The organism is Acinetobacter sp. YH12058, assembly GCF_013419805.1.
Lineage (GTDB): Bacteria > Pseudomonadota > Gammaproteobacteria > Pseudomonadales > Moraxellaceae > Acinetobacter > Acinetobacter towneri.
The window spans coordinates 1-57,260 of record NZ_VOZL01000013.1; the positions used below are offsets into that span (position 1 = coordinate 1).

Consider the following 57,260-nt stretch of genomic DNA (forward strand, 5'->3'; position numbering starts at 1 on the left):
GAGTGAACCACCTGATCCCTTCCCGAACTCAGAAGTGAAACCTCTTCGCGCTGATGGTAGTGTGGGGTTACCCATGTGAGAGTAAGTCATCGCCAGCTCATTATTCAAACACCCTCAACTAGCGTTGGGGGTGTTTTTTATACGGAAAGGAAAATATTAAGAAGAAAAGTAGAAGAAAGAAGTTTAAAACAATATATTTACAATAATAAATTATGTGAAAAATATAGCATATATCAAAATATCATAAATTACTGCAAGTCTATTTAGTCGAATTTATCTACAACTTTAGTCTAGGTTTTTAAGAAAATTAACCAGAGTTAAGTTTTTGCTGTAGACAAAAAGTGAATATTGATTCATTTTATATACAAAAGTGAATAACCATTCATTTTTTATAAAATAAAAAGCTCACAATTGGAGGTGAGGGAAAAATGACAGCAACAACAATGAATGTGAATGCTGTAGTGGATCAAGCAAAGTTTAAACCTTTTCATTTAAAAATTGTACTTTGGTGCGTATTTGTCGTTATTTTTGACGGTTATGATTTGGCGATTAACGGTGTGGCTTTACCACTACTGATGCAAGAATGGAATATGACGGCTGTACAGGCAGGTATGCTTGCGAGTACGGCACTGGCAGGCATGATGTTTGGCGCCATGCTGTTTGGCATGTTGGCAGACAAAATTGGCCGTAAAAATGTCATATTAATTTGTGTGACGTTATTTAGTGGCTTTACTTTTTGGGGCGGCTTTGCATCCAACCCAACAGAGTTTGGTATTTTACGTTTTATTGCAGGTTTAGGGATTGGCGGGGTATTGCCTAACCTCGTGGCTTTAACCTCTGAATATGCACCACAAAAAATGCGTAGTACCTTAGTTACCACCATGTTCAGCGGCTATGCCGTGGGCGGCATTATGGCAGCCTTACTTGGTGCATGGTTGACGCCTAGCTTTGGCTGGGAAGTGATGTTCTATATTGCGGGATTACCGTTACTTATTTTGCCTTTATTGTGGTTTTTCTTACCAGAATCTTTAACTTTTTTGGTGAAAAAACAGCAACATGAAAAAGCGTGTCACATCGTCCAGCAAATTAGCCCACAAGAAAATATCAGCCCACAAACACAATTTGTATTAAATGAAGTACAAACCGCAGATGCCTCAATTGCAGCCTTATTTAAAAATAACCGTGGCATGAGTACTTTGCTGTTTTGGTGCTGCTTCTTTATGTGTTTGTTGATGGTTTATGCTTTGGGCAGTTGGTTGCCAAAACTGATGATGGCAGCAGGTTATTCGCTGGGTAACAGTTTAATGTTCTTAATGGCGATGAACATTGGTGCTGTGATCGGAACCATCAGTGGCGGGATTTTAGCAGACCGTTTCCACTTAAAACCTGTGATTATTGGCATGTTTTTATTGGGCGCATTCTCTCTAGTGGGTCTAGGCTTTAATTCACCACAGCCTGTGATTTATTTATTGGTGGGCTTAGCAGGTGCTTCTGCCATTGGCAGCAGTATTTTATTGTATAGCTTTGTTGCTCAGTATTATCCACTTACGATTCGTTCTACAGGTATCGGCTGTGCTTCTGCAGTGGGGCGTGTCGGTGCGATTGTAGGCCCTATTATTATTGGCGTACTTTTGGGCATGGATTTACCACATAAAATGAACTTTTTGGCGGTGGCGATTCCTGCAGTGATTGGTGCAATTGCAGTAGCACTGATTCGTTTACAAAGTACATCACAGGTGGTGAGTGAGCCAAGCGTGGTTAAAAAAGCCAGCCGATCTTATAGTTAATTGATCGTTAGTGTTTTGGGACTTTGAAATTAAGGAGCATTGCTCCTTAATTTTTTGCCTATTCACTTTGTAGAAGATTTAAGTAAGAAAGTGTGTATCGCTACATTTCTACTGTGCACGAGGTACATTTCATTGATTATGATGTCTTGATTAGCACAAGCAAAGATTGTGAATAGAGGAGCAATTAGGATGCTCAAGATAAATCGGCAATACTATGGATTTATATGTCTAGTTGTATTGGGTTTAACTACAGGGTGTAATGCGCAAGTTGAGCCGAAACAGAACACGGCTGCTTTAGAGTCAAAATCAACTTCTGCACAAAATTTACAACGCTATCAAATACAGCCAATTGCAGATTTTAATGAGCCGTGGGCATTGGCAGAATTACCCGATGGACGCCTATTAATTACAGAAAAAGCGGGGAAATTAAAACTTTTTGATCCAAAAACAGGTCAAAGCTTAGATGTTCAAGCTATCCCTGAAGTCGCCTATGGCGGACAAGGTGGTTTGGGTGATGTCATTTTAGATCCTGAATTTCAACAGAATCAGCAGATTTATTTAAGTTATGCCGAAGTGGGTACGGGTGGTTACGGTGCAGTCGTGATTCGGGGCAAGCTTGTATTAGATGCTAAACCCACGCCAAAACTCAAAGAATCTGGCAGCAAGTGCCGAAAGTATCGGGACAAGGACATTATGCGCATCGTATAAAGTTTGGTGCAGATGGCAAATTATGGATAAGTTCTGGTGAGCGACAAAAGTTTGAACCTGCTCAGGATTTAAAATCTAATTTAGGTAAAATTTTGTGTCTAAATGCAGATGGCACAACCCCTTTAGACAATCCATTTCAAACACATGGAGAGATTGCCAAGCAAGTCTGGAGTTTGGGGCATCGCAACCCTTTAGGCATGGCATTCGATCCCGCAGGGCAGCTTTGGGTTGCAGAAATGGGACCTAAAGGTGGCGATGAGTTGAATCTGATTGTCAAGGGCGAAAACTATGGCTATCCGTTGGTGTCGAATGGTGATCATTATAATGGGTTGCCCATTCCAGACCATGCAACTCGTCCTGAATTTACAGCCCCTGTTCTGGATTGGACGCCAGTCATCTCACTCAAGTTTGATGTTTTATACGGGAGATGTATTCCCACATTGGAAGCATAAAGCCATTCTTGGTGGTTTATCTTCAAAAGCAATTATTGTGGTGGATACGCAAGCACAGCCTGTTCGGGAGTTACAGCGTATCGAGATGGGTCAGCGGATTCGTGGCGTACTTCAAGCACAGGATGGCAATATTTGGGTGATTGAAGATGGTCAATCTGCCAGATTGCTTAAATTGGTGGCTCCATAAAATAAATTTCTTCAGGTCTAAACTTATTTCAAAGTAGGACAAAAAACAAATAGAAAAAAGCCCCAACATCATGTCGGGGCTTTTTCAGATTTATGTTTAGGTATTACTCCTGTTATACCTTTCAGCGTCCTGCCGTTATATTATTTATTATTGTTATTCTTGCTTTTAGAAACATCCTGTTTCTGTATGTGTTAAATATAAAATGAAAGCTGATCTTTGCCTAGCGTCAATTTTCTGCAGTGCATGTAAGCTAAAACGTACAACGATATATCGGTAAAATATAGATCAATAAACTGGATTTATTTAATTTTAAGTATTTGATTATATTTAATAATTATCTTATTCAATAAAAAATCTCCCAAATTCATTTTCTTGTACTTGGGAGATTTGAACAGCAGAAAGATGCAGTAAGTATGCAAATTGATTACATCAACTTAATACCTTGTTGTCCTGCTGGGGTCACTCTAAAGATTTCAACTTCAAAGGTAATATTTTTACCCGCTAAAGGGTGGTTAAAGTCTACTTCAGTCACATCATCGTTGACAGATTTCACCACGCCATAGAGGCTTTGTTTGGCTTTATCTTCAAACTCAATCATGTGTCCTTCAACTGGACGTTGCTCAAATTTAACCGTATCAAAAGTTTGTACGTTTTCAGGATTCCATGGACCAAATGCTTCTTCAGGTGGAAGACTCACGGTACGACGGTCACCTGCACATAAACCAAATAATGACTTTTCAAAACCGGGTAATAGGCTGCCATCGCCCATGACCAAACTTACAGGTTCAGCGCGGCTACGGGTGTTGTCAATTTCTACACCATTTTCAATGGCGACAGAAAAGTGCAATTCGACTTTTGAGCCATCTTCAATACGAGTTTCATCATTTGGATTAATAATTTCAGTCATGTTGCGCCTGCGCTCGTTCAATTCGGTGCTTTTCTAGGAAAAACGTATCAATTAACAGCAGAATGGTGCCAAGTGTGATGGCACTGTCTGCAATATTAAAGGCAGGGAAGTGGCTGTTGTTGTAGTACACGTGAATAAAATCGACCACGTAGCCAAGACTGACCCGATCAATTAAATTCCCAATCGCACCGCCTAAAATCAAGGCAATCGCCAAAGGCAGTACGATGACATTTTTTGGCATACGCATTAGCCAAAATACAAAAATTACAGACACTAAACCTGCCAGTGAGGTAAAGAAATAACGTTGCCATCCACCTGCATCGGACAAGAAACTAAAGGCAGCGCCATAGTTATGCAGTAAAGTCCAATTCAAAAAGGGCAATACAGGCACTGGATCTGCGTAATTCAGATGCGATACTGCAATCCATTTGGTCCATTGGTCGAGAATAATCGCGACAATGGACAAGCCCACCCACCATAAATTATGTGGATAGAACTGGAATAAGCCCTTTTTGTGTTGTGGATTAGGCATATTTTCTCTCTTCGCCTTGACCTGTTGGAAGGTTGATAATACAACGTGAGCACAAACCTGGATGTGCAGAATGTGTATTCACATCAGGGAGTACATGCCAGCAACGTACGCATTTTTCGCCATCTGCTGCAGAAACTTTCACGTTCAAGCCATCTAAATCAGAGGCTTCGCCTTGTGCAGCATCAAAGCTATTCACAATCACTTGTGAAGTAATCAGAACAAAACGCAGCTCATCGCCTAGTTTATCCAATACGGCTTTGAGTTCGTCATTCGCCCAAAGCTCAACTTTAGCAGACAGGTTGGAACCAACGGTTTTGGCAGTACGTGCAGCTTCAATGAATTTATTGACGGCAGATTTAACTGCAATTAGGGTTTGCCATTCCGCTTCTGCCAAGATGTTGGCTTCAGAAGCCACTGGAATGTCATACCATTCTGCAGTGAACACGTATTTTTCTGATTGCTCAGGAATTAGCGGCCATGCTTCTTGTGCAGTAAAGCTTAAGATTGGTGCCATCCAGCGAACGAAAGCCTGAACCAAGTGATACAAAGCGGTTTGTGCAGAATGACGTGCTTGCGAGTCTGCTTTGGTGGTGTACTGACGGTCTTTGATGATATCGAGGTAGAAACCACCCAAGTCATTAATACAGAAGTTGGTCAGTGCACTGGTCACGATATGGAAGTTCATATCTTCATAGGCTTGCTGAATGGTTTTCTGTACTTCTGCGGCACGTTGCAGGATGTATTGATCCAGTGCAATCAACTGATCTACAGGCAGTGCATCTGTAGCGGGTTTGAAACCATTTAAGTTGGCCAACAAGAAACGCAAGGTGTTACGGATACGACGATAACCGTCAGAGGCACGGCTAAAGATTTCCTTACCTGCGGTCATTTCATAGCGATAATCTGCCGATGCAATCCAGAAGCGTAGGCCGTCTGCACCCATGTCTTTAATAATGTCTTGTGGGGTAATAATGTTACCCAACGATTTCGACATTTTGCGACCTTTTTCATCCACCACAAAGCCGTGTGTTAACAAGCCTTTGTATGGTGCGCGTTCATTGATTGCAATCGAGGTGAGTAATGAAGATTGGAACCAACCACGGTGTTGGTCTGAACCTTCAAGATATAAATCGGCTGGGTCTTGTAACTCTTCACGCTCACGTAGTACGGCGTAGTGGGTCGTGCCTGAGTCGAACCATACGTCTAATGTATCGCGTACTGCATTGTAGTGCTCGGCATCATCACCAATGAAGTCTTTGGCTTCACGGTTGTACCAGCCATCAATCCCTTCTTGCTCGATCAGTTTTGCAACTTCTTCGATCAATTCAGGTGTGCGTGGGTGCAATTCGTTGGTGTCTTTATGTACAAAGAATGGAATTGGCACGCCCCAAGTACGTTGACGTGAAATACACCAGTCTGGGCGACCTTCAATCATCGCTTGGATACGGTTTTTACCCCAATCAGGTACAAAGCTGATGTCATTTTCAATCGCATTCAGTGCGCCTTGACGTAAACCTTTGGCATCCATGCTGATAAACCATTGTGGTGTAGCGCGGAAAATAATTGGAGTTTTATGACGCCAGCAGTGCGGATAGCTGTGTTTGATTGGGTGATGTGCCCACAGCTTATTGTTTTCTGCCAAAGTCGCAATAATTTGTGGATTGGCTTTGTAGATGTGTTCGCCTGCAAAGATTGGTGCAGTAGGTAAATATACGCCATTGCCACCGACAGGATTGTCAACTTTTAGGTTGTATTGTAAGCCAACTTTATAGTCGTCCACACCATGTCCAGGCGCGGTATGTACTGCACCTGTACCGCTTGTTGCGGTCACGTGTTCACCTAAAATCACAGGTACTTGGCGTGCTTGAATCAGTGGATGTTGTAAGATCAGGTTTTCGAGTTTGTCACCTGTGAAGTCAGCCAACACTTCATAGCTGCTAAAGCCATAGCGTTCAGTTGCAGACTGTACTAATTCTTTGGCTAAAATAAAGTTTTGTGCTGCTTTTTCATCGCTACGTGCTTTTACCAATTGATATTCAATTTCGGCATGCAAGGCAACAGCTTGGTTAGCAGGCAATGTCCACGGTGTTGTGGTCCAAATCACGATATCTGTTGCATCGGTAATTTGAACGCCCAAACGTGCAGATAAATCGGCTAAATCAACAACAGCAAAACCGACATCAATCGCATCGGATTTTTTATCTTCATATTCAACTTCGGCTTCTGCCAGTGCAGAACCACAATCTAGACACCAATTCACAGGTTTTAGACCAGGTTCGATATGGCCTGCTTTAGCAATCGCACCGAGTGAACGTACGATGTCGGCTTCTTGCTTGAAATTCATGGTGAGGTAAGGGTTATCCCAATCACCAAATACGCCCATACGCACGAAGTCTTTTTTCTGTAATTCAACTTGTGTGTAAGCATATTCACGGCAGGCTTTACGGAAAGTTGAGGCATCAACTTTAACGCCAACTTTACCGACTTTTTCTTCTACTTTGAGCTCAATTGGTAGACCGTGGCAGTCCCAACCTGGAACATAAGGTGCGTCATAGCCATCCATGACACGGCTTTTAATAATGATGTCTTTTAGGACTTTATTGACCGCATGACCTAAGTGAATTTGACCATTGGCGTATGGAGGGCCATCGTGAAGCACATATTTTTTCTTGCCAATACGCGATGCACGAATCTGCTGATAAATGTTGTCAGCATACCACTCTTCTAACCATTTCGCTTCACGTACTGCCAGATTTGCTTTCATTGCAAATTCAGTACCTGGGAGGTTTAGCGTGGCTTTATAATCCACTGCATTTTCAGGAGTTTGCTTATCGCTCATGCAAGTTGTCTTCCAGTTGAATCAGCCCATGGACTGACGCGTTTTACATTAAATATTCAGGGTAAAATTAAAAAGGGAAATTTGGATGATCTTGTCGAAATTCAAGAAGTTTTTCAACATCATCATCAATTCCCGCTTTAAGTGCTTCAAGCGAAGGGTAGTTTTTTTCGCCATGTAAATAGTTTAAAAACGTGACCCGCATTAACAAGCCATACAGATTAGCAGAAACATTGGGGAAATGTACTTCTAATCGCCATTCGGGATGTTCTTGCTTGATGGCAGGACGAGTTCCGACATGCCCTGCACCAAATAAACTGTTTGGGCTGTAGCCTGCAACACCTGTTTTGCTAGGATGTGCATTGCTGACTGTGTCGGTTAAGGAGGTGGTTTCGCAGACCACTTCAACGCCATAAATACCGTTTAAACAAGGACGATGACGGTTTAAACGTACGTTAATGGTGGGGAAATCTAGGGTACGACCAATTTGATCGCCATATTGTACGCGTCCGGTAATACTATAAGGACGTCCGAGCAGTTGTGCAGCGAGAGCCAAGTCACCTGCTTGTAGGGTTTGGCGAATACGTGTGGAGCTGACCCGTTCACCCGATAAATTTACAGTGCTTAAATTGGTAACTTGAAAACCAAAGTTACGTAAAAAGTCACTGTTGCCTTGACGGTTTTTGCCAAAATGAAAATCATCACCCAAAACTAAATGTGTGGCATTTAAGCTATTTTTTAAAAGGTGGGCAAAGGCTTCAGCATTTAAACTACGGAAGTGATTGTCAAACTTGGCCACGGCAATATAGTCGATGCCCAATTCAGTCAGATATTCGACTTTTTCCCGCAAAGAACTGATACGTGGCGGGGCATCATAACCTTTAAAAAATTCCAGTGGTTGTGGTTCAAATAGCATCACCACCGTTTTTAGTTGTTGTGCGGCAGCCACTGCTTTGAGTTGTTGAATCATCGCCTGATGACCGACATGCACGCCATCAAAATTGCCAATGGTCACGGCAGTTTGAGCTAAGTCGGTGGTAGAAGATAAAGCATTCAGGCGGAGCAGCTGCATGGTCGAATGAAAGTTGAAAATTTGTAAGAGCTATATATTGCCATATTCTCGCGCTTTCGTCTTGTTGTTGTGTTTTTAACCTGAAAAATTATCGAAAAATCAGGCAAAATCCGACAATTTAATCTGCAAATCGCAATCGGGTTTGCACCGCATTCAAATTTCTTTTCTAATGGGGCGGTTTTAATGAACTGCACGAGTAGATGGCTATGAATTCTGATTTTGCTTTAATTATGGCATTGCCCAGTGAGTCTAAAGGCTTGTTTGAGCAAGCTGGGATTCAGGTGCATTACAGTGGCATTGGTAAAGTGAATGCCGCATTTAAAGCCTTTGAAGTGATTCAGAAAACAGGCTGTAAAACCTTGCTCAATTTAGGCACTGCGGGCAGCTCCCATTTTGATGCGCATGCTTTGGTGGAAGTGAGTCAGTTTGTACAGCGAGATATGGATGTTTCACCGTTGGGTTTTCAGGTGGGGGTGACGCCTATGGATCAGGAGCATCCTGCAGAAATTGAGCTGGAACGCTATTTTGAGCATTTACCTAACGGAATTTGCGGTACAGGCGATAGTTTTGAAACGGGGACACCGAAAGTGCCGTGTCAGCTGGTCGATATGGAAGGCTATGCGATTGCCAAAGTCTGTAAAAAACTAGGCGTGCGCATGTTGTCGGTCAAATATATTACCGATGGTGCCAATGATACGGCACATTTAGACTGGGAAGAAAACTTGTTGCTAGGCGCACAAAAATTATTATCGTTATATCAAAGTGTTAAGTAATACAGTTGCCCAAAACGCCACGACCCGAGTAAAAACTAGGGTCGTGAGCTAAATTCGGATATTTGTTCAGGTTGGCGCGATTATTCTTGCGCTTCCTGTGCTGGTTCAGCCGTGACAACAGTTGCTTCTGTAGCATTGATTTCGTCCTGACGAGGCACAATACCGTACAACATCATGTGAACCGTGTGTTGTAAAACGCGTTGCAGCATACTGCGGTTACGCAAGGTTTTACCTGTGACCATTTCCATTTGTGTGGCAAAGTCAGCATAGTTTTGGGTAATGGCCCAAATATTCAAAATGAGCAGTTCAGGGTCAATCTGTTTCGACAGTTTGCCTTGTTCTTGCCACATGGTAATGACTTTGGCTTTGCGTTTTACCAGTTTTTTCAGAGGACCTTTTAAAATTTCCTGAATATGTGGCGCACCTTGAATCACTTCTAAAGCAAATAGACGTGATGCTTTCGGTTGAGTACGGGAAACCTCAATTTTCTGTAACAGATAATTGGTAATCGCTTCTTCTGGCTCAAGTTCGGCTTCAAGCATTTGTAAAGGCGCAAGCCATTTTTGTAGTACTGTGGTCAGTACTTCAACATAGAGCGCCTCTTTATTTTCATAATAATAGAAAATATTCGACTTATGCATTTCTGCAATTTGTGCGATTTCATCCAAACTTGCACCGCTAAACCCGTATAAGGAAAATACGTCGAGTGCAGCATTGAGAAGCTGATGGCGTTTTTGTGTACTCTTTTTTTGTTCCATTCGTAATTTTAAAACAATGAAAAAAGGGAATTATTAATTGTACGGCAAATCGTCAGTCTTGTGCATCATTAAAAGATGTATTTTTAAAATATTTATAATTTATTCTGTAGTTTAGCTATGCAATCAGTCAAAAAACCAATTAGGGTTGGGGAGTATATTTGCTCATGTATTTTTTGACTAAATGATTAGCGTTTGTTGATTTTATTTATAAATGGTAAAAGTGAAGTTTTCTTCTGTCTTGTATCAATTTTATTTAAAAAAACTAAACAGTGGTGTGAGTGCTGCCAATTTTGATCATCCCTACACTGCCGTGCTGACAGGTATAGGTGTGATGACCTGATTTAATCGGCAGCATGTTCCACGTGAAACATTTCTGGGTTTTGATTGTGCTGTGTCATTCAGCGTACCAAAAGTTTCGCTTAGAGCCGTTTTTTACACACAATTGAGTTGCGTTGATAGTTATATAAAGCCTGACGTGCATCGGGTAAATCATCGACACTGGCAGGTGCAAAGCCCTGTTCTAAAAACCAGTGTGCGGTGCGAGTGGTTAAAATAAATAATTGCTGAATACCCATGGTTTTGGCTTTATCTTCTAAATAATCCAGAATTTGGCGACCACGGTTGGATTTACGATAAGCAGGATGCACCGCGACACAGGCAATTTCGGCCGACTTGAGTTCATGACCTGTGGTCGGAATGGGGTACAAGGCGGCACAGGCGAGAATCATGCCGTCACGTTCAATCACTGCAAATTGTCCAATTTCATTTTCCAGACGCTCACGTGAACGATATACCAACACGCCTTCTTCTTCTAAAGGACGTAATAAACGAATCAAACCGCCTACATCCTGAATATTGGCCGTACGCACTTCTTCATAATGTGCATCACTCACCATCGTCCCTGAACCATCACGGGTAAACAGTTCTTCGAGTAAAGCACCATCGTAGGCATAGGAAATGAGATGTACCCGATGTACGCCGTTTAATGAGGCATCTTGGGCTGCATTTAAGTGTAAAGCCAATTCAGGATGATGTCGCTGAGCATCTTCAATATATGGATTTAAATGTTGCGGATGAACTTCACGTTGCAATTGACCTTCGGCATTCTGCAAACCGTGCTGCGCGCCTAAGAAAATCAGTTTGTCAGCTTTTAATTGAATGGCAGTTTTAGTTGCCACTTCTTCAGCCAACAAGTTAAACACTTCACCTGTGGTGGAATAACCTGTTGGACCGAGCAACACAATATTATGATTTTCTAAATGGCGTTGAATGGCATCGACATCTACAGTGCGGACTTCGCCAGTCAGTTGATAATCGACCCCATCACGAATGCCATACGGTTTGGCGGTGATAAAGTTACCCGACACCACATCAATCCGTGCGCCGTACATAGGGGAGTTCGCTAACCCCATCGACAATAAAGCTTCAATTTGCAGGCGAATTGAACCAACAGCATTCATGACACAAGATAAAGATTCGCGGGTGGTGACACGGCGTTGCAAATGAAACGGCGTATCAATTTGGCTGAATTTTAAGTTTTGATTAATTTGTGGGCGCGCACCATGTACCAAAATCAGGCGAATACCAAGTGAGTGTAGCAGGGCAATATCATGAATAATGTGCTGAAAGTTTTCATGCAAAACCGCTTCACCATCGAACATAATCACAAAGGTTTTATTGCGGTGGGCATTGATATAAGGCGCAGAATGTCTAAACCAATGCACATATTGTAAGGTTGTGCTGTGCGGGTTTTCAGTTGGAGTCATTCGTTGGCCTGCTGTAATGATCGATGGTGCTGTCTTTGATTCTAATCAAAAAATTCTGCAGCGGAAGACTAAATATAAAAAAACACCTGAATGGTGCTTCAGGTGTTGTGGAGAAATGCTATTTTTCAGCTCAGGCTGAACGGTTTTAGCCAATAATACGAATAATACGCTGGGTGCGCTCATTAATCAGCACATAGTCACCGTTGACTTTATACCACTGCTGATAACGACCTGTGTTGGGTAAACGACGTGCTTCACGATCACTGACTTTGTAGCGGTTCGCATCATATCCGCGTGGGAGGTTTTGACCTACACGCCAGTCACGACTTGGATTCACGCGTTTTTGATCATAACGCTTTTGTTCCCACTGTGCATGATGACGTGGATTGTCCCAACGCTTGTCGTGATGTTTATAGGTGGCACTCGCTTGATGACGACGATCATCATAACGATGGTCGGGTGCTGCCATAGCCGATGTTGCCATGATTGCGCTTAAAGACAGTGCTAAGGTGCTGAGTAATTTTTTCATGCGACTTACCTTCAGTTTTAAATATGGGGTAGATGTGTCCAAATTAGTCAAATACTCAAGATAAATGATGGTGGAAATTGAGGTGAATTGTGAATTTTATGGAGAAAACAAGGAGAGCCTGAGCGGACTATCGCTCTATAAAAAAAGCCCAAAGTGAGCTTTGGGCTATGTATTTAGATATTGTGTATGTACAACAGTAGGTCTATAAACCTGCGATACGCAAAATATGGTGATTTTCGACATCGACCAAAATGTAGTCTTGGTTGATTTTATACCATTGTTGTTTGCGTTCAGGGCGGGGCAAGTTATGTTCCTGATAATCGACTTTATAACCATTGCCACGATAATGCTGCGGCATGACATAACCCGTTTGCCATTTATGTTGTTGTAAGCGTTTTACACCACGTTCTTCACGCATGCGGCGTTTGTCTTGCATACGCTCTTCTGCATCGGCACGAAATTCATGTTTATTGTGTGCTTGGTTACGAGGATGGTCAGCTGAGTCTCGATCAAATTGAGGAGCGGCAGTTGCAAAATTGCTGCTTAGTAAAGCACTGAAAGACATTGCCAGAACTGTCAAAATCTTTTTCATGTAAACCCCTCATTCTCTCATCTTGATATCACAGTTCATACTTTAACCATTAAATGCAGAGAAACTGTGAAGAAAGCACATGAATTTTTTAAATACGCTCTGCAGGATGCGGCATGGTATTGATTCTATTATGCGACAAAATACGAAATTTAGTAGCTATCGCTCAGAAAATAGGGGTGGGATGATTTTTCTTGTGCTAAGGAAAGGATGAGACATCACCATAGCAGCGTACTGCTATGGTCTGCTTTAGTTCCAATGTTCAGTTAAGCCTTGTAAAGATTGCACAGCGATGGCAACACATTCGGCTGTTTCACGATCATCCAAAGCCACAATTAAATGCTGACCTAATTGCAAGCTTTTAATACTTTGAATCACGGCAGTTTTACGTTGAATATCAGTCATCACAATTTACCTAATGCTTGTTGTGGAGATACATCAAGCATAGGTGATGTATATTGATTTGGAAAACCGTATAATTTTATAAAAACAATCCAATAAAACGATTATTGCCACCGTTGCCATGAGTTTTGCTTAATAGGCGTAGTTTAAATCGGTGTAGTCGGTCAATGATTTTTGAATATGTGCATTGATAAATTCGCGTACATCTTCAGTACTCATTGGTGCGCCTTGCTTGCTAATCACGTGTTCAATTTCAGGTTGCCCTTCAATTTTAATACGATAAACAAAGTTTTTTACCACTTTGTAGGCATCGTCCAGTTTTTCAATGCCTGTGACATAGTGGTAAGCATGTTCAAAATTAAGGTCGGTATGTGAAAATACAAACTGATCAAACAGTTTGATTTTCTGACCGTTGTCGAGTGCCTGAATGTCATCTACGATGCTGGCTTCAAACTTCATGCCATATTTTTCAGAAATAGGCTGACCATCAATCAGTAAAGACACCATACCATCTTCAAGTGGTGTCACGGTGATGTTGTTTAATTCAGTCATGTTGCTCTCTGCATCGTTGAGGTTGAATTGAGATGTGGAAGCATGGTAATCAGGCTTTGCATTGCCAAAAATAGGCAGGATAGAAACCTGAAAATGCTTGTGCGATGCCATTTTACCGCAAATCAATGTGCAAAAATTGGCAATATGCTAGGTTAAGTCCATAAAAAAGGAAGCAAGCGCTTCCTTTCTTCGGATCAAACGACAGAACTAATCCTGTGCATCAATACTTTGACCATTCATGTGCAAGCTGTCATCGCCCATTAAATATAAATAGGCAGGCATGATGGCATCGGGTGTAGGTAAAGTTTTTGGATCTTCATCAGGATAGGCTTTGGCACGCATGGCAGTGCGGGTTGCACCCGGGTTAATGCAGTTGTAGCGAATATTTGGATGCACCTGTTCTTTGGCAAATAACTGGCTCACCGCTTCAATTGCAATTTTAGACACCGAATAAGCACCCCAGCGTTCACGTGCTTCACGACCTACACCTGAACTGGCAAACACGACTGAAGCATGTTCCGATTTTGCCAAAAGTGGTAATAATTCCTGAGTGAGTACAAATGGCGCACGTAAATTCACTGCCATGACGTCATCCCAAACATCGGCAGGGTAATTTGCCAACTCAGTCCGTTCGCCTAAAATGCCCGCATTGTGCAAAATACCGTCTAAACGTCCGAATTGTTTCTCTAGAGTATCGACCAGCAACTCATAGTCACGTGGCGAAGCGCTAGACAGTTGCAGCGGTAAAATAGCAGGTTGTGGTGCACCTAAACTTTCAATTTCATCATAAATGACTTCAAGTTTATTGAGGGTACGACCATGCAATACCACAGTGGCCCCATGCAGGGCATAACTGAGGGCAGCGGCACGTCCAATACCATCTCCCGCACCGGTAATGAGGATAATGCGATCTTTTAACAGATCGGGGCGAGGTTGATATTCTGAGTATTTCATGGTCATCCCTCCTATATTGATTTTTTATTGGTCATGTTTTAAAGGTGATATTCGTGCTTTGACAGGTGTTATAGAATCAACTCAGGCATTGGCATTCAGGCTGCTTGATAATGTTGCGGCTTGCAGCACCAATTTGTCTAAAACCGTATGTAATTCAGCGACTGAATCCACTATACAATCTGCTTGCCACGCTGTTAAGTCATCTTTGTGTTGTAACGGTAAATAACCGTAAGCGGCCAGAATGGTGTACATATTGGCATTGCGGCCTGCATCAATATCACGTGGATGGTCGCCCACATAAATACAATCTTCAGGGGCAATTTCAATCTGTTTGGCTGCCAAATACATGGGTTCTGGGTCAGGTTTGGTGTGGCTGACATCTTCAGGGCAGACCAAAACCGCACAGCGGTCAGTTAAATTCAGTGCCTTGAGTAAGGCTTCACTGAGCCAGCGCGGTTTATTGGTGACAATTCCCCACGGAATTTGATGCTGTTCCAAAGCTTCGAGCAGTGGATACATGCCCTCGAACAAATCGGTTTCTACCGCAATATCAGCGCCGTACAGGTCTAAAAAGCGTTGTCGGTGTGCAAGAAATACAGGGTCATCTACCTCAAGTTCTGGATAGACCAGTTTTACCATTGCCCGTGCACCTTCAGACACCTGCGTGCGAATGGCTTCTGCTGCCACAATCTCACAGCCTTTGTCGCGGCACATGTCTTGAATGATGCGAATAAAATCTGCAGCGGTATCAATTAAGGTACCATCAAGGTCGAATAAAACGGCTTTCATTCTGTTGCCTCATTGACCGTGTAAACCATGTAGTTCACATCAACATTAGGTGCCAACCAATAGCGTTTAGTCAGTGGGTTGTAGTGTAAACCCGTCATATCTTTGAGTTTTAAACCCGCTTGGCGAATGTCATGTGCCAATTCAGATGGTTTAATAAATTTATGATAATCGTGCGTACCTTTGGCCAGCATACGCAACACGTATTCTGCACCAATAATGGCAAATAAGTATGATTTTGGATTGCGGTTAATGGTAGAAAAAAATACATGACCACCTGGTTTGACCAGTTTTTGGCAGGCTTGAATAATAGAGGCTGGGTCGGGTACGTGCTCTAACATTTCCATACAGGTCACGACATCGTACTGACCAGCCTGTTGTTCTGCCAGTTGTTCAACAGGAATTTGGCGATACTCAATATTATTTACGCCTTCTTGCTCAGCATGGATACGTGCCACATTTAAAGGTGCTTCGCCCATATCAATGCCGAGTACATTGGCACCACGACGTGCCATACTTTCTGCCAAAATACCACCGCCACAGCCGACATCCAGCACTTTTTTGCCTGCTAAACCGCCTGCATGCTCATCAATCCAGTTCAGGCGCAGTGGGTTAATCATGTGCAGGGGACGGAACTCGGAATGCTGATCCCACCATATGGCTGCAAATGCTTCAAATTTGGCAATTTCTTGTGGATCAACATTCAGTTGCGACATGGGTGTCACCTCAATTTAATCGTGATGATGGTAAAAATATGTATAAACCCTAGTGTAGCGTTAATTCTAAAAAAAGCGATAAAAGCTGTAAAAAAGTTCACAGAAGGAAAACGAAATCAGCATAATTGATTTATAGTGTTGCCATACACTAAACAGAATGATTTAGAGGATTATAAACGCAATGAAAAAATTCCTTTTAGGTAGTTTGGCAACAGCCATCTTTGCTATTTCTGGTAGCACTATGGCGGCAAATTTTGTAGCAGGTAAAGATTATAGCGTTGTCGCCAACCCAGGTAAGGTTGATGTACCGGGTAAAATTGAAGTGCGTGAGTTCTTTTGGTATGGCTGTGGTCACTGCTTTACTTTAGAACCATATATGCAAACATGGTTACGCCAGTTACCTAAAGATGTGAATTTTGTGCGTACTCCTGCAGCCATGAATCCTGTTTGGGAAATGAATGCACGTGGTTATTATGTGTCTGAAGCTTTGGGTGTGCGCAAGAAAACTCACTTGCCACTTTTCCATGCCATTCATGACAAAGGTCAGCAAATTTTTGACCAACAATCACAAGCTAAATTCTTTGTGAAATATGGTGTACCTGAAGCGAAATTTAACAGCATGTTTAACTCGTTTGCGATCACCTCTAAAATTTCACAAGCTAAACAATTGGCGCGTCAGTACCAATTGACAGGTGTACCTGCGGTGGTGGTGAATGGTAAATATATCGTTCAAGGCGATAACGGCAAAGTGATTCAAGTAGTGAACTACTTGGTTGATCAAGAGCGTAAAGCTAAGAAATAAGCAGATGCAATAACAAGATGATGCAAGGCTGAATCAGCAGCGCATCGCTAAAAACCGCAATGATTGCAACGTCATTGCGGTTTTTTTAATGCAGGTTAAAAGTGTGTTGTATGTTTAATCTGCGACAGGCTGCGGACGTTGCCAGTGGCAAATGCCACGAAATAATAAATGTACTTGAGTAATGGTTTGTTGAATAAAACGCTGCTGTTGTTCAGGTAATTTTTCGGCTTCAAATTGGCGTTCTAAACCAATCCAGCTCATTGCCCAGTTTAAAGACAAATTAATTAAAATATTGGCCAGGACGTGTAAGTCTTCGGCATGTTGAAAATGCTGCACACTTTCTACCCGTTGCAAATCATTGGCTAAATCTTCAATTAAAAAATCAATTTCACGGGAAATGGCTTGGCGTAAAACGGCAGAACCGCCCCAGCGTTCGGCAATTAAAAAAATCCATTGTTGTGGGCGTTGATCGACTGATTTAAAAAACAGGGTCAATGCCGTTTCTGTCTGTGCATCGGGTTGGTACAAATAGCCTTGCCCCAATTGATGCAAAATCCCTTTAATGTGTAGGGCAACTTGATCGACCAAATCGAGTGCTAAAGCATCCATATCTTGAAAATGCCGATAAAACGCGGTGGGCACGAGCCCAATCTGTCGTGAAATTTCCCTTAAGCTGATGCTGCTAAAGGCACGTCCAGAAGCACTCAGTTGTAGTACCGCATCAATAATGGCCTGACGACTTTGTTGTTTTCGTTCTTCTCGAATCGACATTTTATTTCCTGATTCTGCCAGTGCCGCGCAGTCTAACAAAAACCTGAATTGCAGAGTAATACTAAAAGATGAATGAAGCGATGTTGCGGTTATTGTGGCAGAAGTAAGCGAAACTGCACAGGGAACAGCCTAGAAAAGCGACCTTCGCTGTGGCATCTGTTATACTTGCGGGCAATTTATTTGAGCCAAAAATAAGGACACATTATGCGTATTGACCAACGAGCTTTAGATCAATTACGTGAGGTAAAAATTACCCGTAACTATACTCGCTATGCTGAAGGTTCAGTGTTGGTAGAGTTTGGTCATACCAAAGTTTTGTGTACCGCAAGTATTGATAACTCTGTACCGCGCTTTTTAAAAGGGCAGGGACAAGGTTGGGTAACTGCAGAATATGGCATGTTGCCACGTTCAACTCATACCCGTAGTGACCGTGAAGCGGCGCGTGGTAAACAAAGCGGACGTACACAGGAAATTCAGCGCTTAATTGGTCGTAGCTTGCGTGCCATGGTCGATTTGAAGAAACTGGGTGAAAACACTATTACCATTGACTGCGATGTGATTCAGGCCGATGGCGGTACCCGTACTGCAGCCATTACAGGTGCAGCAGTGGCATTGATTGATGCTATGAATGTGTTGCTGGAAAAGAAAAAAATTAAGCATGACCCATTAAAGGGTTTGGTGGCTGCAATTTCTGTGGGCATGTACCAAGACCAAGTGTTATTGGATTTGTGCTATGAAGAAGATTCAAATTGCCAAACTGATTTAAACGTGGTGATGACACAAGCAGGTGAATTTATTGAAATTCAGGGTACTGCTGAAGATAAGCCGTTTAATCGTGTGCAATGTAATGCCATGTTGGAAATGGCAGAAAAAGGTATTCAGGAATTGGTAAAAAAACAGCAGCAAGCTTTAGGTTGGTAAGCTAAGCTTTTTGATGTTTTTCTGCTGTTTAAGAGCGCATCTTCGGATGCGTTTTTTTATGGATGAGATTTAGATTGCGATAGGAAGCGTGAAGCAAAAAGCTACAATATTGCAGGATGCGTTCTTTTAAGATGGAAAACTGTATGCAAAGAGCCTGAATGAAAAGAGGAGGAAAGCATGAAACTATTGATTATTTTAATGTCTGCCATGATGTTGTTTTTAACTGCATGTGATTCACGTACTGAGCGTGAAAATGAAGACAATCGTAGTGTACTCGGTCAAGCTTCTGACAACGACAACGACAACGACAACGACAACGACAACGACAACGACAACGACAACGACAACGACAACGACAACGACAACGACAACGATGATTAAATTCAAAATTGAGGCATAAAAAAAGGAGGCTCATTTGCCTCCTTAAAATCAATTTTTGGAAAAAATTAAGGGTGCAGATTGCACCCTTAATTTTAAAAGTAATCGTTTACGCATTAAAACGCATTGATAAATCCACAGCTTTGACATCTTTGGTTAAAACACCCATCGAAATATAATCTACGCCTGTACTAGCCACTTCACGTAAATTTTCAATGGTGATGTTGCCCGACGCTTCAAGTTTACAACGACCTGCCACATGCTTGACCGCATCAATCATTTGTTGCTGGCTAAAGTTATCCAACATCACAATATCAGCTTTGGCTTCAAGGGCTTGATTTAGTTCATCCCAAGTTTCCACTTCAACTTCTACAGGTTTGCCCGGAGCAATGGCATGTGCTTTGGCAATTGCCTGAGTAATGCCGCCTGCTGCCATAATGTGATTTTCTTTAATCAAAAAGGCATCAAATAAGCCTAAACGATGGTTTTGTCCACCACCGACCGTGACAGCATATTTTTGTGCAATGCGTAAACCCGGTAAGGTTTTACGGGTATCTAGCAGTTTGGTATTTAAGCCTTCAAGTTGTTGCACATAGGCTGCGGTTTTAGTCGCAACAGCAGACAGGGTTTGCACAAAATTCAGCGCAGGGCGTTCTACCGTTAACAGGCTGCGTGCAGAACCTGCCAATTTCAAAAAGGCTTCATTGGCAGCAACGTGGTCGCCATCATTTTTTAACCACGTGACTTGCACATTGGCATCGTATGCTTGAATCAGGGCATTTACCCACGGTTGACCTGCCAAAATCATGTCTTCACGGCTAATAATGGTGGCAGTGGCCTGCTCATCTTCAGGGGTCAATAATGCGGTAATATCACCATCGCCAATATCTTCTTGCAAGGCTTGCTGAATATTGATTTGGATGGATTGTTCAAGCAAAGCTGGAGAGATGCTCATAAGATTTTCCGTGTCGATCTTGCCCATGAAAATTGCGCGTTATATTAACACTGTTCTGCGTCAGGATGTGTTTTTTAGCCACGTTCGGGTGTAATTTAAGATGTTCATTGTCACGCGTTGGCATTAAACTGAAATTTCTGTTCTATTTTTCTATTCTAATGGTTTGGGGATTGCCTTATGCAGCATGTGCCGTCGTTTCAGGTGGTTGAGGGTCAATTACAAGGGGCAAGACAAGTCCCATCTCCGAATTTCAACGCCCGTCCGACAGACCAAGAGATTCAATTGCTGGTCATTCACAATATTAGTTTGCCGCCGTCACAATTTGGTGGTGGTTATATTGAGCAATTTTTTCAGAACCAAATGGATTGGTCGCAGCATCCTTACTTTCAGACCATTCAGGGCCTGCAGGTTTCGGCACATTTGTTGATTTTAAGAACAGGCGAGGTGCTGCAATTTGTTAATTTTGCAGATCGGGCGTGGCATGCGGGGCGTTCTAGTTATTTGGCACAGCCTGAATGTAATGACTATTCAATTGGGATTGAATTAGAGGGCAGTGATGACTTGCCTTTTGAAACAGCGCAATATCAGAGTTTGGTGCAGGTGGTACACAGTTTGCAGCAGGCCTATCCGAGTATTCAACAGCATATTGCAGGACATTCCGATATTGCACCGGGACGTAAAACTGATCCGGGGCCGTATTTTGACTGGCAGTATTTTCGTGAACAGTTATCTCAACTTAAAGCTTCGACATCACAGGAAAAATTGATCAATCAATAACAAAACTTTGTTGATGCTTTGATTACAATAGCGACTAAATTTTTAATTGGGTGGTAACGATGGCGCTTTGGCGATCGACCTTTATTGTCAGTGCAATGACCATGCTGTCACGGGTGCTAGGATTAGTCCGTGATGTGGTATTGCTGAATGTGTTTGGTGCAGGTAAAGATTTCGATACCTTTGTGGTGGCGTTTCGTATCCCCAACTTTTTCAGGCGACTGTTTGCCGAAGGGGCGTTTTCGCAGGCATTTATTCCTGTATTGACCGAATATAAAACCAGCCGCACTCATGCCGAAGTACAAATTTTAATTAGTCGGGTTTTTGGCTGTTTAATGACGGTAATGACAGGGCTAACCTTTACCGCCATGGTGGCTGCGCCTGCGGTGATGTATATCTACGCACCGGGTTTCCATAGCGACCCTGAAAAGTTTGCGCTAGCCACCGATATGTTCCGCCTGACCATTCCTTATTTGTTGTTTATGTCGCTGACGGCATTTGCCAGCAGTATTTTGAACAGCTATGGCTCATTTACCACGCCTGCCTTTGCGCCTGTATTGCTGAATGTGGCGATGATTGCAGGTGCATTATGGCTCACACCGTACATGGCAGAGCCGATTATGGCACTGGGTTGGGCGGTGATTACCGCGGGTGCTTTACAACTTGCGATTCAAATTCCAGAACTATGGCGTAAAAAGCTGCTGATTCCCCCTAAAGTTGATTTCAAGCATGAAGGGGTGGATCGGATTATGAAGCTGATGCTGCCTGCTTTATTTGGGGTATCGGTCACGCAAATTAACCTGCTACTCAACACCATTTGGGCATCTTTTATGCAGGATGGTTCGGTGTCGTGGTTGTATAGTGCGGAACGTATGACAGAGCTACCTTTGGGCTTAATTGGTGTAGCGATTGGGACGGTCATTTTACCGTCACTGTCTGCGCGTCATGCAGAACAAAATATGGATAAATTCCGCGGCATGATGGACTGGGCTGCACGGGTGATTATTTTGGTAGGTGTCCCTGCCAGTATTGCACTGTTTATGTTATCAACGCCTATTATCCAAGCCTTGTTTGAGCGTGGTCAGTTTAGTTTTAAAGATACGCAAATGACCGCTTTGGCCTTGCAATGTATGAGTGCAGGGGTGATTTCATTCATGCTGATTAAAGTCTTTGCACCGGGTTTTTATGCACAGCAAGACACCAAAACACCAGTACGTGTGGGTTTAATGGCTGTGGCTGCCAATGCGATTTTAAACGTGGTGTTTATTGGCTTCTTTAAACTGATTGACTGGCAAGCTGAACACATGGCATTGGCACTGGCATCATCAGGTTCGGCTTTGGTGAATGCAGGCATGTTGTATTTCTATTTGCATCAACGCAAGATTTTCCGTTTTGGTGCGCACTGGAAAAAACTCATGGTGCAGTTTGCAGTGGCAAATGCCGTGATGATTGCTGCGTTGTGGTATGCCTTAACTTGGTATAACGGTGATGTATCACAATGGATGCGTGTGGCAGAAGTCACTGCGCTGTGTGTGGTGGGCGTAGTGGCCTATGGGGTTGGATTGTTGGCAACGGGTTTTAGACCACGTCATTTAAAACCTTAATGAAGCGAAGTTGATCTGAAAAAATACCGCAATTTAAATTGCGGTATTTTTTTGTTTAAAGATGATGCGGCTTTGGATTATTTTACAATTTCTAAAAGTTCCACATCAAAAATAAGCGTGCTGTTTGGCTCAATTGCATCGCCTGAGCCAATTTGACCGTAGGCTAGAGCAGCAGGAATAAAGAAGCGATATTTGGCACCAACTTTCATGAGTTGTAAGCCTTCAGTCCAACCTTGAATGACTTGGCTGACCTGAAATTCTGCAGCTTGATCGCGGGCGATAGAACTGTCAAATACCGTACCATCAATTAAACGACCTTCATAATGGACTTTAACGGTAGAGGTGGCTTTGGGTGATTTGCCCGTACCTGCCTGTAAGACTTGATATTGCAAGCCAGACTTGGTGACTTTGACCCCTGCCTTTTTGGCATTATTGTTTAAAAAGGCTTGCCCAATTTTAGCATTGCTATCGGCTACTTTTTTAAGCTCAATCAGTTGTTTGGCTTCGGCTTGCTTTTTGAATTGAGTCAGCACTCGTGCCATTTCTTCATCGCTTAAACTGGCGGCTTGGTCTTGTGTTGCCATTTTTAAGCCAGCAATGAAGGCTTCGAGATCAATATCTTTTAAGGTTTCCGCATTGCTGCGCCCCATTAAATAACCAAAGCTATAACCGACCTGATCTGCAACAGGACTTTTATTGGTCACGGTTTTGGCAAAACTGCCACTGCTGAGCAGTGCGATACACACAAGGGCAAGGTGTTTTTTCATTCTTTTCGTCCTAAGACCATACAGGAGAGCCAAGCTCTCCTGAAAGGGTGATGTTGTTATTTCACTTCAATCAGTTCAACATCAAAAATTAAGGTGCTGTTGGCAGGAATCATGCCTGGTACACCTTGTTCGCCGTAGCCCAGTTTCGATGGAATATACAGCGTAGCTTTACCGCCTTCCTTCATGAGCTGTAAACCTTCAGTCCAGCCCGGAATGACTTGATTCAGTGGGAATTCAATTGGCTCACCACGTTGTACCGAGCTGTCAAATACTTTGCCATCGACCAGTTTACCCGTGTAGTGCACTTTGACCACAGAGCTTGCCGTTGGCTGTTTGCCTGTGCCTTCTTTAATCACTTGATATTGCAAGCCAGAAGCTGTGGTTTGTACGCCTGCTTTTTTGCCATTTTCAGTTAAGAATGAATCACTGGCTGTTTGTGCAGCTTGCGCTTGAGTGGCTTGTTTTTGTTGCAACTCTTGCTGGAATTGCTCATAGGCTTTTTGTAATTCTTCTTCGGTGTAGGCAGGTTGTTTACGCGCATGACCTTCACGCACACCTGTTACAAAGCTGTTGATGTCTAGCTCTGGTGGGGTTTGATGTGCCACTTCATAACCCAAAGCGTAGCTGATTTTTTCAACCGCAGAAGCATTTGCCGACGCTTTAGAGGTCGCCACTGCTGGGTTTTGAGAGGCATAATAAACAGGAACAAGTGCAGCACCGCCTAAAATTACAGCAACAGCGATGGGTAAGGCTTTACTCATAGGTTTTCTCAAATTCATTTTATAGTTAAAAAAGCAGCATTCATCTTAGCAGACTTTTTCACAGACTTTTCTAGTTTGGCACGTGGCTTTGCAGCCTGTGTCGATTCAACTTTTTAATATATGCTGCTTACGCAGTTTATTCTATAACAGACTGAATATCTAAAACATTTTTTATACATAAATCTTATCAATTCAGGACTAGATGTGGGTCATTTAAGAAAAGTCAGATTGCGTTTGGGCTGTAGGTAAATTTTTATTGTAATCGCATAAATGATCAAGACAGCGTCCTGATGGGTTGTTGTCCAATAATAGGATTAACCTTCGGTTCGACCCACTTTTGTTTCGGCAAAAGTGGGCAAAACCATTGTCATCCACAAAACCTGTTTAATTCTTGTATCTCATTCATTATTTCGCAGAAACAATAATGGTCTAATGCTACGCAGGTTGTGGATGACACTTCCGAGTATCCTCATGTGATCTAGGTTTTTAGATGAGCGGTTTTACCTAAATAAAGATAGAAATATATTTGACTATCATGACTTATCTTAAAAGTCAGTCAAAGTCGGCCTTTAACACAACCCGATAGCGTGCCTTGCCCTGATGCAAATGTTCAATTGCCTGATTGATCTGTGACATCGGAAAAACTTCCACCTGTGGGGCAATCTGTTTGCGTGCGGCAAATTGTAGTAATTGACGCAGCGCTGCAGGCGAACCTGTCGATGAACCAGTAACCGATTTTGCACCGCCAATTAAGCTGCCCGCCTTAATTTGCATGGGTTCTAGCGCTACACCTAGCATGTGAATAGTGCCATGTGGTGCAAGCGTACTTAAATAAGCATTCCAGTCCAAGCTTACGTTTACCGTACTTAAAATCAGGTCAAACTTGCCACGCTGGGTTTTAAGGGCAGCAGCATCACGGCTGTTCACTACATGGTCTGCACCCATAGCCAGTAATTCTGCGGTTTTGTCTGGATTGGAACTGAACGCCGTAATTTCACAGCCCCATGCTTTTAATAATTTGATGGCGATATGCCCCAAGCCACCAATACCAATCACCGCAACATGATGTACTGCCTGAATTTGATGTTTCAAGATCGGATCAAATACGGTAATTCCACCACAGAGCAAAGGCCCTGCACTGACAGGATCGACCTCATCGGGTAATGGAATGACCCACTGCCAACCTGCACGGACTTTATCGGCAAAACCACCTGCATGTCCCACAATGGTTGCGGTGGTGCCATTGCTGCACAGCACTTGTTCGCCTGCAATACAGGCATCGCAGTGTTGGCAACTGTCTGCAGTCCAGCCAATGCCTACACGTTGCCCCACGGTTAAACCTTTGGCTTCACTGCCCAATTGAGTAATCGTGCCAATAATTTCATGTCCTGCCACCACAGGATATACTGAGGAATGCCAGTCATTTTGAATGACTGAAAGATCGGAATGGCATAAGCCACAATATTCGACTTTGACTTCTACCTGATGCGCCTGCAGTTCACCCGCATCAAATTGATAGGCTTGCAGGGCTTCACCTGCCTGCATTGCGGCATAGGCTCGAATGGTATTACTCATATTGCACCGTCCTTGTCATAAGGCTGACTGTATTGATTGGTGATCTTGCTATTATGGGTTGAGCAGTTTTGAATACTAAAGCTTGGATGTTGCTTTAAGATGTTGTTTTAAAGTGACAGTGATTTTCATGATCATCGACCATGCCTACAGCTTGCATAAAAGCATAGCAGGTGGTCGGGCCTACAAATTTAAAACCATTTTTCTTTAGGGCTTTCGACATGGCAACACTAGCGTCGGTTTGTGCAGGCGCAAGACGATAGTCAGGTACATCATTCCTAATAGGTTGCTGTGCAACAAAACCCCAAAGCCATGTCACGACGTTTATATCGGCGTCTTTTAGTTTTTGCCATGCACGTGCGTTGTCACGAATTGCTTGTAATTTACCTCGATGTCGAATCAATCCAGCATCTTGTAATTTGAGCGCAATATCATCATCACTGAAGGCGGCAATTTCAGCAATGCTGTATTGAAAAAAATGCTGACGATACGCTTCACGTTTTTTTAATACAGTAATCCAAGACAAGCCTGCTTGCTGTCCCTCTAAACACAGCATTTCAAATAAATGCACTTCGGCAAATACAGCTTGTCCCCACTCTAAATCATGATAGGCAATATAGAGCGGATCATCGGAACACCAACCACAGCGTTGTATCGTCATGGGTCATGCTCCTTGTTGAATAGATAGCTGAATAGATGTGAATGGGACGGACTTAAAGCTGAAATGCTGCCCATTGGTCATGTTGGTTATCCCAATAATATAGTTCTGCCTGTTGCAGATCGTGAAAGGAAATCCAGTTGTCTTTACCAACTTTATCTGAATAACCTGTGCTGATGAGCAGGGCATCTTCAGTAATTTCCATGACCCAGCCTTGATGGACTTGTCCTGCCAATACAATTTTTTGTTGATTGCCAGATTCTGCAAATTCCACCAATCGATTTATCAAGGCTTCAGACATGAAATGTTCCTAACAAAATTAACGTAAATAAGGATAAGGATTGACCGCACCGCGTCCTTTACCATTTAAATAAAGTCCGTAATGCAAATGTGCGGCAGTGTGTCGGGCGTTGCCTGTATTGCCGACATAGCCAATATGCGTTCCTGCCTTGACATAATCGCCTACGTTTAAACCGCGTTTATGTCCATCCAAGTGTGCATAGTAATGCCAAGTGCCTGCAGGCCCTAATATCCAAATTACTTTACCACCTAAGCGATTATCGCGTAAGTCTGCAATTAAACCTTCTGTAGCGCTATACACTTTGCTGCCTTTGGCGGCAAGAATATCAATGCCTTCATGCAAACGTCCGCTACTACGAGATGCACCCCAAGTGTCATTCAACTGATGCGCTTTAATGCCCTGCACAGGAATGGGCAAGCGAGTTTTTAAACTCATTTGATTGAGTTTTTGCACCAAGGCAGGCGGGAGTGGGGTACTAGGACGTTTCGGTGCAGAACTACAGGCCGCAATCAATAAGGTAAAGAGTGACAGGCTTAAAACAGCAATCCATCGAAACATAAGACATCCTTGTAATGGCAGTGAAAGCAAAGATTTCATTCATCACGATGCTTGACTATGTCACAGATTGATTGCCGAGATCAATTTTTTCATGGCCGTCGGAATGCCCAAATCGCTGGCTTGTTGCGGACTATACCAATCTGCATTCAGTTCTATTGCCAAGTGTTCTTGTAGATCAGCATCGACCTGAAAACACAGTGCTTCAAGCTGCCAAGTGAAATGGGTAAAGCTATGTGAAATCTGTGCGCGTTGCTGTACCTGTTTAAGGCTCAAGCTTTGACACAGTTGCTCAAAAGCCTGTGCATCTTCAATGACAGGCAAACACCATAGTCCACCCCAAAGTCCTGTATTGGGACGTTGTTGCCATAACCACTGATCTGCGCATTGCAGTACTAAGACCTGTGCAGATTTAACGGGTACGGCTTTTTTCGGTTTTTTAAAGGGCAATTCCTGCTCTAAACCTTGTTGATGTGCTTTGCAGTGTTGTTGCATTGGGCAATATAAGCACAGTGGTTTTTTGGGGGTACAAATGGTGGCACCCAAATCCATAATAGCCTGCGTATAGTCGTGATTACGCACTTCGGGGCAGAGCTGTTCTGCCAGTTGCCACATGGCACGTTCATGTACAGGTTTGGATAAATCATCTTCAATAGCAAAAAAACGTGCTAAAACCCGTTTGACGTTGCCATCCATAATGACGCCGTATTGGCGTAAACCCAGCGACATCATGGCACCACCCGTAGAGCGACCAATGCCCGGCAAAGCCATCCACTGTTCGAGCGTACTTGGAAAATGTCCTTGCTGTGCCACAATGGCTGCGGCTTTATGCAAGTTGCGGGCGCGGGCGTAATAGCCTAAACCTGCCCAATACGGTGCAACTTCATCCCAAGTTGCACGTCCTAAATCTTGCACTGTCGGAAAGCGCTGCAAAAAACGCTCAAAATATTGCAATACGGTTTTGACCTGAGTTTGTTGCAGCATGATTTCAGACACCCACACCGCATAGGGATCATCGGCGACTTGCCACGGCAGGTCATGGCGTCCGTGTTGATCGAACCACGTGAGGAGAGCATCGGAAAATGAAAAAGCAGTCATGCGAACCCAGTTTGTAAAGTAGCGGCTTAGTATAGCCAAACTGGCGTGGGAATTACGTGCATAAAAAAAGAAGATGAGAGTGCATCTTCTTCTTTAGGTTTGGTTTCACTTGGTTTGGGATAAAACGAGTCGTGGTTTAAATTTGACCGCTCATACCCCAACGGTTATCCAATTTTAAGGTCTGACCTTCATAGCGTGGAATAATGTGGATGTGTAAATGCTCAGATTTAGCATCAAACACATCGCCATCATTAAAACCCACATGGAAACCTGCAGGTTGATGACGCAATTGCAACTCATTGCGCGCCAATTCTAATAAAGACAATAAACTTTTACGTTCTTTGTCTGTAATGTCAAAAAAAGAGCCGACGTGACGTAGCGGAATGATCACGCAATGTCCTTTAGACAGGGCATTGGGTTCAGGCAAAATTACCCCAAATTCATTTTTTGCCAAAACATCATAATCATCAAAATTGCAATAAGGGCATTGCTCAGTCATTGTTATATCCTCTTCTTTAAAATTTTCTTGGCTTGCGTTGAGTATATGCTGCGTAATGTGAACAGCAGATTAATCTGCTAAACGACGATCCAACACTTCATACATGGCAGCTAAACCTTGTTGCTCTGCCGATGCGTTATAGCCTAAATCGACCCCATTGGCTTTGGCACGTTCATCAGCTTGAGGGTTACTAAAGCCGTGTTTGGCATCTTCAAAAATAATCACTTCATGCTCTACTTGAGCCGCGTGCATTTCTTCACGGAAACTTGCGACGTCGTCTAAAGTCACCATGCTGTCCAGTTCACCATGCAACACCAAAATCTCGGCTTGTACCTGACCTTGTTGTGCAGGGGCTTTCGGGCTGAGGTTGGCGTGGAAGGTCACCACTGCTTTTAATGCTGCGCCAGAACGAGCCAAATCCAGAACGACTTTGCCGCCATAACAGAAACCAATTGCAGCGAGTTTATCGCGATTTACTTCAGGTTGGGCAGCTAAAGTGTCCAAAGCTGCAGACGCACGAGTCACAATTGTGTCAGCATCTGCAAAAGTTTGCATCATCCATTCATTGGCTTGGGCTGCGGTGGTGGTGACTTTTTTATCGCCATACATATCAATCGCTAAGGCTGCAAAACCATGTTCAGCCAATTCACGCGCGCGTTGTTCGGTGTATTCGTTACGTCCCCACCATTCAGGTGCGACAATCACCCCCGCGACAGCTTGTGCTGTTTCTGGTGCAGCAAAATAACCGATCAGTTTGCTGCCATCTGCAGCCGTATATTCAATTTCGCGAGTTTTGATTGCTAAAGCCATGCCTTATTCCTTATCGTTTTCAATGCCATGATTAAAGCATAATAATATGGCACGCATTTTTAAAAACAGGGTAAATACTGCCTATAAATGTGAGAAAATATTTTTAAAATAGCCAAATTGGCATTTGTTGCGTAAAAAGCGGACATAAAAAAAGAAGGAAAAATCCTTCTTTTTTATCTGATTTTTAGGAATTTATAGACGAGGTCACTAGATTTTTCCGCGAGAGAGGAAACCAACAATTGCCAAAATCACAGCAATCACCAATAAAATAATGGCAAAGTCTTTGGATAAACCTGCGACACCACCAAAACCAAGTAAACTCGCGATTAACGCAATCACTGCGAAGATTATAGCCCAACGAAACATAATTGTTCTCCATGTGTTTTTATAGCTTCTGAATTTAGTATAGGGAGCTGAACGCAGCACACTGTTTTGTTTTTGTGTATTAAATGTTCAGTTGTTTGAGTTAAGTGTTTGATTCATTTAAAGACTAAACAAAAGCAACAAGTTGAAACAAGGCTGTTATAATGACGCAGTTTTGTTATTTTCTGTGCGCTATGTCTGATCAATTACGACCTGAATTTTGGAAAAACTATCCGCTGAATGCCTTAAATACTGCGGAATGGGAAGCCTTGTGCGATGGTTGCGGTTTATGCTGTTTGGTCAAACTAGAAGATGAAGACACGCAAGAAGTGGCCTATACCAAAGTGGCGTGCAAGTTACTGGACTGTAACACAGCACGTTGTTCAGATTATGCCAATCGCTTTGACTTTGTGCCCGATTGCATTCAACTTACCCCCGAAAAACTAGAAAAAATTCACTGGTTGCCGCCAAGTTGTGCCTATCGTCGTTTAAAACAGGGCAAAAATTTGCCATCTTGGCATTACTTAAATACGGGCTCACGCCAAAGTGTGATTAAAGCCAAAAAATCTGCGGCAGGGCGTTGTATTTCAGAACTGGATGTTGCAGAAGAAGATATAGAAGATTATGTGGTGCGTTGGGTGCGTTAATTCATACTGCAGAATAAACTTTGAATCGTGTTTTAGCGATAAATCGGTACGATTAGAAATACTCCAAAGCTTGAGATCATAGTAGACTAGGTTGAAGTCAAGTATAGAAATAACAAGATGTCAGAGAGTCATATTCCACTGCCTGAGCGTTTGCGTCCACGCGATTTATCGCAAATTATTGGTCAAGATCATCTTTTAGGTGAGCAAGCGCCGTTACGCCAAATGATTGATCAGGGGCATTTGCCTTCAATTATTTTCTGGGGGCCACCAGGGGTGGGGAAAACCACCATCGCTTTGCTGTTGGCGCAGGCGGTAGATCGTCCTTTTATCAGCCTTTCTGCCTTGAATACTGGGGTCAAAGAGCTGCGTGAAATTATTGCCGAAGGCGGCGATTTGCTCACACCAGTGGTGTTTATTGATGAAATTCATCGCTTTAATAAGTCGCAGCAAGATGCCTTATTAAATGCGGTGGAAAAGGGCAAAATCACCTTAATTGGTGCGACCACTGAAAATCCATCTTTTGAAGTCAATAGTGCGCTGCTTTCACGTTGTCAGGTCTATACCTTAAAGGCTTTAGATGCCGATTCGATTCAGACTTTGCTTACTCAAGCCATTCAGCAAGATCAATTCTTAAAAGACCGTTATATTCAGATTGAAGAATTTGATGCTCTGATTCAGTTTGCTGCAGGTGATGCACGCAAGGCTTTAAACCTACTGGACTTGGTGGCAAGCACCTTTGAACCCGAGGTGGAAAATATCATCACCAACGCGATTGTGGTCAAGGTTGCGCAACAAAACATTGCCCGTTATGACAAGTCAGGCGAGCAACATTATGATTTGGTATCGGCTTTTATTAAGTCAATTCGTGGCAGTGACCCCGATGCTGCATTGTATTGGATGGCGCGCATGCTCAAAGGCGGTGAAGACCCGAGCTTTATTGCGCGTCGCATGTTGATTGCTGCTTCGGAAGATATTGGCAATTCAAATCCGAATGCCTTGTTATTGGCAGGCGAGTGTTTCCGCTCGGTACAAGTGCTGGGTATGCCCGAAGCGCGGATTATTTTAGGACAATGTGCAGTATATTTGGCAACCAGTGCCAAAAGTAACAGTACTTATTTGGCAATTAATAAAGCCATGGATTTGGCTGAAAAAACCGCCAACTTACCTGTGCCACTGCATTTGCGTAATGCACCGACCAAACTGATGAAAGAACAAGGCTATGGCGTAGATTATTTGTATCCGCACAATTACCCAGAGCATTTTGTGCTACAGGACTATTTGCCGCCTGAACTGAAAGGCACAAAGTTGTATGAGTCGGCACGTAATAAACGTGAAGTGGAAGGTGAGCGTTTACAACAACGTCGTTGGCAGCAGACTCAATCCTAAGCGATTTGGTATAGCTGAAAAGATATTTGTAAAAGTATTGGCATAAAAAAAGCTCAAGAATCAACTTGAGCTTTTTTAGATTTGTTTGCAGCCTTGAGTGCTGCATTCAAAGGTTTAAAGCGGTTTGATGTTTACAGCATTCGGGCCTTTTTGACCTTGCGCAATGCTGAATTCAACTTGCTGACCTTCGTGTAAAGTCTTGAAGCCTGAGTGTGCGATTTCGCTGAAATGCGCAAACACATCTGGACCAGATTCTGGTTGAATAAAACCAAAACCTTTAGTTTCGTTAAACCACTTTACCGTGCCTTTCATTGTCGGATTTGACATAGGGAAATATCCTGCTGAATTTTAATATGTTGCAATCTAAAAAAGATTTGGAATAACTGGGAAAAAGATGCGACTTAAAATCTGAACAAACGAAGGATTACAAAATAAAACTACGGACTTAGACGATTAAAACGAACTTCATATTTTTCTAGTATGACAACAAGCATACACGGAATTGCAGAATACACAATTTAAATTCAGATAAATTTAAAAATAGGCAGACAGACTGGGCATTGTGGATGGGGCGATTTTTTCAAAGATTTGGTTTGTAAACCCTGTTTGGTCTACAGCAAAATACAAAAAACCGAGCAATGTTGCTCGGTTTTGGGAATTCAGCTTTTAAAATTGAAAAGCTTGAATTAGATATTGTCTAAGTCGATGCCTAAACGTGCAGCAACTTCTTCATAAGCTTCAACCACACCGCCTAAACCTTGACGGAAACGGTCTTTGTCGAGTTTCTTCTTGGTGTCTTTGTCCCATAAACGGCAACCGTCTGGAGAGAACTCATCACCCAACACAATACGGTCGTGGAATACACCAAACTCAAGTTTGAAGTCGACCAAAATCATGTTACCTGCATCAAACAATGCTTTTAATACATCGTTGACTTGGTAAGTTAATTCTTTCATTTTTGCCAATTGTTCAGCATTGGCCCAACCTAAAGCAATCGCTTGAGATTCGTTTACCATTGGGTCGCCAAGAGCGTCATCTTTAAAGAACAATTCAAATGTAGGTGGGGTCAGTTCTTTACCTTCTTCTACACCTAAACGACGGCAGAGTGAACCTGCAGCGTAGTTACGAATAACGCACTCTACAGGAATCATGTCTAACTTTTTCACCAATACTTCGTTTGGTGTAAGTAGTTTTTCAAAGTGAGTTTCGATACCCGCTTCAGCCAATTTTTCCATGATAAAGGCGTTAAAACGGTTGTTCACCTTACCTTTACGATCTAGTTGTTCGATTTTTTCGCCATTGAACGCAGAGGCATCATCACGAAAGACTAAAATCAGGTGGTCTGCACTGTCTGTGGTATAAACAGATTTTGCTTTACCAGTATAGAGCAAGGTTTGTTTTAACATGAGGGAACCTTTTTCAAAAAAAAATGCCTAGTACGGCTAGGCTGGCCAATTTTGGTAAATCTGGGCCAACAGATCTGCAGCTTTTTCTTGATCTGCAAAGCTGTTATCGGCATTGAATACAGCTAGGTTGTTGCTCGAACCGACAGAGGTCAATCTTAAGACATAAATCTGTTGATCGACCTTAATGGTTGCCTCGTAACGGTTCTTACTTTGACCAACAATGCTGTAATTCAGACTGCTGAGGGTGGCAAGTGTGTATTGCCAAATTGTAGCAGAATTTCCATCAATTTTGAGCAACGGATTTTGGTTTCCGTCAACTACGGGTTGAGGACGTCCAATTTGCGTACTGTCTTGAACTGTGTTGCTGCTGGCTTGCATGGCTTCAGGACGTGGCATCGCAAAACGGTTGCCACGTGCATTTTCAAGCTTAGGTGCATTTGCCGTTGCTAAAGGGTCAACGCTTGGTGCAGGATACAACGGTGTTGCAGGTCGAACCACAGAACCTTCTGGATATTGAAGTGGTGCTAAAGTAGCGGCGTCTTTATAGTCCAATGAACCATTATTGATGGCAAGAGAACTACAACCAGCCAAACTCAATACTGAAAGTGCGGCGATCAAACCAAAACGTAATTGCATCATACTAAGCTCTTTTATTGAATGACACCCGCAGCCTGAAGGGCTTCGCGTAACGGTGCACGATATTGTTCTGCAAGCGGAGTTAATGGCAGGCGAATTCCTGTACCAATTAATCCCATTTCATGAAGTGCCCATTTCACAGGAATTGGGTTCGATTCACAAAATAGAATATTGTGTAAATTTGCAATCGCACTGTTTTGTTGCTCTGCACCTGCAGCATCACCTGCGATTGCAGCCGCGCAAACTTGGCTCATGGCTTTTGGTGCAACATTGGCAGTTACAGAAATATTGCCTTTTGCACCGTGCAGCATCAATTGATATGCCGTAGCGTCATCGCCTGAATACACCACCATGTTTTTGCCTGTTAAGCCAGCCAATAATTGCTGACCACGTGGCACATCGCCCGTTGCATCTTTTACGCCCACAATATTTGGGATGTCTGCAAGACGGATGACCGTTTCATTTGACATATCTACACCAGTACGACCCGGTACATTATATAAAATGATAGGTAAATCAACTGCTTCTGCAATTGCTTTATAGTGCTGGTATAAACCTTCCTGAGTTGGCTTATTATAATAAGGCGTTACCAATAAGGCCGCATCTGCGCCCAATTGTTGTGCTTCTTTGGTCAGTTCGATGGCTTCATGCGTTGAGTTTGCACCAGTACCAGCAATGACAGGAATACGCTTATTTGCGACGCGAATAATTTCTGCGATCACTTTGGTGTGCTCTTCCATACTTAAGGTCGATGCTTCACCAGTTGTACCTACAGCAACAATACTGTTGGTACCTTGTTCTATGTGCCACTCAACGAGCTTCTCGAGACCTTTCCAATCTACGCTGCCATCTTCTAACATTGGGGTGACAATTGCGACAATTGAGCCTTGAATGGTCTGTGCTTGCTGAGTCATTTTTTAAAAAGATCCTATTTTTCCATCCACAGAGGTGTAGAAAAGGTAGATGTGGATGGTTGCAGTATTTTGATTTGGGTCAAAATTCAATCAAATTGATTAAATAATGCTTAGCCAAATTATGACTGATTCAGTGTGTCAGAACAATATGCTTTCGTCAAAGCAATCATAAACTTTGTTTAATTTAGTATTTTAGGATCAGCAGCTTGTTGTTCAAAATAAAAAAATAATAACCATCTCCTTTGTACCCAAATTTTCATTGGTATGGCGCAACGGTATCAGCGTTTTTTTAGCCACATGAGCAAGAACAAAGCGCTGCTTTGTTTGCTGCGCAAGGGGGCGAGCATATTTTTTGCTGCTATTGCGTTATGTGCCAGTCATTTAGAATGACTAAATTTCCTGTCTCATGCCTTATATCAGCTAAAAAATATGTATCGCCGCAAACATAGACAAATTGTCAACAGACCCTAGATATTTATATAAAAAAACGCTCAATTCAGAGCTTATAGCTCTTATATCTGAGTGTTTTAATCGGGATATTTTGATTTTTGATTCTTAAGAATAATAGCTTTTAAGTCTACATATGTTGTCGCTGACTTCTTAAATGGTGAGAAATCTTGCGCTGAATTTACTGCTTTAAGCGGGAAAATAGCGTGTAATTTGCCAGATTTATTGTTTTTTTCGCTATGTTTTTTTCTACATGCTGCGCAACACGTTTGCGCTGATCTGAAAAAATTCACTTTGGTCTAACACTTATTGATAGCTATTGCTGCAGTTTAAAACTGCGCAAGATGCAGGCTTTCACATGGCTATCTAATTCTAGTAGAGGGACCCAATGGATAGATCAACACAACATAGCGATCAGCGGCATGCGGTTATTACCGTCGCGATCTGCTTTTTAATTGCAGTGATTGAAGGTCTGGATATTCAGGCAGCAGGTATTGCTGCGGCAGGTATCCGTGAGCATTTTGGTTTAGACAGCTCGCAGCTTGGGGTATTTTTTAGTGCGGGTATTTTAGGTTTATTGCCAGGTGCTTTGGTTGGCGGACGTTTTGCAGACCGTATTGGTCGTAAAAAAGTATTAATCTGGTCTACAGCAGTCTTTGCTTTATTTACCTTATGTACGGTGTGGGTGAATAGCTTTGAAAGCCTATTGGCGGTGCGCTTCTTGGCAGGTGCGGGTTTAGGGGCAGCCATGCCAATTTTAATTACTTTGGCATCTGAAGCTGTTTCGCCACAAAACCGTGGTCGTGCTGTGGGCTTGATGTATTGTGGTATGCCTGTGGGTGCAGCCATTTTATCTTTAATTGCCAGTACAGATTTTGGCTCAAACTGGAAAAACATTTTCTATTTGGGTGGTTTGCTGCCATTTATTGTCATTCCATTGATGATGTGGTTATTGCCAGAATCACGTGAATTCTTAAAAGCACAAGCGGCAGGTAAAGATGTCACAGCACAAAATGCTGCGCCAAAAGCATCTTTTAAAGATTTGTTTAATTCACAAAACTTATTGCGCACCTTATTTATTTGGGTGAGTTACTTCTTTACCTTGATGGTGGTTTACATCATGTTGAGCTGGTTACCATCTTTATTTATGGAATTAGGTTTCTCGCGTAAAGAAGGCAGTACTGCACAGTTCTATTTCATGGTGAGTGCGACAGTCGGTACTGTAATTTTGGGTATGCTGACCGACCGTTGGAAAAAAGCCTACGTGATTTTATTGATGTATGGTGGTATTTTGGCAGGTTTATTTGCTCTAAATGCAGCGGGTTCACTCATGCAAATGTATATGGCTTCAGCTTTGGTCGGTGCTTTTGTGATTGGCTGTCAGGGCGTGTTATATGCTTTTGGTAGTATTGTCTACCCAACCGAAGTACGTGGTACTGGGGTCGGTGTTGCCTCTGCTGTTGGTCGTGTAGGCGCAATGCTTGGCCCTGCTATTGCAGGTCAGTTGTTGGCAGCAGGCTTTGGTGCGGCTGGGGTTATTTCAGCAGCCATTCCATGTATTATTATTTCAGCCATTTTCATGTTGTTATTGGTACGTCGTATTCAAACTGTTTAAAAGGATGAGAACAGTTGAAAGACCAAATAGCCTGCACCTGCAGGCTATTTTTTTGTATGTTGATCGCTGATTTTTGAGAGAAAATGCTCGAATGAAGTGTGACAAGTACTGTCGCAAAGCTGCCTGTTCTACTGGGTGGCAATGACGCAAGCAGGGTATAATAAGTCCTAAAAAACAGTAAATATAAGAGTATCATTTGAAGCAGAAAAAATTGATTGCAGAATTTCAGTTGGATCAACAGCAGTTTTCGCTGTATCTGATTGAATATGAATTTATTTTAGAACTGAAACGCCATTTTCGAGCAACACGGACTTCTCCAAAACAAAACGCGTGGCTGGCATTTGCCGATCAAGCTACTTATGAAGATGTCAACGCAGGTATTGATGCCTTTCAGGTGATGCGTTTAACCCGACAGCATTTGGTCAATTATTTAACTCGGCATCCATTGCCTTATTTTTATTTTCATGCCGCGACTGCACGCAAAGCCAAAATCTATCCACGTTTTGTACGGCAATTATTGTTACAGCTACCGAACTATCAACATTGTGCCGAAAACGATTCTTTTTATTTTTATCAAAGCGATACAACTCAGACTTAAATTTCAGCTATGCTGAGGGTAGCGTTTAAGATGGGAAAGGAAACAGCATGCAGCAGCTGAATAATGCCTTGATTGTGGTTGATGTGCAAAATGGTTTTTGTCCAGGAGGTAATTTGGCGGTTGCAAATGCCGATCAAATTATTCCCTGCATTAATGCGTTGGGACGTGTGTTTCAGAACATTGTGATCACCCAAGACTGGCATCCTGCAACGCATGTGTCCTTTGCTGCCAACCATGCAGGCAAACAGGACTATGAGCAGATTCAGCTCAGTTATGGCGAGCAAGTGTTGTGGCCTGTGCATTGTGTGCAAGGCACAGCTGATGCTGAATTACACCCAGATCTAGATTTGCCTACAGCACAATTGATTATACGCAAAGGTTTTCACGAGCAAATAGACAGTTATTCTGCCTTTATGGAAGCAGACCGCAAAACCACCACAGGCTTGGCGGCCTATTTAAAAGCCCGTGAAATTGATACGGTTTATATTGTGGGCATTGCCACCGACTTTTGTGTGGCGTGGACGGCAATAGATGCCTGTGAGTTGGGTTTTAGCACCTATGTGATTGAAGATGCCACCAAAGCGATTGATTTAAATGGCTCTTTAGAACAAGCATGGCAACAGATGTTGGCACAAGGAGTACAGCGAGTACAAAGTCAGCACTTACTTGGCTAAAACTAGATAACGAACTGGCCGCGAAAGGGAAGGGCGAAATCTTCCTTTTTTCTATAAAAATAGATTAAATGTAAAATAAAATAAATAAAAATCAATTTTTTACATATACTCAATTTTGACGAAATGTTCTGCGATTGATTGTGGGTGTAACATGATTGTCATAATCTCTACCTACCATGCCTTGCACAGAGGCGAAATAAGCAGACTGTCTTAAAAACAGCATAGAGAAGATATGGAACACTTTCAGCATTCATCTGATACTTATTTTAATCGTGAACTCTCTTTAATTGAGTTTAACCGTCGGGTCTTGGCGCAAGCTTTAGACCCAGAGTTACCTATTTTAGAGCGACTCAATTTTTTAATTATTTTTTCACGTAATTTAGATGAGTTTTTTGAAATTCGCGTTGCAGGTTTAATGAAGCAACTCGATTTGAATGCCATTACCCGTACCCCAGATGCCATTCCGACTGAACAGGTCTTGGTAGAACTGTCTGATAAAGTGCATCAGGCGGTGAAGCAGCAATACGACACTTTAAATTATGCCATTTTGCCGCAGCTGCAAAGTTTAGGGATTCACTTTATTCAATACCATGACATTGTGGATAAACATAAAGCGTGGATTGCCGATTATTTTGCCCGTCAGGTACAGCCTGTTTTAACGCCAATTAGCCTAGACCCATCGCATCCATTTCCGCGTTTGGTCAATAAAAGTCTGAACTTTATTGTCAGTTTACAAGGCAAAGATGCTTTTGGACGTGAAATTGAAATGGCGATTGTGCCTGCGCCACGCTCTTTGCCACGTTTAATCAATTTGCCAAAAGAAGTGGCAGGTAGTGCGACTGAACATATTTTCTTGACTGCGATTATTCAGCAGCATATCAATGATCTGTTCCCAGGCATGAAAGCCACAGGTTGCTATGCGTTTCGAGTGACCCGCAATGCCGACCTGATTTTGGCCGAAGATGTCGATGATTTGGCAGTTGCCTTAAAAGATGAATTATCGTCACGTCGTTTTGGGCGTGCGGTACGTTTAGAAATTGAAGATGATTGCCCGCAAGATATTATTGATTATTTGCTCAGAGAGTTTGATTTAGATGAGCAGCAATTATATCGGATTAGCGGGCCGATTAACCTGTCGCGTCTGACCAGTAGTTTTGACCGACCTGAATTGAAATATCCACCTTTTGCACCTGTGATTCCAAAAATATTTCGGAAGCAAAAACCGATGTTTGAGATTCTGAAAAAGCAGGATGTGTTGCTACATCACCCATTTGACTCTTTTCAGCCGGTGATTAATTTACTCAAAGAAGCGGCGAAAGACCCAAATGTGTTGGCGATTAAGCAAACGCTGTATCGTAGTGGCCCAGATTCTGAAATTGTGCAGGTACTTGCAGAAGCCGCACGTAATGGCAAAGAAGTCACTGCCGTGATCGAGCTACGCGCACGTTTTGATGAAGAATCCAACATTATGGTCGCCAACGTCTTGCAAGAGGCAGGCGCAGTGGTGGTGTATGGCATTGTCGGCTATAAAACCCATGCCAAAATGATTTTGATTGTGCGTCGTGAGCAAGATCAGTTGGTGCGCTATGTGCATTTGGGTACAGGCAACTATCATGCGGGCAATGCACGTATGTACACCGACTATGGTTTGATGACCACACATCCTGATATTTGTGAAGATGTGCATCGGGTGTTTCAGGAACTCACAGGCATGGGCAGATCGGCAAAATTAAAAAACTTGCTGCATGCACCATTTACCTTGCACAGTGAATTGCTCAAACTGATTGAACAAGAAATCGGGTTTGCACAAGCAGGCAAAGCTGCCCGAATTATCATTAAAGTCAATGCATTGACTGAGCCTGAGTTAATTACGGCTTTGTACCGTGCTTCGCAGGCAGGGGTACAGGTCGATTTAATTATCCGCTCGATTTGTTGTTTGATTCCAAAAGTGAAAGGTATGTCTGAGCGTATTCATGTCCGTTCGATTGTGGGACGCTTTTTGGAGCATACCCGCGTGTATTATTTTGAGCATGGTGGTGCAAAAAAATTGTACTGCGCCAGCGCAGACTGGATGGGGCGCAACTTATTTTCACGGGTGGAAACTTGCTTCCCTATTTTGGATGAGAAAATTAAACAGCGTATTGTAGAAGATGGCTTGCTGAGTTATTTGCATGACAATCAAAATGCGTGGGAGCTACAAGCCAATGGCGAATGGCAGAAAGCTGCTGTGGTGGGGCAGGCTGCTGTACACAATGCGCAAATGTATTTGGTCGAGCAGAAGCAGTTGAATGTGTAAATTGGGCTGCAGTAAATGGATGTGATCTAGCATCTGTGAGTATAAAAAACCTGAGTATGTGTGCATACTCAGGTTTTTATGCTTTTAAGGCATCTCATGGATTATTTTAAGAAGCTCTTGAATGTTTGCCTTTTAGAATTTCAGTTCGCAGGCTTTGCGCCAACTCAGCCGATTGGCTGTCCATGCCATTAACCATAAAGGCATGGCGCATCAGCACATTGGTCGGATTTGGCATACTCACCAATTCATAATGCGTAGACAGTTCATCTAGTAATTCATTCGGTAAATGCACTGCATTTTCACGAGCAGATAATTGATGCACCAAACGCTCTGCTGCCTGCACTGCAGATAACTGCATGGCTTCGACTGCGGTTGATAAACCACTGCGAGTTTGCAACACAAAACGCTTTTCTTCACGATAACGCTTATACAGCACTTCAGACAATAACTGGAACACCGTGCCAATCATGGCCATACAGGCTGCTGCATTTGGTGTATTGGCTGCAATACTGAGTGTTGCGCCATCTTCATGGAATGGTTGTACTGTTTGAATGTCGGAACGGTTTAACTTGTAGTGTTGTACGCACAGTTCAATGCTTTTGTTCAGGAAAATCTGACATAAGCTAAAATAAGGCACAGACACACTTTGCGTGACCGTGTCTAATAATTGTTTCGGGTCATAAAACTGAATATTCAGCGCAATGTTGTTTTGCTCTTGGCTTTGCTCAATGGCTTTGTTTGCTTTAGGCGACATCACAGGTTTAGGCTGTTGCTGTGCCTGCGCAAGTGCCAAAGCCGTTTGATGTTTTTCTTGTTCAAGGGCTTGCGTCAATAATTGTAATTCGTGTTTAAGGCGAGATTCATTATTAATGCGTGCTAAATATTCACTACGACTTGGACGGGCAATCGCGCGATAAGCCAACCATAACAAGCCATGAACCAATAATGATAAAAGTGTCGCTAACCATTGGGTACGCAGAATTTCACCAATACTTGGCTGAATTAAGGTAATTTCAATGCTGCCGACTTTCTTTTCATTGATGATTGCATCGCGGACAAAGACTTCACCTTCACGGGTACGTGACTGTCCACCTGTCGCCAAGACCTGATTTTGCGCATCTAAAATACGAATAGAAGCAATGCTTGGATTGGTGGCATAACGATTCACCAATAATGCCAGTGATACTGTATTGGCAGGTTCCAGCTCAGAAAGGCTGTCTGTGACCAGTTGGCTGGTCATTAACTGCCCCTGATTGGCGCGGTTTTCATTTAATTGGTGTGTTGTTGCAAGCACCAATAAAAAGGTGTGAAAAGCAAAACTTACAATCAATAGGCTAGCAAATAGCCCTTGTCTAGGCGCATTCAAGGTAAAACTTCCAAGGCATTTATATTCAATTTAGATTATGATTCTCACAATAGTTGTAGCTCAGACCCGAGTCAATTCATGCGAGAAATCATTCTTATATCATTTTTAGGACCTGACCAACCTAATCAGTTTACTCGATTAATGCAGGTATTGTCCGCTCATTCCTTACAAATCTTAGATGTTGGCCAAGCTGTTATTCATAATCAACTGACTTTAGGTATTGTTGTTGCATCAGAAGACCAGACTGCAACTGCTTTAGCCATGAAGGAGATTCTGATTTTAGCACATGATATTGGCTTAACTGTGCGTTTTAAACCAATCTCTGCAACTGAATATGAGCAATGGGTCAAAGAAGGCGGTCGTACCCGTTATATCGTGACTGCACTGGCACCAGAGCTGAATGCCTCACATTTACAGGCGGTCACGCATATTGTATCTAGCCAAGGTTTTAACATTGAAACTGTAACCCGTTTGTCGGGTCGCCCACAGCTTAATGTAGCCGAAGATGAACCTAAACGTGCTTGCATTCAGTTTGGATTAAGTGGACAAATGCTAGATGCAGTTGCCATGCGTGCTGCGTGTTTAAGCCTGTCGAATGAACTGAGTGTGGATGTCGCGGTACAAGAAGACAATGCCTACCGTCGTAACCGCCGTTTGGTGTGTTTTGACATGGACTCAACGCTCATTGAACAAGAAGTGATTGATGAGTTGGCGATTGAGGCAGGTGTGGGCGATCAGGTGGCGGACATTACCGAACGTGCCATGCAGGGTGAACTGGATTTTCAGCAAAGTTTCCGCGCGCGCGTAGCATTGCTCAAAGGTTTAGATGCTGCTGTGTTGCCTAAAATTGCCGAACGTCTGACCGTGACCGAAGGTGCTGAACGCCTGATTTCAACCCTGAAATCTTTGGGTTATCGCACCGCTATTTTGTCGGGCGGTTTCCAATATTTCGCAGAATATCTGCAGGAAAAATTGGGGATTGATGAAGTGCATGCCAACATTCTAGATGTGGAAAATGGCATGGTTACAGGCGAAGTAAAAGGTCACATTGTGGATGGTGCGCGTAAGGCATTATTGCTACGTGAACTGGCAGACAAAATGGGGATTTCTTTGGAACAAGCCATTGCGGTGGGTGATGGTGCGAACGACTTACCAATGCTTTCTATTGCAGGTTTAGGTGTGGCGTTCCGTGCTAAACCGTTGGTACGTCAAAACGCCAATCAAGCCATTTCAAGCGTGGGCTTAGATGGTGTGCTGTACTTATTGGGCGTGCATGACAAAGACTTGAACCGTGCCTAATATGACAATTCAATGAAAAAAACGCAGCAGTCATGCTGCGTTTTTTGTTTGTATAATCAGCAGATAACGATGAACGGTAAACAAAAACTGTCGATAAAAACCGCAACAGCATTGAATGAAAAAAATATTTTTTAAGGCAAAAAAATAAGGTGTTTTTTTGTAATGACACGCGAATAAAGAGCTAGCTTAGCTTCCCGAAAACTACAAAATTTAAAAAATGTAATGACAATATAATATTGCGACAAGGTGTGTCGCTTTATAAAAATACAAGTCTTTTTTTATCTAGAAAACGCAGCATAATGCAGACATAGAATTTAAATCGACATCCATTATTTATTTAAACGGTATTTGAAGTCGCAGACCAATTCAAAAAGAGGCTGCATCTTTAGACGGAGGTTTTTATGCTAACAGCGAATTTAGCGACCATTGTAGGCTTAAGCCTCGTCGCAGCTGCGTTGATTGCTGTTTTCTTTTCGCCTTATCGTCGCTGGTTAAACTTTATGTTGGCAGGTATGGTGTTTTGGGGTTTATTGGAAGTGGTGCGCTACAGTGTGCAAAGCGTATTTGAACTGCCAATTACCTACAGTTACTTGTCGGCAATTTTCTTGGCGATGACTTTGGTGACTTTATTATTATTACGAGAAGACCGTCGGGCAGAGCGTGCTTTGGCAAAACGTCGCTATATCGAACATACCCCAGTCTATGAAGACGATCAGCAGCAGTGCTCAAGCCGCTAAATCGTACAGACTAAATTCAAAAACTTTAAAAAGATGCAACTGGTTTGCATCTTTTTTGCTTTATCTGTACGGCAGTTTGCGCCATCCAAACAGCGACAAAATTTTAACACCCTCCTAAAGATTGTTATACAAAGCCTTGCAGCAAAAAGCGGGAGTTGTGATAGGATGAGTCTGTTCATTATCCAACAATTACAATAGGCTTCACTGTCATGAAACTTTCTGCAATTCCTGTGGTCAAACTTCCTTTGGTTGATGTCAGCACCGATCCACTTGACCTTCTCGTGGCAGGTTTGGCATTGCGTATGAAACAACTGGCACGTACCAGTCCAAAATTTATTGAGTTGGTGCATGAACGCCAGTTCCGTATTCAAATTGGCACAGACTTGGGTATGGCGCGTCAAATTATTGTCAACAATGGACATATTGACACTGTGGCGGGCGATGCAGAAAAAGCCGATTTTATTTTGCAGTTTGCAGACAGCGAGCAAGGCGTAAAAACCTTAATGAAAGGTGATCCAACTGCATTTATGACAGGCATGCAAAATGGCAGCATTAAAATGGAAGGTGATTTTGGCTTATTGGTGTGGTTTAACCAAGCAGCGAAATTGATTCCACCTAAACTACCAAAACCTGTAAAAGAAAAAATTAAAATGGCACGCCAGTTTATTAAACAAAAAACGGGTAAATAAGCTGCTCAGACCCAAACAAAAACCTCTGATCAATTTTTGACAGAGGTTTTTTTATATGTGATTTACTCGACTTCCAAACAAAAAGTCACAGGCCCGTCATTTACCAAATGCACTTTCATATCGGCAGAGAAAATACCTGTTTCCACCCTGTCAAACTGACTTTTGGCATAGTCCACCAATTGTTCATACAGCGCTTTGGCATCGTTTGGGGGCATCGCAGGGCCAAAATCAGGACGTAAACCTTTTTGAGTCTGTGCCATGAGGGTAAATTGTGAAACCAATAACACACTGCCATTGGCCTGACTGACATTCCAACCCATTTTGCCTTGTTCATCATCAAAAAAACGATATTTTAAAATTTTATCAATCAGCTTTTTGCCTTTCTCAAAATTATCGTCTTTGCCTAAGCCCAAAAATACCAAAATACCCTGTTGAATCTCGCCAGTGATTTCACCATCGACCACGACTTTGGCTTCAAGAACTCGTTGTAATAATGCGCGCATGGGGGACTAATTTTCTCAGTGTGGGGGATGGCTGCAGATTGTAGCAAACTTAGGCACTTTGGCGTGCATTAACATCAATCACGAAAGCATCAGAACGGTAGCTGCCCGCAGAGAGGTAAAATATCTTGGGAAGGCTACACTTCAGCAAAGTTGTAACAAGATTGTCGATAAAAGCCCTTTTTTGCTGAATAAAGTATGCTTTAATGCAAGAAGTACCGCGAAATGATGATCCCTATGACCCCCATTATTCAATCTCTGCTCGATACTGATTTATATAAATTCACCATGTTACAGGTGGTGCTGCATAAATTTCCGCAAACGCACAGTGTGTATCAATTCCGCTGCCGTAATCTTGAAGATACCGCGTATCCACTGAGCGATATTTTAGCTGAGTTGAATGCGCAGCTTGATCATTTGTGTCAGTTGAAATTTAAAGAAGATGAATTGCAGTATTTGCGTAATTTACGCTTTATTAAAAGTGACTTTGTCGATTATTTAGAATTATTTCAGCTCAAGCGTCGTTTTATTCACGCCAGTATTGATGCGCAAGGTCGTTTGGATATTCGGGTAGAAGGCCCGATGGTACAGGCCATGATGTTCGAGATTTTTGTCCTGGCAATTGTCAATGAACTGTATTTTCAGCGCATCCGTAATGATGAGGTTTGGGCAGAAGGTGAGCGCCGTTTACAGCAAAAAATTGCCCTGATTCAAAGTTACCAACAGCAGCAACTGCCTGAAGATCCACCATTTTTGGTTTCAGATTTTGGTACGCGCCGCCGTTATAGTTTTGCATGGCAAAAGCACGTGATTGCGGCTTTTCATCAAGCTGTACCTGAAGTGTTTCGTGGTACTAGTAATGTACTGTTGGCTAAAGAATTAGGCATTACCCCAATTGGGACAATGGCACATGAGTTTTTACAGGCATTTCAGGCGCTAGATGTACGTTTACGTGACTTCCAAAAAGCCGCACTAGAAACTTGGGTGCAAGAATATCGGGGTGATTTAGGCATTGCCTTGACTGATGTGGTCGGAATGGATGCTTTCCTGCGTGACTTTGATTTGTATTTTGCCAAGTTATTTGATGGCTTGCGACATGACAGTGGCGACCCGTATGTGTGGGGCGATAAAGCTTATGCACATTATAAAAAGCTAAAAATTGACAGTAAAACTAAAATGCTGACCTTCAGTGATGGCTTAAATGTCGAAAAAGCATGGGCCTTGCATCAGTATTTTAAAGACCGTTTTCAGGTTAGTTTTGGGATTGGTACCAACTTAACCAATGATATGGGGCAAACTGCGCTGAATATTGTGTTGAAATTGGTGGAATGTAATGGTCAGTCGGTGGCGAAATTGTCTGATAGTCCGGGTAAAACCATGACCGATAATGACACCTTCTTGGCATATTTACGCCAAGTTTTTGAAATACAAACGCCTGTTTAAAACCTGAGCTACTTGAAAAAGCCGAAGAAAATCTTCGGTTTTTTTCTAGATTAAAGCATGTGATTGTTAAAATTCTGCGAAATTTATGAAAAAAACAGCATGCCATCAAAAATGACCTATACTAAGTTAAAGTTGATTGCCAAACAGACTGAACCGCATAAAAATGAGCACTTCTCCATTCAATTTTGGACTGCTGATTGAAGCAGAAGATTTAGTTCCCTTTTTAGGGCATGAAAAATTGCGCATTGTCGATTTGAGCCGCAATTCGGTGTACGAGCAATTGCATCTTCCGCATGCTTTGCAGGTCAAACCGAGCATGTTGCTACGTCAGGATGAAGATACGTCGGGTCTATTGCCTGAACCCGAGGCTTTACAAGACTTGATTCAGTATTTGAGTATTTCCCCTGAGCATCATGTGGTCGCCTATGACGATGAAGGCGGCGCATGGGCAGGGCGTCTGATTTGGAATTTGCACTGCTTAGGTTTTGAAAATACCAGTTTACTGAATGGTGGGATTCACGCATGGTTGGTAGCAGGTTTTCCAACCACTTCTGAGGTTGAACCACTAACACCCGTCAGCACGCTTGTTTCTGTTGTTGAGCAAAATCAGTATCGAATTCAATATGATGAGCTATTAGAAAAGTGCCAAAACCAGTCGGTGCAACTTTGGGATTGCCGCACCATAGATGAATATACAGGGCTGCGTTTGGCTGCACGACGCGGCGGTCACATTCCTGGGGCATTGCATTTTGAATGGAGTACTGCCCTTAATCGTGAAAATCATTTAAAATTGCATCCCTTAGAACGCACACGACAGCGTCTGGAACAACTCGGATTCAATTTAAACGAACCTGTAGTGGTGTATTGTCAGTCACATCACCGTTCAGGTTTGGCCTACATTTTAGGGCGTTTATTGGGTTGGAAAATTCAGGCCTATGATGGTGCGTGGAGTGAATGGGGCAACCGCCCTGACAGTCCTGTTATTACTGGAGAGTTGCCGTCTTGAGCCTCACATCACGTTTAAAAAAACAAATTTTCATTCAGGCACAACGCGTTGTGCCACAACATCAATTATCACGTGTTGTGGGTAAACTTGCAGCCAGTGAGCATCCTGTGCTCAAAAATGCGGTGATCACTGCATTCAAGGCGCAATACGGCATTGATATGTCTTTGGCAGAACAAAGCAATGCCTTGAAATATAAATCTTTTAATGAATTTTTTACCCGTTCTTTAAAGCAGGGTGTGCGGGAAATTGACAGCAATCCGAACAGCATTGTATCGCCTGCAGATGGGGCGATTTCACAGTTGGGTAAAATTGAAGATGGGGCAATTTTTCAGGCCAAAGGTCAGCAATTTACTGTTGAAAACTTAATTGCCGACCCGCAATTGGCTGAACCATTTAAAAATGGTCAATTTGCAACCGTGTATTTATCTCCGCGCGATTATCACCGTGTACACATGCCTTTTGCAGGCACACTCACCGAAACTTTATATGTGCCAGGTGAGTTGTTTTCTGTCAATCAAACCACAGCCGAAAATATTCCGGGTTTATTTGCCCGCAATGAGCGCATGGTGTGTTTGTTTGATACCGAATTGGGTCGTATGGCGGTTGTTTTGGTGGGTGCCATGATTGTGGCGGGCATTGAAACCGTGGCGACAGGCAAAGTGAAACCATCAGGGCGTTTGGAGCTGAATCAGCACCAATTATTCCTTGAAAAAGGTGCAGAATTAGGACGTTTTTATTTGGGTTCAACCGCGATTGTTTTGTTTGAAGAAAATAAAATGCAGTGGGATGCTGAATTCAAAGCCAATTCTGTAGTGGAAATGGGGAAAGCCCTGGGACATATCGTTTCTGCTGAATAAAATATGTGAATAAAGAAATAAAAAACGCCAAAGTAATTTGGCGTTTTTTTGTTTTTTAAATCTGTAATTTATTGTCTATTTTAGCTCAACCAGCGCTTAAGTTTCGTAATACAAACGCTCTTTTGGGAACACGACTTTAAATATAGAGCCTTGATTTTCTTTAGATTCGACTTCTAAGTGTGCATTATGCTGCATCAAAACGTGCTTCACAATTGCTAAACCTAAACCAGTACCGCCTGTTTGTCGGCTACGTGCGCTGTCTACACGATAAAAGCGTTCGGTTAAGCGTGGTAAGTGTTTCGGATCAATCCCGATGCCTGTATCTTCCACAGTAAAATAACCTTGATTGCCATCATCATGCCAGCCAATGGTAATCGTCCCACCTTTCGGGGTATATTTAATCGCATTGGTGATCAGGTTGCTAAAGGCACTGGCCAATTCTACATCTGAACCAATCAGATCATAATGACTGTCAATATTTAAGTTGAGCGTATGTCCATAATCGACGTTATAGGCATGTGCATCGTCAAATAATTGATTCATTAAACTTGGCATTTCAATAATTTGATTTTTGGCGATGGTTTTTTCATTTTCCAGACGCGACAGCAGCAGCAGGTCATTTACCAAAGCGTTCATGCGTCGGGTTTGTGACTGCATTTGCTCAAAAGCACGTTTCCAACGCGGGTTAATATCTTCCTGATCGGTAAAGGTTTCGATATAACCACTCAGCACCGTTAGCGGAGTGCGTAATTCGTGTGAAATATTATCGACAAAGTCTTTACGCATTTGTTCTAGGTTATGCATACGCGTCATGTCGTAAGCAAATAACAAACGGCTATCGCCACCAAACTGAGTCATTTTGACTTGCACATATTGCCCTTCATGCACGCTAGATTTCATTTTTAAACCGTCAGGTGCTTGATCAATATGATTAAAATATTCAATAAAACTAGGTTGGCGCAAAATAGTGAGGATGTTGCGTCCACGGTCTAAAGGCTGAATACCCAATAGCTTTTCAGCAGCAGGGTTCCACCATTCAATTTGATGATTTTCATCAATCAGCATCACGGCTTCATCCAACGCCACCAATGAAGACTGGGCGCGATCAATCAACCCGACCATTTCGGCCTGAACGATACGTTCCTGACGTTGTGAGCGATAAACATTGAACAGTAATGCACCCCAAATACCATGCAGATTTGGCGGCACATCATAAGGACGATTGGAAATCCAATCATTAACTAAATAGAGGGAGCGCATTTGCTGAAGAAAAAACAGCAAAAAGGCGAGGCTAATACAAATCCAAAAATACCCAATCCCAAAACCAATCAAGCTTGCAATAATTAGGAAAAAGGCCAATAAACGAAAATCTTGTTTGGCAAAAGTCCATAAACTGCTGTAACGAACTTGTTTGAGGTCACGGGCGAGTTCAGGGACTGGGTAAGGTTCGTACATAAAATAATTTTAGCCTAAAGCAACATCCGCACGTGTCGAGAAGCGATAGCCTGTACCACGTACCGTTTGTACAAAACGGTCTACGCCATACGGTTCTAAAACTTTACGTAAACGACGAATATGCACATCAATAGTTCGGTCTTCAATATATACATTGCCGCCCCAGACTTGGTCAAGCAATTGCGCTCGGGTGTAAGCGCGCTCTGGGTGCGTCATAAAGAACGCCAATAGACGATATTCGGTTGGGCCCATTTCTAAAATATTGTCACCAAAACTGACACGCTGGCTGACTGGGTCCAAAATTAAACCGTTGGCATCAATAGTTTTTTCACCGCTTAAGGCATTGGCACGACGTAAGACCGCTTTAATACGTGACACCAGTTCACGGGTCGAGAACGGCTTAGTCATGTAGTCGTCCGCGCCAGCATCTAAACCTTGAACTTTGTGATCTTCTTCGCCACGTGCAGTGAGCATAATCACAGGAATTTCAGCAAGGTTGTCATCGCGTTTTAGGCGACGGCACAAGTCTACACCGCTGACACCGCCTGGCATCATCCAATCAAGCAAGATAAGCGCTGGACGTTGATCGACAATCATCTGATGAGCTTGTTTTGCATCTTCTGCTTGTAAGCACTGAAAGCCTGCCATATCTAAAGAGGTATGGATCATCTCCCGAATTGGAAGTTCGTCATCGACGATTAAAATGTAGTCATCTTTCACAACGCAATATCCTATAGATGTTAACGGTGGACCGTTTTATTTATGACAGGCTTATTACAAAGATTAATTATGACAGTATCATTGCAGAAAGGGTTGAATGGGCTATTTTTGCAATAATTTGTGACAAAATAGTGTCGATTTGATGAAAAAACTGAACAGGTTCAGTCAAAGTAAATAGGGTCTGCTGACACTTCGTCTATGTTTGCGATGACGCATATTTTTAGCTGATATAAGGCATGAGGCAGGAAATTTAGTTATTCTAAGTGACTGACTCATAACGCAATAGCGGCAAAAAAATATGCTCGTTCCGAAGGACTGTAGCTAAAACTTTCTCAGATTGCGTTATGAAACTTGGCAATAGACCCACTATTCCCTGCCTGATCTGCTCAGTTTTAGCCTACAGCGCAAGCCATTTATGAAATGTCAGCAGACCCCTCTGAATTTGAAAAATATTATGAATATTTTTCGATTTTATGACAATGTCGAAGAATCTTTCACAAAAGCTTGCTCTTTTTCCGAAAAGGTCTGTAATAACGATAAAAATACAATACGGCAAGAAGACAAGACATCTTCCATGGATTGTTTGAAATCGCTCATCACCCAGCGAATCGCAATTTGGGTGACATAACCATTTAAGCCTGTCGCTACCAGTGAAATTTCTCGGTTGGGGCGGTCTAAATGCGGCATCATCAGCATGACAAAGGCCTGAATCATGCGGTCAAAACGCGACATAGTTTCGTGAATGGTGGCTTGGTTATGTAGTTCTTGCACCAGCATGGCATCAATATAAATAATACGTGCCATTTGCGGGTTATTTTTTAGCGTGGTCAGTAAAGCAGTCAGTCCTGCATCAATCATTTTTTTCGGGTCGGTGGATGCTTGCATAATGGCTTGCATGACATTTTGCTGCAATTCATCAATCAGTTTTAAAAAAATAGTCTGAAATAGTTCTTCGCTTTTTTTAAAGGATTCGTAAAAGTAACGCTCGGTCAGTTTGGCTTCGGTACAAATATCTTTGACAGTCACGGCAAAAAAACCATGCGTACCATAGGCCTGAATACCCGCTTCAATCAGTTTTTCCCGACGTGCCTGTTTGCGTTCAGTTAAAGACAGACCTTTAAACTGACGTTCTTTTTGTTGTTTCTGGGGCTGTTGTTGTGTATCTGCGTGGATGGGCAGTTGTTCTGTCATCTTCACTTGAGCCAAATAAATTCGTTAATGGGTTTTATATTAGCAATAATTATCTGTTAAACCTATGTTTTCATATTTGTTTGCGATATTCGTTTTGACTTATATTGACAATAGTTATTGTCAAAATTATATTGAAAGCGATATAACTGCACAGCCCTACAGAAAAACAAGCAGGTCTGAACTGTGCAGGCAACATACTCAAGGAAACCACATGAAAAATTTTAAAAATAAAGTTGCCGCAATTACAGGTGCAGGCTCGGGGATTGGACAGCAACTGGCAGTGCTTTTGGCACAGCAAGGCTGTCATTTATCGCTTAGTGATGTGAATGAACAAGGTTTGGCCCAAACTGTAGACTTGTTAAAAGACAGCAATGTGCGTGTGACCATTAAAAAGGTGGATGTATCTCAACTGGAGCAAATGCGTGCTTGGGCGGCAGAAACTGTGCGAGACCACGGCTCGGTCAATATGATTTTTAATAATGCAGGCGTGGCTTTGGGTTCTACTGTAGAGGGTGCAACTTACGAAGAGCTGGAGTGGATTGTGGGGATTAACTTTTGGGGCGTGGTATATGGCACCAAAGAATTTTTGCCTTTAATCAAACAAACGGGAGATGGTCATATCATTAACATTTCCAGTTTATTTGGTTTAACTGCACAGCCAACGCAGTCGGCTTATAACGCAACCAAATTTGCGGTGCGCGGTTTTACCGAGTCTTTGCGTCAGGAATTGGATTTGGAAAATTGTGGTGTGAGTGCGTTGAGCGTGCATCCAGGCGGGATTCGTACCAATATTGCCAACAATGCTAAAATGAACGACAGCATGCGCACTTTGGGCATGAATCCTGAAAAATCGGCACGTGCTTTTAATAAATTATTGCGTTGCCCGCCTGAAGAAGCGGCGCGCCAAATTTTAGAAGCGGTACAAAAAGACAAGCGCCGTTTATTGATTGGTAATGATGCCAAAACTTTGGATTTAATCCAGCGTATTGTTCCAACGGGTTATCAGAAAGTTACCGCATGGGCGACTAAGTTGGGCAAGAAACGCGGTTAATCTAACTTACAAATATAACAGACCATTCAGACCAAAACCTGAATGGTTTTTTTCTTCCAGACAAATTGATAATACGCACCTTGACCGATGCACAGACTCACAAATGCCAAGGCATAGGCATACCAAATTCCTTGCAAACCCCACCACTGACTGAAGAAATAAGCACACGGTACTTCAATTAAAACAATCGCTAAAATATTGATGATCATTGGAACATTGACCGTGCCACTGGCGCGCATAATGGAGGCAAAAATTGCACTGGCACCAAAAAATAAAATGGCCCATAACACAATAAATAAGAGCTGCTGACCCAGTACCACCACCGCAGGATCGGTAATAAACAACGCCATCAGATATTTAGAAAATAAATAACCCAAGGTGACTAAAATACCTGTAATCAGCAAATTCATGCCTAAGGCTGTACGGGTCACTTTAGCCAGTAATTCGGCTTTGCCTGCACCAATGGCTTGTGCAGCAAAAATTGAAGCGGCAATTGCAATAGATAGCGCAGGAAATTGAATATAGTTCAACACCTGATTAACTGCGCCATAGGCGGCAGTGGCCTCAGCACCATGCCGATTGACCAAACCGACAATCACCAAACCTGCCATAGAGGTAGTGACCATTTGTAAGCCTGTGGGAATCCCTAAGCGTAAAATCACCTTGCTTAAATTGGGTTGATGCCGAATTTGACGTAGTAGATGCACATCCATTTTTAAGGGATGATTCTTTTTATTCAGGTAAATCACCAAAAAAATTAAAACAGCCAGATAGCCCAGAATGGTGGCAATTGCAGGGGCAATAATGCCCAAGCGAGGAAAGCCAAAATAACCTGCAATCAGGATGGGGGTAATCACCAATCCCATTAAACTAGTCAAACTCAGGGCAATGAGTGGCGTAAGGCTATCGCCCACTCCACGTAAAATAGAGGTATAAATAATATAAACAAACAGCAGTGGGCTGCCTGCCAACATCCATTGCACATACGGCAGGGATAGATGCATCACTTTAGGGTCTGTGCCTAATAATATTAAAATTTGTTCGGCAAAAATCACCCCCAAACAGGCAATGAAACTGCCGCCAATTAGGGTCATAAATAAAGTCGAACCGACAATACAACGCACTTTTTCGACATTTTGTGCGCCCCACGCTTGCCCGACCAACACGGTCGATCCTGCCGAAAGCCCAATCACAAAGGCCATCAGGCAAAAAATAATGGGAAAAAATACCGACACCGCAGCAATGGCTTCCACACCGAGCATTTGCCCGACAAAAATCGTGTTAATGGTGCCCGAAAGATTTTGCAAAATATTGGTGGCAATCAGTGGCAATAGAAACACCAAAAAGGTTTTCCAAAGCTGAGGGTGATCGACCAGTGCCTGAGGTCTTGCCATGCCAAATCCTGCGCTTCAATATGCGGTTGTTTGAAATTTCACCCTAGCATGATTTGGTCATAAAAAGCCTTAGCTTTTCAGTAACTCAGTGGCATTTGTTGCCGCTTAAATTGCCGATAAAATTTCACCTGCACGCAACAGGGTTTCGGTTTTTTTAGCAAAGCAGAAACGGATTAAACGTAAATCATCGGGTGGGGTTTGATAAAATGCAGACACAGGAATACCGACAATGCCGTGCTCCTCGGCTAGAAAATGGCACATATCGACAGCATTTAAGCCGGGACGGATATTGCTGTAATCTAAATTTTGAAAATAAGTGCCTTGTGCAGGGCTGAATTGAAAGCGTGAATTGGCAATGCCTTGATTAAACAAATCACGTTTGTCCTGATAAAACTTTGCCAGTTCTGCAATATGTTCAGGGTGCTGCTGCATATAATTTGCCAAAGCCACTTGCACAGCGCTAACTCCGCAGAAATTAATAAATTGATAGGCTTGGCGAAAGAGCTGCATTAAGGCAGGTGCAGCCGCACAGTAGCCTGTTTTCCAGCCTGTGACATGAAAAGTTTTACCAAAGGAACCCACGACAAAACTGCGTTCCCTAAGCTCAGGAAAAGACAGTGCAGAGCGGTGTTGATGCGCATCAAAGACCAAATGTTCATAGACTTCATCGGACAGCACCACAATATTATGTTCCTGAATAACATCAATTAAATGCTGCCAATCTTGCGCTGACCATACTGTGCCTGTGGGGTTATGTGGTGTGTTGATGATGATCATGCGGGTTTTGGCATGAATCGCATCTTTGACCATATTCCAGTCCACCTGAAAATGTGGAGCCTGCAGCGGAATATGAACGGCTTTTGCACCCAACAATTTTACACAGGGTGCATAACTGTCATAACTTGGATCAAAAATAATGACTTCATCGCCTGCCTGCAGCACGGTTTGCATGATGCTAAAAATAGCCAGTGTTGCCCCTGGGGTGATGGTAATTTCACTGATCGGGTCAAGCATTAGCTGATCACGCTGTAAAAATTGCTGTGCCAGTTGTTCGCGTAGTGGCAAGTAACCATCGCCCAAAGGATATTGATTGAAGCCTGCGTGTGTGGCTTGGCTTAAAGCATCCAGTAATGCTGCAGGTGGGGGAAAGTCGGGAAAACCCTGCGATAAATTTAAGGCATTCAGTTGTTGTGCCAAGTTAGACATGGTACTAAAAATACTCAGACCTTGAGCAGGCAGTTTCGCGTGAATATCGAGCATAGTGGGGTTCTGGTTGTGGCAGCAGCTTGTTTTACATCGTAGCGTTTTCAGGGGGGAATGCAAATGGGGTAAAGGGTGATGATGTGGCTTGAATAGATCGTTCGAGGCGTTATTTTTGATTGAACACCTCAAGATCGACTTATCAAAAAAATTTCATCTCAAATCAACTCCACCAATGCCCGAATAACCCCCAATCCTAGACCAATAAATGCACCTACGACCACACCATTGACTCGAATCATGTGTAAATCACCACCCACTTCGTTTTCAATTTTGCCAATCATTTCGCGTGAGTCCCATTCATGAATACGCTCACTAATAAAACGAATCACTTTTTCACTATATTGATCAGACAAATTCACCGCAATCGTACTCATTTTTTCATTCAGTAACTGACGTACTGCGGTATTGGCAATAATATTTTCACCGACTTGCTGAATTGCAACACGCAGGTTTTGCGCAATTCCTGAATCAGGTTTTTGTAAATCTTCCTTAATCGCATTGCAGAGAATGACCACGGCACCACTGATAAAACTCAAGACTTGTGGGCTGTCTAACAGGGCATTTTTAGTGTCATTTAGGCGCAGACTGGCACTGCTGTTGTTATCTGCCAGTTGTAACATGAGTTGCTGCCCAGCCTCTTCAATTTTTTGTCGCCAAGGATGTTCAGGGTCTGCCAGCATGGATTCGACCCGTTGCAGTAAAGAATCTATAGTGCGTTGCTGCACATCAATTCCAATCCAGCTCGCACCTTTGGCCAGTTTCCACACGCCAAGTTCTTTAAATAATTGACGGGTCAATTCACGGCTTTTTTCAGGATGTTTCAGCATCCAGTCATGGGCAAGGTCTAAACCGCGTTGCAGCACATCCTGATGAAAGTCATTTTCCAAAACCGCACGCAGCATTTCACTGGCCAAGTGGTTGACCTGAGTATTGCGAACCCATTGCACACTGTTGCTTTGAATAAAGCGCCCAATTTGTTCTTGCCCGACAAATTCAAAAATTTTCGGTACAGTTTGCTGAATGACTTGGGTCACTTGCGCATTATTTTGTGGATTCGCCAACCATTTGCCCACGGATAAAGATAAGTCAGTGCTGTGCAGGCTTTTTTGTACCACTTGGGGCGATAAAAAGTTTTCCTGTACGAAACGCCCCATCGACTCGGCAATACGGTCTTTGTTGCGTGGAATAATTTCGGTGTGATCACGTAAGAATTTAGGAATTGGCATTTTGCCAAAAGGATTGCGAAACAGCACCGTAATCGCATACCAGTCTGCCAGACCACCGACCACGCCTGCTTCGGCAGACAGCATTAGTATGTGAATCAACCACGTATATTCAGGCAGTAATTTTGCGGTCAGCATTAATGCCAGCCATGCCAGCACGGCAATCACTAAAGCAATGGTGGCAAAGCGTTTACTGCGTTGCAGGCTCGGAGAGCTATGCTGCGAGCTGCTCGCTAAAGTGTGGTCAGACGCTGTATTCATGCAGGCATCCTTATCTCATTAGGGCGCGGCAGGGGCAGAGGTTGGTGGGGGTAATGGTTGTCCTGTGGGACTTAAACCATATTTTGCCCCCAGTGATTGTAAAATTAGGCTCGCATCAAAGGCATCTTCAGGTGCAGATTTTTGATCTTTAAAACACTGAATGGTGTAAGACACTTGAGTCGGATCGAGGGTCACCACTTGCGGCATATCATAGAATGGGTCAGGCCAGAATGGTGCGCGACGATGATAATATCCATACGGCGAATAGCTATACGGATAGTAACTTGGTGC

General features: G+C 42.8%; 59 protein-coding genes, 1 rRNA gene and 1 pseudogene (1 of these 61 running past the window's edge). 23 read left to right on the plus strand and 38 right to left on the minus strand.

Annotated features, from left to right (window positions below):
* From rrf to FTU09_RS13865, 4 genes and pseudogenes are all read left to right on the plus strand, one after another.
* A 5S ribosomal RNA gene (gene rrf / locus FTU09_RS08820) occupies positions 1-98 on the plus strand; the annotation flags it as partial.
* 330 nt (positions 99-428) lie between these two features.
* Positions 429-1,787, plus strand: a complete 1,359-nt coding sequence (locus tag FTU09_RS08825) for an MFS transporter (protein ID WP_180080012.1) — start codon at positions 429-431, stop codon at positions 1,785-1,787.
* Between the two features lie 189 nt (positions 1,788-1,976).
* Positions 1,977-2,495, plus strand: coding sequence for a PQQ-dependent sugar dehydrogenase (locus FTU09_RS13860; RefSeq protein WP_257226854.1), 519 nt, complete (start codon positions 1,977-1,979; stop codon positions 2,493-2,495).
* A pseudogene (locus FTU09_RS13865) lies at positions 2,453-3,134 on the plus strand (PQQ-dependent sugar dehydrogenase). The gene FTU09_RS13860 and the pseudogene FTU09_RS13865 overlap by 43 nt, the downstream one beginning before the upstream one ends.
* 424 nt (positions 3,135-3,558) lie before the next feature.
* Here the strand turns inward: FTU09_RS13865 and FTU09_RS08835 are convergent.
* From FTU09_RS08835 to ribF, 4 genes are all read right to left on the minus strand, one after another.
* A complete protein-coding gene (locus FTU09_RS08835; protein WP_180080014.1) occupies positions 3,559-4,041 on the minus strand; it encodes a peptidylprolyl isomerase in 483 nt (160 codons plus the stop codon).
* The gene (lspA, locus tag FTU09_RS08840; RefSeq protein WP_004974039.1) at positions 4,034-4,573 is read right to left on the minus strand and encodes a signal peptidase II; all 540 of its coding nucleotides are present in this window, start codon (positions 4,571-4,573) and stop codon (positions 4,034-4,036) included. Before lspA ends, FTU09_RS08835 begins: the two co-directional genes overlap by 8 nt.
* Positions 4,566-7,412, minus strand: a complete 2,847-nt coding sequence (gene ileS, locus FTU09_RS08845; protein ID WP_180061288.1) for an isoleucine--tRNA ligase — start codon at positions 7,410-7,412, stop codon at positions 4,566-4,568. The genes lspA and ileS overlap by 8 nt, the downstream gene beginning before the upstream one ends.
* A 67-nt stretch (positions 7,413-7,479) precedes the next feature.
* Positions 7,480-8,481, minus strand: coding sequence for a riboflavin biosynthesis protein RibF (gene ribF / locus FTU09_RS08850; protein ID WP_131261250.1), 1,002 nt, complete (start codon positions 8,479-8,481; stop codon positions 7,480-7,482).
* Between the two features lie 206 nt (positions 8,482-8,687).
* Between ribF and FTU09_RS08855 the strand changes: the two genes are divergently transcribed.
* Entirely contained in the window at positions 8,688-9,254 is a 567-nt protein-coding gene (locus tag FTU09_RS08855; protein ID WP_004974047.1) for a hypothetical protein, read from the plus strand.
* Positions 9,255-9,334: 80 nt separating this feature from the next.
* On the opposite strand, the gene FTU09_RS08860 is transcribed toward FTU09_RS08855, so the two are convergent.
* From FTU09_RS08860 to ubiG, 9 genes are all read right to left on the minus strand, one after another.
* Positions 9,335-10,012, minus strand: coding sequence for a TetR family transcriptional regulator C-terminal domain-containing protein (locus FTU09_RS08860; protein ID WP_104852769.1), 678 nt, complete (start codon positions 10,010-10,012; stop codon positions 9,335-9,337).
* 419 nt (positions 10,013-10,431) lie between these two features.
* The gene (gene argA, locus FTU09_RS08865; protein WP_004974049.1) at positions 10,432-11,778 is read right to left on the minus strand and encodes an amino-acid N-acetyltransferase; all 1,347 of its coding nucleotides are present in this window, start codon (positions 11,776-11,778) and stop codon (positions 10,432-10,434) included.
* 145 nt (positions 11,779-11,923) lie between these two features.
* On the minus strand, positions 11,924-12,307 hold the full coding sequence (locus FTU09_RS08870; RefSeq protein ID WP_004974051.1) for an RcnB family protein: 384 nt from the start codon (positions 12,305-12,307) through the stop codon (positions 11,924-11,926).
* A 202-nt stretch (positions 12,308-12,509) separates the two neighbouring features.
* Positions 12,510-12,899: an RcnB family protein gene (locus tag FTU09_RS08875; protein ID WP_154320157.1), complete on the minus strand. Its 390-nt coding sequence runs from the start codon at positions 12,897-12,899 to the stop codon at positions 12,510-12,512.
* Positions 12,900-13,145: 246 nt separating this feature from the next.
* Positions 13,146-13,301, minus strand: coding sequence for a hypothetical protein (locus tag FTU09_RS08880; protein WP_179990216.1), 156 nt, complete (start codon positions 13,299-13,301; stop codon positions 13,146-13,148).
* 129 nt (positions 13,302-13,430) lie between these two features.
* Positions 13,431-13,850: a hypothetical protein gene (locus FTU09_RS08885; RefSeq protein ID WP_004974057.1), complete on the minus strand. Its 420-nt coding sequence runs from the start codon at positions 13,848-13,850 to the stop codon at positions 13,431-13,433.
* A gap of 207 nt (positions 13,851-14,057) precedes the next feature.
* Positions 14,058-14,804 (minus strand): YciK family oxidoreductase, encoded by a 747-nt coding sequence (locus FTU09_RS08890; protein ID WP_131261239.1) that lies wholly within the window; start codon positions 14,802-14,804, stop codon positions 14,058-14,060.
* A gap of 81 nt (positions 14,805-14,885) precedes the next feature.
* Positions 14,886-15,593: an HAD family hydrolase gene (locus FTU09_RS08895; RefSeq protein WP_180080016.1), complete on the minus strand. Its 708-nt coding sequence runs from the start codon at positions 15,591-15,593 to the stop codon at positions 14,886-14,888.
* The gene (ubiG, locus tag FTU09_RS08900; protein ID WP_168417636.1) at positions 15,590-16,306 is read right to left on the minus strand and encodes a bifunctional 2-polyprenyl-6-hydroxyphenol methylase/3-demethylubiquinol 3-O-methyltransferase UbiG; all 717 of its coding nucleotides are present in this window, start codon (positions 16,304-16,306) and stop codon (positions 15,590-15,592) included. Before ubiG ends, FTU09_RS08895 begins: the two co-directional genes overlap by 4 nt.
* Before the next feature lie 181 nt (positions 16,307-16,487).
* On the opposite strand from ubiG, the gene FTU09_RS08905 reads away from it, so the two are divergent.
* Positions 16,488-17,108: a thiol:disulfide interchange protein DsbA/DsbL gene (locus FTU09_RS08905; protein WP_004974070.1), complete on the plus strand. Its 621-nt coding sequence runs from the start codon at positions 16,488-16,490 to the stop codon at positions 17,106-17,108.
* A 114-nt stretch (positions 17,109-17,222) separates the two neighbouring features.
* Here the strand turns inward: FTU09_RS08905 and FTU09_RS08910 are convergent, their stop codons facing one another.
* Positions 17,223-17,879, minus strand: a complete 657-nt coding sequence (locus FTU09_RS08910) for a TetR family transcriptional regulator (RefSeq protein WP_180080023.1) — start codon at positions 17,877-17,879, stop codon at positions 17,223-17,225.
* A gap of 204 nt (positions 17,880-18,083) precedes the next feature.
* On the opposite strand from FTU09_RS08910, the gene rph reads away from it, so the two are divergent.
* Together rph and FTU09_RS08920 are read left to right on the plus strand one after the other, a co-directional pair.
* Complete coding sequence (gene rph, locus FTU09_RS08915) at positions 18,084-18,800, plus strand: ribonuclease PH (protein WP_004974074.1); 717 nt, start codon at positions 18,084-18,086, stop codon at positions 18,798-18,800.
* A 177-nt stretch (positions 18,801-18,977) separates the two neighbouring features.
* Positions 18,978-19,181 (plus strand): hypothetical protein, encoded by a 204-nt coding sequence (locus FTU09_RS08920; RefSeq protein ID WP_180080025.1) that lies wholly within the window; start codon positions 18,978-18,980, stop codon positions 19,179-19,181.
* 106 nt (positions 19,182-19,287) lie between these two features.
* Here the strand turns inward: FTU09_RS08920 and nadC are convergent, their stop codons facing one another.
* Positions 19,288-20,133, minus strand: a complete 846-nt coding sequence (gene nadC / locus FTU09_RS08925; RefSeq protein ID WP_004974082.1) for a carboxylating nicotinate-nucleotide diphosphorylase — start codon at positions 20,131-20,133, stop codon at positions 19,288-19,290.
* A gap of 177 nt (positions 20,134-20,310) precedes the next feature.
* On the opposite strand from nadC, the gene ampD reads away from it, so the two are divergent.
* Together ampD and murJ are read left to right on the plus strand one after the other, a co-directional pair.
* Positions 20,311-20,910 carry a 1,6-anhydro-N-acetylmuramyl-L-alanine amidase AmpD gene (gene ampD / locus FTU09_RS08930; protein ID WP_004974083.1) on the plus strand — a complete coding sequence of 200 codons (600 nt, stop codon included), beginning with the start codon at positions 20,311-20,313 and terminating at the stop codon, positions 20,908-20,910.
* Positions 20,911-20,960: 50 nt separating this feature from the next.
* Entirely contained in the window at positions 20,961-22,511 is a 1,551-nt protein-coding gene (gene murJ, locus FTU09_RS08935) for a murein biosynthesis integral membrane protein MurJ (RefSeq protein WP_180080027.1), read from the plus strand.
* Positions 22,512-22,588: 77 nt separating this feature from the next.
* On the opposite strand, the gene FTU09_RS08940 is transcribed toward murJ, so the two are convergent.
* The 10 genes from FTU09_RS08940 to FTU09_RS08985 form a co-directional block, all read right to left on the minus strand.
* Positions 22,589-23,278 carry an FKBP-type peptidyl-prolyl cis-trans isomerase gene (locus FTU09_RS08940; protein ID WP_004974089.1) on the minus strand — a complete coding sequence of 230 codons (690 nt, stop codon included), beginning with the start codon at positions 23,276-23,278 and terminating at the stop codon, positions 22,589-22,591.
* 56 nt (positions 23,279-23,334) lie between these two features.
* Positions 23,335-24,039, minus strand: a complete 705-nt coding sequence (locus FTU09_RS08945) for an FKBP-type peptidyl-prolyl cis-trans isomerase (protein ID WP_004974091.1) — start codon at positions 24,037-24,039, stop codon at positions 23,335-23,337.
* A 552-nt stretch (positions 24,040-24,591) separates the two neighbouring features.
* Positions 24,592-25,614 (minus strand): NAD(P)-dependent alcohol dehydrogenase, encoded by a 1,023-nt coding sequence (locus tag FTU09_RS08950; protein WP_004974093.1) that lies wholly within the window; start codon positions 25,612-25,614, stop codon positions 24,592-24,594.
* 94 nt (positions 25,615-25,708) lie between these two features.
* Complete coding sequence (locus FTU09_RS08955) at positions 25,709-26,272, minus strand: DNA-3-methyladenine glycosylase I (RefSeq protein WP_104852759.1); 564 nt, start codon at positions 26,270-26,272, stop codon at positions 25,709-25,711.
* Positions 26,273-26,324: 52 nt separating this feature from the next.
* The gene (locus tag FTU09_RS08960) at positions 26,325-26,570 is read right to left on the minus strand and encodes a hypothetical protein (protein WP_104852758.1); all 246 of its coding nucleotides are present in this window, start codon (positions 26,568-26,570) and stop codon (positions 26,325-26,327) included.
* An 18-nt stretch (positions 26,571-26,588) separates the two neighbouring features.
* A complete protein-coding gene (locus tag FTU09_RS08965; protein WP_131261236.1) occupies positions 26,589-27,128 on the minus strand; it encodes a M23 family metallopeptidase in 540 nt (179 codons plus the stop codon).
* Between the two features lie 60 nt (positions 27,129-27,188).
* Positions 27,189-28,223 (minus strand): A/G-specific adenine glycosylase, encoded by a 1,035-nt coding sequence (mutY, locus tag FTU09_RS08970; RefSeq protein ID WP_131261235.1) that lies wholly within the window; start codon positions 28,221-28,223, stop codon positions 27,189-27,191.
* 136 nt (positions 28,224-28,359) lie between these two features.
* Complete coding sequence (locus FTU09_RS08975) at positions 28,360-28,722, minus strand: HIT family protein (protein ID WP_070155794.1); 363 nt, start codon at positions 28,720-28,722, stop codon at positions 28,360-28,362.
* Between the two features lie 69 nt (positions 28,723-28,791).
* The gene (locus tag FTU09_RS08980) at positions 28,792-29,532 is read right to left on the minus strand and encodes a dienelactone hydrolase family protein (RefSeq protein WP_136144130.1); all 741 of its coding nucleotides are present in this window, start codon (positions 29,530-29,532) and stop codon (positions 28,792-28,794) included.
* Positions 29,533-29,739: 207 nt separating this feature from the next.
* On the minus strand, positions 29,740-29,898 hold the full coding sequence (locus tag FTU09_RS08985; protein WP_004974108.1) for a DUF1328 domain-containing protein: 159 nt from the start codon (positions 29,896-29,898) through the stop codon (positions 29,740-29,742).
* Between the two features lie 191 nt (positions 29,899-30,089).
* On the opposite strand from FTU09_RS08985, the gene FTU09_RS08990 reads away from it, so the two are divergent.
* Positions 30,090-30,542, plus strand: coding sequence for a YcgN family cysteine cluster protein (locus FTU09_RS08990; protein ID WP_136144131.1), 453 nt, complete (start codon positions 30,090-30,092; stop codon positions 30,540-30,542).
* A 117-nt stretch (positions 30,543-30,659) separates the two neighbouring features.
* A complete protein-coding gene (locus FTU09_RS08995) occupies positions 30,660-31,928 on the plus strand; it encodes a replication-associated recombination protein A (RefSeq protein ID WP_004974112.1) in 1,269 nt (422 codons plus the stop codon).
* Between the two features lie 114 nt (positions 31,929-32,042).
* Here FTU09_RS08995 and FTU09_RS09000 read toward each other — a convergent pair whose 3' ends face one another.
* The 4 genes from FTU09_RS09000 to dapA all read right to left on the minus strand — a co-directional run bounded on the left by FTU09_RS09000 (position 32,043) and on the right by dapA (position 34,884).
* Entirely contained in the window at positions 32,043-32,255 is a 213-nt protein-coding gene (locus FTU09_RS09000) for a cold-shock protein (protein WP_004974113.1), read from the minus strand.
* A 359-nt stretch (positions 32,256-32,614) separates the two neighbouring features.
* A complete protein-coding gene (gene purC, locus FTU09_RS09005; protein ID WP_004974116.1) occupies positions 32,615-33,334 on the minus strand; it encodes a phosphoribosylaminoimidazolesuccinocarboxamide synthase in 720 nt (239 codons plus the stop codon).
* A gap of 36 nt (positions 33,335-33,370) precedes the next feature.
* Positions 33,371-33,970, minus strand: a complete 600-nt coding sequence (locus FTU09_RS09010; protein ID WP_179990751.1) for a lipoprotein-34 precursor (NlpB) — start codon at positions 33,968-33,970, stop codon at positions 33,371-33,373.
* Positions 33,971-33,984: 14 nt separating this feature from the next.
* Positions 33,985-34,884 carry a 4-hydroxy-tetrahydrodipicolinate synthase gene (gene dapA / locus FTU09_RS09015; RefSeq protein ID WP_131261232.1) on the minus strand — a complete coding sequence of 300 codons (900 nt, stop codon included), beginning with the start codon at positions 34,882-34,884 and terminating at the stop codon, positions 33,985-33,987.
* Between the two features lie 835 nt (positions 34,885-35,719).
* Between dapA and mhpT the strand changes: the two genes are divergently transcribed.
* The 4 genes from mhpT to ppk1 all read left to right on the plus strand — a co-directional run bounded on the left by mhpT (position 35,720) and on the right by ppk1 (position 40,514).
* Positions 35,720-36,946 (plus strand): 3-(3-hydroxy-phenyl)propionate transporter MhpT, encoded by a 1,227-nt coding sequence (gene mhpT, locus FTU09_RS09020; RefSeq protein ID WP_131261231.1) that lies wholly within the window; start codon positions 35,720-35,722, stop codon positions 36,944-36,946.
* A gap of 196 nt (positions 36,947-37,142) precedes the next feature.
* Entirely contained in the window at positions 37,143-37,544 is a 402-nt protein-coding gene (locus FTU09_RS09025) for a hypothetical protein (protein ID WP_131261230.1), read from the plus strand.
* A gap of 47 nt (positions 37,545-37,591) precedes the next feature.
* Positions 37,592-38,218, plus strand: a complete 627-nt coding sequence (pncA, locus tag FTU09_RS09030; protein WP_104852749.1) for a bifunctional nicotinamidase/pyrazinamidase — start codon at positions 37,592-37,594, stop codon at positions 38,216-38,218.
* A gap of 232 nt (positions 38,219-38,450) precedes the next feature.
* A complete protein-coding gene (gene ppk1 / locus FTU09_RS09035; protein WP_131261229.1) occupies positions 38,451-40,514 on the plus strand; it encodes a polyphosphate kinase 1 in 2,064 nt (687 codons plus the stop codon).
* 106 nt (positions 40,515-40,620) lie between these two features.
* On the opposite strand, the gene FTU09_RS09040 is transcribed toward ppk1, so the two are convergent.
* Positions 40,621-41,880: a hypothetical protein gene (locus FTU09_RS09040; RefSeq protein ID WP_004974135.1), complete on the minus strand. Its 1,260-nt coding sequence runs from the start codon at positions 41,878-41,880 to the stop codon at positions 40,621-40,623.
* Positions 41,881-41,958: 78 nt separating this feature from the next.
* Between FTU09_RS09040 and serB the strand changes: the two genes are divergently transcribed.
* The 3 genes from serB (at position 41,959) to FTU09_RS09055 (ending at position 44,605) form a co-directional block, all read left to right on the plus strand.
* Positions 41,959-43,179, plus strand: coding sequence for a phosphoserine phosphatase SerB (gene serB / locus FTU09_RS09045; RefSeq protein ID WP_004974136.1), 1,221 nt, complete (start codon positions 41,959-41,961; stop codon positions 43,177-43,179).
* 401 nt (positions 43,180-43,580) lie between these two features.
* Complete coding sequence (gene aciT, locus FTU09_RS09050) at positions 43,581-43,916, plus strand: ciprofloxacin tolerance protein AciT (protein WP_004974137.1); 336 nt, start codon at positions 43,581-43,583, stop codon at positions 43,914-43,916.
* A 209-nt stretch (positions 43,917-44,125) separates the two neighbouring features.
* Entirely contained in the window at positions 44,126-44,605 is a 480-nt protein-coding gene (locus FTU09_RS09055) for a hypothetical protein (protein WP_004974140.1), read from the plus strand.
* A gap of 62 nt (positions 44,606-44,667) precedes the next feature.
* Here FTU09_RS09055 and dtd read toward each other — a convergent pair whose 3' ends face one another.
* Entirely contained in the window at positions 44,668-45,108 is a 441-nt protein-coding gene (dtd, locus tag FTU09_RS09060) for a D-aminoacyl-tRNA deacylase (protein WP_004974142.1), read from the minus strand.
* A 234-nt stretch (positions 45,109-45,342) separates the two neighbouring features.
* Here dtd and pncB point away from each other — a divergent pair, with 234 nt between their 5' ends.
* The 3 genes from pncB to asd all read left to right on the plus strand — a co-directional run bounded on the left by pncB (position 45,343) and on the right by asd (position 48,411).
* Positions 45,343-46,548, plus strand: a complete 1,206-nt coding sequence (gene pncB, locus FTU09_RS09065; protein WP_131261228.1) for a nicotinate phosphoribosyltransferase — start codon at positions 45,343-45,345, stop codon at positions 46,546-46,548.
* Positions 46,549-46,711: 163 nt separating this feature from the next.
* On the plus strand, positions 46,712-47,554 hold the full coding sequence (locus FTU09_RS09070; RefSeq protein ID WP_180080029.1) for a sulfurtransferase: 843 nt from the start codon (positions 46,712-46,714) through the stop codon (positions 47,552-47,554).
* Complete coding sequence (gene asd, locus FTU09_RS09075; RefSeq protein ID WP_096901498.1) at positions 47,551-48,411, plus strand: archaetidylserine decarboxylase; 861 nt, start codon at positions 47,551-47,553, stop codon at positions 48,409-48,411. The genes FTU09_RS09070 and asd overlap by 4 nt, the downstream gene beginning before the upstream one ends.
* A 96-nt stretch (positions 48,412-48,507) precedes the next feature.
* On the opposite strand, the gene phoR is transcribed toward asd, so the two are convergent.
* The 3 genes from phoR to FTU09_RS09090 all read right to left on the minus strand — a co-directional run bounded on the left by phoR (position 48,508) and on the right by FTU09_RS09090 (position 51,777).
* Positions 48,508-49,866 carry a phosphate regulon sensor histidine kinase PhoR gene (gene phoR / locus FTU09_RS09080; protein ID WP_178867065.1) on the minus strand — a complete coding sequence of 453 codons (1,359 nt, stop codon included), beginning with the start codon at positions 49,864-49,866 and terminating at the stop codon, positions 48,508-48,510.
* 9 nt (positions 49,867-49,875) lie between these two features.
* Positions 49,876-50,586: a phosphate regulon transcriptional regulator PhoB gene (phoB, locus tag FTU09_RS09085; protein WP_004974162.1), complete on the minus strand. Its 711-nt coding sequence runs from the start codon at positions 50,584-50,586 to the stop codon at positions 49,876-49,878.
* A gap of 471 nt (positions 50,587-51,057) precedes the next feature.
* Positions 51,058-51,777, minus strand: coding sequence for a TetR/AcrR family transcriptional regulator (locus FTU09_RS09090; protein ID WP_179988766.1), 720 nt, complete (start codon positions 51,775-51,777; stop codon positions 51,058-51,060).
* A 211-nt stretch (positions 51,778-51,988) separates the two neighbouring features.
* On the opposite strand from FTU09_RS09090, the gene FTU09_RS09095 reads away from it, so the two are divergent.
* Positions 51,989-52,828: an SDR family oxidoreductase gene (locus tag FTU09_RS09095; RefSeq protein WP_179990229.1), complete on the plus strand. Its 840-nt coding sequence runs from the start codon at positions 51,989-51,991 to the stop codon at positions 52,826-52,828.
* A gap of 26 nt (positions 52,829-52,854) precedes the next feature.
* Here the strand turns inward: FTU09_RS09095 and FTU09_RS09100 are convergent, their stop codons facing one another.
* The 4 genes from FTU09_RS09100 to FTU09_RS09115 form a co-directional block, all read right to left on the minus strand.
* Positions 52,855-54,222, minus strand: a complete 1,368-nt coding sequence (locus tag FTU09_RS09100; protein ID WP_096901501.1) for an MATE family efflux transporter — start codon at positions 54,220-54,222, stop codon at positions 52,855-52,857.
* 105 nt (positions 54,223-54,327) lie between these two features.
* Positions 54,328-55,482, minus strand: coding sequence for a methionine aminotransferase (locus FTU09_RS09105; RefSeq protein ID WP_180080031.1), 1,155 nt, complete (start codon positions 55,480-55,482; stop codon positions 54,328-54,330).
* A gap of 158 nt (positions 55,483-55,640) precedes the next feature.
* A complete protein-coding gene (locus FTU09_RS09110) occupies positions 55,641-56,969 on the minus strand; it encodes a DUF445 domain-containing protein (protein WP_180080033.1) in 1,329 nt (442 codons plus the stop codon).
* A gap of 18 nt (positions 56,970-56,987) precedes the next feature.
* Positions 56,988-57,260 carry the end of a hypothetical protein gene (locus tag FTU09_RS09115; protein WP_180080035.1) on the minus strand. It continues 303 nt past the right edge of the window, so 273 of the gene's 576 nt are visible here — the last part of the coding sequence; the start codon falls outside the window, past its right edge; its stop codon occupies positions 56,988-56,990.

Excerpts from the sequence above, each read along its gene's own strand:
- ileS (WP_180061288.1), bottom strand. The coding sequence starts at position 7,412 with ATGAGCGATAAGCAAACTCCTGAAAATGCAGTGGATTATAAAGCCACG.
- dtd (WP_004974142.1), bottom strand. The coding sequence starts at position 45,108 with ATGCGCGCATTATTACAACGAGTTCTTGAAGCCAAAGTCGTGGTCGAT.
- ampD (WP_004974083.1), top strand. The coding sequence starts at position 20,311 with ATGCAGCATGTGCCGTCGTTTCAGGTGGTTGAGGGTCAATTACAAGGG.
- FTU09_RS09090 (WP_179988766.1), bottom strand. The coding sequence starts at position 51,777 with ATGACAGAACAACTGCCCATCCACGCAGATACACAACAACAGCCCCAG.
- FTU09_RS08960 (WP_104852758.1), bottom strand. The coding sequence starts at position 26,570 with ATGTCTGAAGCCTTGATAAATCGATTGGTGGAATTTGCAGAATCTGGC.
- FTU09_RS08995 (WP_004974112.1), top strand. The coding sequence starts at position 30,660 with ATGTCAGAGAGTCATATTCCACTGCCTGAGCGTTTGCGTCCACGCGAT.
- FTU09_RS08875 (WP_154320157.1), bottom strand. The coding sequence starts at position 12,899 with ATGAAAAAGATTTTGACAGTTCTGGCAATGTCTTTCAGTGCTTTACTA.
- lspA (WP_004974039.1), bottom strand. The coding sequence starts at position 4,573 with ATGCCTAATCCACAACACAAAAAGGGCTTATTCCAGTTCTATCCACAT.
- FTU09_RS09110 (WP_180080033.1), bottom strand. The coding sequence starts at position 56,969 with ATGAATACAGCGTCTGACCACACTTTAGCGAGCAGCTCGCAGCATAGC.
- pncB (WP_131261228.1), top strand. The coding sequence starts at position 45,343 with ATGACCCCCATTATTCAATCTCTGCTCGATACTGATTTATATAAATTC.
- ubiG (WP_168417636.1), bottom strand. The coding sequence starts at position 16,306 with ATGTCGCAACTGAATGTTGATCCACAAGAAATTGCCAAATTTGAAGCA.
- mhpT (WP_131261231.1), top strand. The coding sequence starts at position 35,720 with ATGGATAGATCAACACAACATAGCGATCAGCGGCATGCGGTTATTACC.
- FTU09_RS08940 (WP_004974089.1), bottom strand. The coding sequence starts at position 23,278 with ATGAAAAAACACCTTGCCCTTGTGTGTATCGCACTGCTCAGCAGTGGC.
- mutY (WP_131261235.1), bottom strand. The coding sequence starts at position 28,223 with ATGACTGCTTTTTCATTTTCCGATGCTCTCCTCACGTGGTTCGATCAA.
- FTU09_RS09095 (WP_179990229.1), top strand. The coding sequence starts at position 51,989 with ATGAAAAATTTTAAAAATAAAGTTGCCGCAATTACAGGTGCAGGCTCG.
- FTU09_RS08965 (WP_131261236.1), bottom strand. The coding sequence starts at position 27,128 with ATGTTTCGATGGATTGCTGTTTTAAGCCTGTCACTCTTTACCTTATTG.
- FTU09_RS08895 (WP_180080016.1), bottom strand. The coding sequence starts at position 15,593 with ATGAAAGCCGTTTTATTCGACCTTGATGGTACCTTAATTGATACCGCT.
- ribF (WP_131261250.1), bottom strand. The coding sequence starts at position 8,481 with ATGCAGCTGCTCCGCCTGAATGCTTTATCTTCTACCACCGACTTAGCT.
- FTU09_RS08890 (WP_131261239.1), bottom strand. The coding sequence starts at position 14,804 with ATGAAATACTCAGAATATCAACCTCGCCCCGATCTGTTAAAAGATCGC.
- FTU09_RS09055 (WP_004974140.1), top strand. The coding sequence starts at position 44,126 with ATGAAACTTTCTGCAATTCCTGTGGTCAAACTTCCTTTGGTTGATGTC.
- aciT (WP_004974137.1), top strand. The coding sequence starts at position 43,581 with ATGCTAACAGCGAATTTAGCGACCATTGTAGGCTTAAGCCTCGTCGCA.
- FTU09_RS13860 (WP_257226854.1), top strand. The coding sequence starts at position 1,977 with ATGCTCAAGATAAATCGGCAATACTATGGATTTATATGTCTAGTTGTA.
- dapA (WP_131261232.1), bottom strand. The coding sequence starts at position 34,884 with ATGACTCAGCAAGCACAGACCATTCAAGGCTCAATTGTCGCAATTGTC.
- FTU09_RS08955 (WP_104852759.1), bottom strand. The coding sequence starts at position 26,272 with ATGACGATACAACGCTGTGGTTGGTGTTCCGATGATCCGCTCTATATT.
- nadC (WP_004974082.1), bottom strand. The coding sequence starts at position 20,133 with ATGAGCATCTCTCCAGCTTTGCTTGAACAATCCATCCAAATCAATATT.
- FTU09_RS09000 (WP_004974113.1), bottom strand. The coding sequence starts at position 32,255 with ATGTCAAATCCGACAATGAAAGGCACGGTAAAGTGGTTTAACGAAACT.
- purC (WP_004974116.1), bottom strand. The coding sequence starts at position 33,334 with ATGTTAAAACAAACCTTGCTCTATACTGGTAAAGCAAAATCTGTTTAT.
- FTU09_RS08945 (WP_004974091.1), bottom strand. The coding sequence starts at position 24,039 with ATGAGTAAAGCCTTACCCATCGCTGTTGCTGTAATTTTAGGCGGTGCT.
- FTU09_RS08880 (WP_179990216.1), bottom strand. The coding sequence starts at position 13,301 with ATGACTGATATTCAACGTAAAACTGCCGTGATTCAAAGTATTAAAAGC.
- FTU09_RS08860 (WP_104852769.1), bottom strand. The coding sequence starts at position 10,012 with ATGGAACAAAAAAAGAGTACACAAAAACGCCATCAGCTTCTCAATGCT.
- rph (WP_004974074.1), top strand. The coding sequence starts at position 18,084 with ATGCGTATTGACCAACGAGCTTTAGATCAATTACGTGAGGTAAAAATT.
- phoR (WP_178867065.1), bottom strand. The coding sequence starts at position 49,866 with ATGTACGAACCTTACCCAGTCCCTGAACTCGCCCGTGACCTCAAACAA.
- FTU09_RS08835 (WP_180080014.1), bottom strand. The coding sequence starts at position 4,041 with ATGACTGAAATTATTAATCCAAATGATGAAACTCGTATTGAAGATGGC.
- FTU09_RS08855 (WP_004974047.1), top strand. The coding sequence starts at position 8,688 with ATGAATTCTGATTTTGCTTTAATTATGGCATTGCCCAGTGAGTCTAAA.
- FTU09_RS08990 (WP_136144131.1), top strand. The coding sequence starts at position 30,090 with ATGTCTGATCAATTACGACCTGAATTTTGGAAAAACTATCCGCTGAAT.
- FTU09_RS08985 (WP_004974108.1), bottom strand. The coding sequence starts at position 29,898 with ATGTTTCGTTGGGCTATAATCTTCGCAGTGATTGCGTTAATCGCGAGT.
- FTU09_RS09105 (WP_180080031.1), bottom strand. The coding sequence starts at position 55,482 with ATGCTCGATATTCACGCGAAACTGCCTGCTCAAGGTCTGAGTATTTTT.
- FTU09_RS08980 (WP_136144130.1), bottom strand. The coding sequence starts at position 29,532 with ATGGCTTTAGCAATCAAAACTCGCGAAATTGAATATACGGCTGCAGAT.
- ppk1 (WP_131261229.1), top strand. The coding sequence starts at position 38,451 with ATGGAACACTTTCAGCATTCATCTGATACTTATTTTAATCGTGAACTC.
- FTU09_RS08825 (WP_180080012.1), top strand. The coding sequence starts at position 429 with ATGACAGCAACAACAATGAATGTGAATGCTGTAGTGGATCAAGCAAAG.
- FTU09_RS08870 (WP_004974051.1), bottom strand. The coding sequence starts at position 12,307 with ATGAAAAAATTACTCAGCACCTTAGCACTGTCTTTAAGCGCAATCATG.
- FTU09_RS08885 (WP_004974057.1), bottom strand. The coding sequence starts at position 13,850 with ATGACTGAATTAAACAACATCACCGTGACACCACTTGAAGATGGTATG.
- FTU09_RS09010 (WP_179990751.1), bottom strand. The coding sequence starts at position 33,970 with ATGCAATTACGTTTTGGTTTGATCGCCGCACTTTCAGTATTGAGTTTG.
- serB (WP_004974136.1), top strand. The coding sequence starts at position 41,959 with ATGCGAGAAATCATTCTTATATCATTTTTAGGACCTGACCAACCTAAT.
- pncA (WP_104852749.1), top strand. The coding sequence starts at position 37,592 with ATGCAGCAGCTGAATAATGCCTTGATTGTGGTTGATGTGCAAAATGGT.
- FTU09_RS08975 (WP_070155794.1), bottom strand. The coding sequence starts at position 28,722 with ATGACTGAGCAATGCCCTTATTGCAATTTTGATGATTATGATGTTTTG.
- argA (WP_004974049.1), bottom strand. The coding sequence starts at position 11,778 with ATGACTCCAACTGAAAACCCGCACAGCACAACCTTACAATATGTGCAT.
- FTU09_RS08910 (WP_180080023.1), bottom strand. The coding sequence starts at position 17,879 with ATGTCGATTCGAGAAGAACGAAAACAACAAAGTCGTCAGGCCATTATT.
- FTU09_RS09100 (WP_096901501.1), bottom strand. The coding sequence starts at position 54,222 with ATGGCAAGACCTCAGGCACTGGTCGATCACCCTCAGCTTTGGAAAACC.
- FTU09_RS08950 (WP_004974093.1), bottom strand. The coding sequence starts at position 25,614 with ATGAGTAATACCATTCGAGCCTATGCCGCAATGCAGGCAGGTGAAGCC.
- FTU09_RS08920 (WP_180080025.1), top strand. The coding sequence starts at position 18,978 with ATGAAACTATTGATTATTTTAATGTCTGCCATGATGTTGTTTTTAACT.
- FTU09_RS08905 (WP_004974070.1), top strand. The coding sequence starts at position 16,488 with ATGAAAAAATTCCTTTTAGGTAGTTTGGCAACAGCCATCTTTGCTATT.
- FTU09_RS09070 (WP_180080029.1), top strand. The coding sequence starts at position 46,712 with ATGAGCACTTCTCCATTCAATTTTGGACTGCTGATTGAAGCAGAAGAT.